Source organism: Streptomyces sp. NPDC030995 (assembly GCF_055571215.1).
In genome coordinates this window covers 105496-163166 of record NZ_JBVIFS010000009.1, presented here as the reverse complement: position 1 = coordinate 163166, position 57671 = coordinate 105496, and the positions used below count along the sequence as shown (strand labels likewise).

The window sequence follows — 57671 nt, the reverse complement described above, 5'->3', positions numbered from 1 at the left end:
GACTGGACTGCCGACAGCCCCATGTCGGACCAGTGCACCTTCACCATCGACCGGTCCCGGCCCTCGAAGCTGCCTTCCGTCAGCTCCGCCGAGTTCCCCGAGACCGGCAGCGGCAAGCCCAGCAAGCCCGCCCGTACCAACGGCACCTTCGTCTTCGGTGCGAACGGCGTCACGGACGTGACCGGCTACGTGTGGTGGTCCGATCAGGACAGCACCATCCGCCAGGTCAAGGCCACCAAGACCGGCGGCCCGTCGGAGCCCGTGAACTTCAAGCCGTACAGCGCGGGGCCGCAGTACCTCTACGTCCGCAGCGTCGACGCGGCCGGCAACCAGTCCGACCAGTACGCGTACCACTTCCAGCCCGAGCGGACCCCTGGGCCGGACAAGCCCGGCGACCTCAACGGTGACGCCACCGTCGACCTGTGGGCCGTGGACCCGAGCACCGGATCCCTGCGGACCTACCCCTGGCAGCGGGACGGCGCGACCGGCGGCACGCTCGGCGCCGGCGTCCCGGCCGCGCAGACCAGCTTCGCCGGCTCCGTCATCGCCCACCGCGGCAGCTGGAACGTCGAGGACGGCTACGAGGACCTGGTCACGCTGAGCCCCAGCGCCGAGGACCCGCAGAAGAAGGAGCTCTGGCTCCACAAGAACGACGGCTCCGGCCGCCTGCGCGGTGATTCGGGCCGCTTCGAGTTCAACGTCTGGTCGGAGGACAACCGGCTCTGGACCAACGCCGATCAGGTCGTGGTCATCGCCAGCACCAACGACGACAACTCCGACGGGGTCCTGAACGACGCCGACGACCCCGACCTCCTCATCCGCACCGAAGGCAAGCTCTACCTCTTCCAGGGCTCCCGCGCGGACCAGTACCTCGACAACTTCAGCCCGCCGGTCTCCCTCGGCAACGCCGACTGGCAGAACATGACCGTCTCCGTCCCGGGCGACCTCAACGGTGACGGGCTGTCCGAGCTCTGGGCCCGCGACAAGACCACCGGCAAGGTGCACCAGTACACCAGCCGCAAGGGCACCGACGAGTTCGGCGCCGTCAGCGCCGACCTGACCGTCTACGGGGACGCCGCGGTCCGCGCGAGCTCCCTCGGCACCATCCCCGCCGGCACCTACCCGATGCCGCTGAGCAACGGCGACTTCGAGGGCGACGGCTTCGCCGACCTCTACGCCCTCAGCACGGACGGCCTGCTCTACGAGTTCCCCGGCCGCACCCTGCAGAACGGCTCCGCCTTCGGCGAGCCGCGCCTCCTGGTCAAGATCGGTACGCCCTGGGGAGAGTGCGAGACCATCGAAGGCCAGCACACCGGCGGCAAGCGCAAGCTGTGCGGTCCCGTCCTCGCCAAGTTCAAGGCGCTCGGCGGGCTCTCCTTCGGGCACCCGACCTCCGATTCCGTCGGCACGCCGGACAACAAGGGCCGCTACGTCCACCTGAAGAACGCCAACGGGGCCGAAGACCGTTCGATCTACTGGAGCTCGGAGACCGGGGCCTGGTCCATCCAGGGCGGCATCCGCGACAAGTGGTCCGAGATGATGCGCGAGTCCGGCGTCATGGGCTACCCCACCTCGGACGAGATGGTGACCCCCGGCGGAAGCGGGTGGGTCAGCACCTTCAGCAAGAACGGCGCCGCAGGCGCGATCTACTTCGGCCATGCGACCGGTGCCCAGCCGGTGAAGGGCTGGATCTACGGGTCGTTCCTGAAGCTCGGCGGGGTGAGCACCTACGGCTTCCCCGTGGGCGCGGAGGCCCCCACCAGCCCCAAGGCCGGTGAGCACCAGAACTTCAAGGCGGTCGGGGCCTCGGAGCCCACGACCACGTTCTTCTCCAGTGCCGCCACGGGTGCCTGGCCCGTCAGCAACGCCAACCGCACCAAGTACATCGCGGAGGGCTGGGAGAACGGCTGGCTCGGCTTCCCCACCTCGGCCGAGTACAACACGAACAGCGCCTCGATCCGCAGCGACTTCGAGGGCGGCTACATCTCGTGGAACCGGCACAGCTACACCACCACCGCCCACAAGCCGGACGACCGCACGGCGCACCTGCGCACCGACCTCGGCGGTGACGTCAACGGCGACGGCCGCAGCGACCTGATCACCGCGTACGACTACGGCAACGGCACCACCGGCCTGTACGTGTTCGACGCCAAGGCGGACGGCGGGCTCGCCGAGCCCCGCGCCGTCTGGAACAGCGGGGCGCAGAACTTCAGCGCCGCGAACGCCAAGTGGACGACCGGCGACTTCAACGGCGACAAGCGCACCGACGTCGCGGCCCTGTACGGCTACGGCGACGGCAGGAACAACCTCTTCACGTGGTTCGGCACGCCCGACGGCGGCCTCATCGCGCCCGGCGCCCCCTTCCAGATCCCGACCGGCAAGTGGGACTGGGCCAAGGTGGCGCTGCTCGCGGGCGACTTCAACGGCGACAAGCGCGCCGACGTGGCCGTCGTCCACGACCACGGCAGCGGCGTCACCGCCGCGACCACCTTCACGAGCAAGGCGGACGGTTCCTTCAACGCCGGGCTCGACAGCTGGCGCTCGCCGAGCGGCTGGCACAACGCCGCCGCGCAGTACCAGGTGGTCGACTCGAACGGCGACGGCCGTTCCGACATCGCCGCCGTGTACTTCAACGGCACCGTCGAGACGGCGATGTGGACGTTCAAGGCAAAGACCGACGGCGGCTTCGAAGCGCCGTTCAAGTCCTGGTCCGCGACCGCGACCGCCTTCCAGTCGGCTCGCATCGAGTCCACGGGCGGCGACTACAACGGTGACGGCCGCGGCGACCTCGCCATCGTCTACGACTACAGCGGCATGACGGGCACGCACACCTTCACCGCCAAGCCCGACGGCGGCTTCAATGCCCCGCTCGCCAGCTGGAAGTCCGGCGACGGCAACTGGTACGCCACCAGCAGTGGCACCCCGATCTCCGGGGACACCGACGGTGACGGCCGCGCCGACATCGTGATGATGTACAACTACGCCGCCGGCGACACCAGGGCCTTCACCCTGACCAGCCGCCCGGACGGCGGCTTCGACGGAGTGCGCGCGTCCTGGTACGCCGCACCCGGCATGTGGTAGCCGACAGCCGGTAGCAGCCGGCACACACAGGGCTCCGTCTCCCCCGGTTCCGGCCGAGGGGGCGGAGCCCTCGCTCCATCCCGCCCGCCCCCGGTTGCAACCGTGGGCGGGCGGTGCGTGTCTTAAGGAGTGACACTTGGTCCCCGTCTCTCGAGAATCGAGGGGACGTCATGATCCACGCACGTCTCCGGCAGATCGTGGCCCTCGCCACCGGCGCTCTGCTCGCCGTCGGCCTCTCGTTCGCCGCACCTGCCTCGGCCTCCATCACCGCCGCCACCACCCAGACACAGACCCCGCTCGTGGTCAACGCCCGCTGGGCCGGGCACCCCACGTACGACCGGATCGTCATCGACCTCCAGGGCTTCGTCCCCCCGGTCACCGTCACTCCCGTCCCCCAGCTGCGCTACGACGGGTCCGGCGAACCGGTCCCGCTCGCCGGGAAGCACTTCCTGGAGATCCGGCTGAACCCCGCCGCCGCGCACAACGACGCGGGCCACAACCTCTACCTCGGGCCCAAGCTCCAGAAGATCAACCTGGTCAAGCTCAAGGGCATCGCCCTGACCGGCGACTACGAGGGGTACGTGACCTTCGGCGCCGCCTTCGACACCCTGCCCTACTACCGCGCCTTCAGCCTGCACTCACCGGAGCGGTTCGTCGTGGACATCGCCCACTGAGCCCCTCCACCGCATCCCGCCGGCGGGAGCCCGGGGCATCGCACGCGCCCCGGGCTCCCGCCGCCCGCTCAGCGCGCCGGGCGGATCCGCATCCGGCTCGGGTCACCGTCGCCGAACCAGTCCTGCGCGCACTCGTACCGGCCGGGGGCGGCCGCGCCCACCAGTCCGAGGCAGGCGGCCATGGCCCGCTGCCCGTGGGCGTTGGGGTGCATGGACTCCTCCAGCGTGCCCTGGGTGTTGGCGTAGTCGAGGAAGCGGAACCACTCGTGCTTCCTCGGGTCCGGGCCGCCTTGACCCACCTGCTCCGTGCCGAGCGAGCACACCTCGTGCCCGGCCAGTGCGTCCCTCAGGTCCAGGTAGTCGGTGCCGCGGGCGCCGGCCACCGACTCGATCATGTCGCCGATCCGCGGGACGAGCGTGTACGCGGCCCAGTCCGCGTCGCGGTCGTTGAAGGGGCAACCGTCCTTGAACATCCGGTCCGAGTCGTTCTGGTTCAGCCGGAAGGACTCCCCGCCCGGGATCGGTGACGGATAGGACTGGAGGACCAGCCGGTAGTCGCCGTCCGCGTAGCCGGCGGCCCGCATGGTGGCCCGGATGTCGTCCACCACCGCCGTGACCTTGGCCTTCACCACGGGCAGCTTCTGCTCGACGACCGGTGTCTGCTTCTTCCAGCACAGCCGCTTGAAGTACCAGTCGTAGGCGCAGTCGCCGATGATCTGCCCGAAGCCGAGGTCGTTGCCGCCGACGGACAGGGCGATCAGCCTGACCCGCTTGGCTTTCGCCAGAGCGGCCAGCCGGTCGGTCTGCGGGGCCTCGCCCTGGTACGGCTGCCCGCCCGCCGCCGTGCTCAGCACGTTGACGGTCTCGGCGCCGGAGCAGGCCAGGTTGACCCGCTCGTCGATGCCGGGCAGCGGGGCCGTGGTGATCTCGGAGACGTCGGAGCGGTGGCAGCCGCCGACCTGGCCGGTGGCCCCGTAGACCCTGGACGGGTCGTACTTCGAGCCGCCGGTCCAGGCGCGGTCGGTGCCGTTGCGGCTGCCGTCGTAGCGGTCGGTGTTGCCGAGCCAGCGGCCTCCCTCACCGGAGATGAAACTGTCGCCCATCGCCACGGCGACGGTGGGCCCGGAGGGGGCCGCCGAGGCCTCGGGGGCGGTGAGTCCGGCCAGGGCGAGCAGCGCGACGGTCAGCAGCGCGGCGCCTCGGGAGGCGGTGCGCGTGCGGCTGGAACATCTCCTGGGCATGGGAGGGTCGTCCTCTCGGAGGCGGCGATGGGGGCGGCCGAAGCGGAGGCTGATCCACCCCTGCTCCGGCGGGGTGGGCAGAGGTTACGATCGGCGCCCACCGGCGGCCCATCCGTCGGCCACCCGTCCGCCCCGGAGTGCGTCGGAGTCCGCCATGGCCTTGCTCTTCTCCCTGCTGGGGCCGGTCCAAGTCACCCTGGACGGGCGTGCGTTGGAGCTCGGCGGGCCGCGCGGGCGCAGAGTGCTGGCGGCGCTCGCGCTGGAGGCGGGGCGGGTGGTGCCGAGCGCCGGGCTGGCGGACGCGGTGTGGGACGACCCGCCGGCCACGGCGCGGGAGCAACTGCAGAACGCGGCGGGCGTGCTGCGGCGGAGCCTCGCGGGGGCGTGTGCGGGGAGTGCGGGCGCGGGTGCCTCGGTGGTCCGCACCGAGGCCGGATTCATGCTCGATCCGGGCCGCGCGGTCGTGGACGTACGGGAGTTCGCGCGGCTGCGGAGCGCCGCGGAGGCCGTGGACGACCCGGGCGGAGCCCGGTAACTATTAGGCCGGGCCCTGGAGTTGTGGCGGGCTCCGGTGGCACTGGGCGGGCTGCGCGGGCGGATCCTCGAAGCGGCGGCGGCCCGGCTGGCACAGGAACGCCTCGACTGCGTGGAGGCGGCGCTGGCGGCGGACCTCGCGCTCGGGCGGCACGCGGAGAGCTGCGCGGAGCTCACCGCACTCACCGCCGAACACCCCTTGCGGGAGCGGCTGGTGGAGCTGCACGTGCTGGCCCTGTACCGGTCGGGCCGCCGCGCCGAGGCCCTCGCCGCCTTCGCCTCGGCCCGCGGCCGGCTGGCGCGCGAGGTCGGCCTGGACCCGGGCCCGGAACTCCGCGCCCTGCACGCGGCCGTCCTGTCCGACGCCCCTTCACTGCACGGGCGCAGCCCCTGGACGCGCTCCGCCCGGCCGATGAAGCCGCGGCCCGGCACGGAGCCCGCAGACGCCGGCGACAGTCCGACCCCGCGGCCGCGCCCGGCCCGGGCCCCCGCCACAAGGCCGGGCACCGGCCCCGGTGACCACACAGAGGCCCCCTCCGGCCACGAGCCGAGAACACACCCACCGACCTACGGCCCACCCGACACCGAGACGGACACCGCCACTGGACCCGGCGGCCCCGGTGACCACGCAAGGGCTCCCTCCGGCCACGGGCCGAGGACACACCCGGCGACTTACGGCCCACCCGGCGCCGAGGTGGACACCGCCGCGGGATCCGGCCGCCCCGGTGGCCACCCGGGGGCTCCCTCCGGGTGCGGGCCGACGTCGCACCCAGTGGCCTACGGCCCACCCGACACCGAGGCGGGCCCGGCCCAGGACATCCCCGCAGGGCAGCGGCCTGCGAGCTCGGGAGGGGCGGGCCTCGGCGTTGTTCCTGCCCAACTGCCTGCCGTTGATGGTGCGTTCGTCGGGCGCGAGGGTGAGGGCGAGCGTCTGCGGCGGGGGCTGCGGGGCGGGGCGGGCGCGGTCTGCCTGGTCACCGGGGCGGCCGGAATCGGCAAGACCGCGCTCGCGCTGCGGGTCGCGCACGGCCTGCGCGGGGACTTCCCCGACGGGCAGCTCTACGTGGACCTGCGCGGCGCCGACCGGACGGCCGCGGCGGATCCGGCCGAGGTGCTGGCCGGGTTCCTGCGCGGCCTCGGCGTCGACGGAGCGGCGGTGCCCGCCGACGCCGCGGAGCGGGCGGCCCTGTACCGGAGCCTGCTCGCCGGGCGGCGCGTCCTGGTGCTGCTGGACAACGCCGCCGACGAGGCCCAGGTCCGGGCCCTGCTGCCCGGGGCCGCGGCCGGCTGCGCGGTGCTCGTCACCACCCGCCACCGGCCGGCCGGCCCGGATCCGCGGTCCGTGGTGGAACTGCCGCTGCTCGACGAGCCCAGCGCGCTCGGGCTGCTCGGGCGCATCGCCGGGGCCGGACGGCTGGCCGCCGAGCCGGTGGCGGCGCGGGAGCTCGTGCGGCTGTGCGGCGGGCTGCCGCTCGCCCTGCGGATCGTCGGCGCCGAGCTGGCCGCGCTCCCCCACCGAGGACTCGCCCGGCTGGCCGGCCGGCTCGGCGACGAGCGGTCCCGGCTGGACGTGCTGGACGGGGTGCGGGCGGGGCTGCGGATCGGCTACCGCGCACTGCCGGGCGACGCACGGGCCCTGCTGCGCGGCCTCGCGGCGCTCGACGCCCCGGACTGCGCCGCCTGGACGGCGGCCGCCGTGCTCGACCGCCCGCTCGACGCGGCGGAGGAGGCCCTGGACGCCCTGGCGGCGGCGCACCTGCTGGAGGTGGCGGGCCCCGACGAGGCGGGGCAGCTCCGCTACCGCATGCACGACCTGGTCCGCGCCTTCGGGCGGGAGCTCGGCGGCCCCGGCGCACCGGCGGCGCGCCGCGTCCTGTCCTGCTGGGTGACGCTGGTGCGCGAGGGACGGCGGGCCCACCAGGGCCCGGACTACCCCGGGCTGGAACTGCGCACGGCCGCCTGGGTGCCGGACCCGGCCGTGCTCGCCGGGCCGCGGGCCGAGCCGGTGCGCTGGCTGGGGGCGGAGGGCGAGGCCTTGGTCGCCGCGGTACGGCAGGCCGCGCGGGTGGACCCGTACGCCTGCTGGGAGCTCGCGGCGGCCGGGGAGTACCTCTTCGACCTGCGCAGCGACCTGGCGGGCTGGCAGACGGTGCAGGAACTGGGGCTGGCCGCGGCCCGGGCCGCCGGGGACCGTACCGGGGAGGCGGTGCTGCTGGTCGGCCTGGGGCGGCACCGGACCTGCCGGGAGGAGTGGGGCCCGGCCCGGGACATGCTCACGGCCGGGGAGGCGCTGTTCGAGGAGCTCGGGGACGCGCACGGGGCGGCGTACGCGGGCTGGCTGCTCTCCTATCTCGACCGGATCCAGGGCCGGCTCGACGAGGCGATGCGGCGGTGCCGCAGCGGCGCGGCGGTCTTCGAGGCGGCCGGCGACCGCTACGGGCAGGCCCATTCGCTGCGGGGCATCGGCCAGGTGCTGCTCGCGCGCGGCGAGCCGGAACCGGCCCTGGCGGTGCTGCGCGAGGCCTTGGCGGTGGCCGAGGCGAACGGCGCGGCCTGGCCCCGGATGTGCATGCTGCGCTGGGTCGCCGACGCGCAGCGGCTGCTCGGCCGGCCGGCCGAGGCGGCGGCCGGCTTCCGGGAGGTGCTGGCCCATACCCGCGGCTCGGGCGACCTCGCCGGGCAGAGCGCGGCGCGCATCGGGCTGGGCCGGATCGCCCTGGACGGCGGGGAGGTGGCGGAGGCGCTGCGGCAGCTGCGGACGGCGGACGAGCTGGGCCGCCGCTCGGGCCAGAGCCTGGTGCGGGCCCTGGCCGTGGAGCCCCTGGCCCGCGCCCTGCTGGCGTCGGGGGACGCGGCGGCGGCCCGGGCCCTGCTGGAGGAGACCCTGGCGAGCTGCCGCCGGATGAACGCCCGGCCGCTGCTGGCGCGGCTGGAGTCGGCGCTGGCCGAGGTGCCGGCGTAGTCCCGAAGCGGACTGCCGAGGCACCCCCAAGGCACCCCCTTAGCGATGCTCGGGGTTGGGGAAGTCGAAGCGGCAGCCCGCGTCCCACAGCGAGCGCTGGTTGCCGTGCGCCGGGATGCCGCCGGAGCGCTTGAGCAGGGCGGCCAGGTGCATGAGGTTCCAGGACATGAAGGCGGTGTTCCGGTTGGTGAAGTCGTTCTCGGGGCCGCCCGACCCGGGGTCCAGGTAGGAGGGCCCGGGCCCGGCCTCGCCGATCCAGCCCGAGTCGGCCTGCGGCGGGATCACGTAGCCCAGGTGCTGGAGGCTGTAGAGGATGTTCATGGCGCAGTGCTTGACGCCGTCCTCGTTGCCGGTGATCAGCGCGCCGCCGACCCGCCCGTAATAGGCGTACTGGCCCTGCTCGTTCAGCAGGGAGGAGCAGGCGTAGAGCCGCTCGATGACCTGCTTCATCACGGAGCTGTTGTCGCCGAGCCAGATCGGGCCGCAGAGCACGAGGATGTCGGCGTCCATGATCTGGCTGTAGAGGACGGGCCACTGGTCGCTCTCCCAGCCGTGCTCGGTCATGTCCGGCCAGACGCCGGTCGCGATGTCGTGGTCCACGGCGCGGATGAGCGAGGTCCGGGCACCGGCCGCTTCCATGACCGCGCGGCTCTTGTCGATCAGGCCCTCGGTGTTGCTGATCTCGGGCGAGCGCTTGAGCGTGCAGTTCACGTAGACGGCGGTGAGGTCCGAGTAGTCGTAGTCGGCGGGCACTCCCCCAGCCTGCGCACCGGCGGGCGAGCCCGCCAGCGGGCCTCGCCCGTACGGGGGCGGCCGCCGCAAACCTAGGATGGGCGCCATGTCGCTGCCGCACGCCATCCTCACCGCCCTGCTCGAGAAGCCCTCGTCCGGGCTGGAGCTGACCCGGCGGTTCGACAAGTCGATCGGGTTCTTCTGGTCGGCGACGCACCAGCAGATCTACCGCGAGCTCGGGCGGCTGGAGGAGGGCGGGCTGATCCGGGCGCTGCCCAGCGAGGTGCCCGTGCGGGGGCAGAAGAAGGAGTACGAGGTGCTGCCCGCCGGAAGCGCGGAGCTGGCGCGGTGGGTCGGCGAGAGCCAGGACCCGAAGCCGATGCGCGACCCGCTGCTGCTGCGGATCCGGGCGGCGGGCGTCGTGGGGCCGCAGGGTCTCGGCCCTGAACTGCGCCGCCATCTGGAGCTGCACCAGCGCCAGTTGGCGCAGTACGAGGCCATCGAGGAGAAGGACTTCCCGCCGGGGCGCGACGCCGTGGAGGACCGGCTGCGCCGGCTCGTCCTGCACGGCGGGATCGCCTTGGAGACCTTCTGGCTGCACTGGCTGGAGGAGGCCCTCGCCGAGGTCGAGGACATGTCCGGGCCACAGGCCTGACACGCCTCTGCCCCGGCCGTCGCGGCCGGGGCAGAGGTGCTGAGGCTGAGGTGCCGAGGTGCTGAGGCTGCTTACTTGTTCAGGGAGGCCCAGAACTCGTCGAAGCTGAGCAGGCCGTCGCCGTTCGCATCCTTGGAGGCGATCACGGCGTCCGCGACCGGGCCGGTGACGAACGGGTCGCCCATGGCCGCCATGGCCGCCTTGAACTCGTCCGCCGTGACGAAGCCGTCACCGTTCACGTCGAACTTGCCGAACGTCGTCCGTGCGCTCTCGATGTCCGCCACTGGGTCCACTCCTTCGTGATGCTTGTTGACCGGCTCAGGGTAGCGGCCGCCCCGGACCGCTCCCGCCGCGGGTCCCGTTCGAGCGGCAGATAGAAATTCCATTCCCTTTCCGCAATGCGGAAGCGATAATTCCAGCCACCAATTCCGGCCTCCACTTGTCACACTCCGGCGTCACGCATAACGTAACGGCATTGCCGCCATACCAGGAGCGCAGGGCTCCCAGGGACAAGCGGCAACAAGGGCGATCACACGGGTGACGATCAAAGTCGACGCATCATTCGAAGTTCAGCCCTTCACCCGCACCTGCCCCCATATCTGGGAAGACGGCGACCATGTGCTCATCGGAGTGAGTCCCGGAAACAGCTACTTCAGCTCCGAGCGCATCACCGGTCTCGCCCAAGGCGGTCCGGCGGCGGATCCTCAAGGGCATGGAGGAGTCAGGACCTCTACAGACCTATATTCGCGTGAGGGCACTTTCCGAGTTCCAGTCGAACCCTGTCTACCAACTGCTGCACCGACGCGTTCTGCATTTCCTGGAGACCGACGACGAATTCCGCAAGGGCTGCGAGGAGATGGCCCTGCACTTTGTCGGCTCCAAGTTGCCGGAAGGTGAATCGATCACAGCCGAGCAGTTGCAGGTCTGTTTCGATTACATGGCGGCCGAGCTGCCGTTCTTCGTGGACACCCCGAGCATTCTCGACGTGCCGTCCTCCGTGGCGGCCTACCACGTCAGGATGCCGCTGACGGACGTCCTTTTCGCGCGCGGCGGGGGCCTGCGCGCGACCCGCAACCAGGCGTACGCCGTCGTACGGCCCGAGGCCCTCGCCTGGTAGTCCGTAGCCGGACGGTGAATGACGGTGTCCCGGGAGTTTGTGCGAGCTCCCGGGGCACCGTCGCGTGCGCTGCGCGGCCGTCGCCTACCGGAAGATGCCGGTGTGGCCGAGCGAGTAGCGGCCGGGCTGCGGGTAGACGGCGAGCCCGTGCGGGCCGCCGCCCACGGGGATCCGGGCGAGCTGCTTGCCGGTGCCGGTGTCGATCGCGTAGACCTCGGAGTTGTAGCGGCCCGACAGCCACAGCACCTTGCCGTCGGCGGAGACCCCGCCCATGTCGGGGCTGCCGCCGCCCGGCAGCGTCCACTTCTTCGTGAGCTTGTTCTGCGGGAAGTCGAAGACCGAGATGGTGCCCTCGCCCCGGTTGGAGACGTACATCTCCTTGGAGTCGCGGCTCACGTACAGCCCGTGGCAGCCCTTGCCGGTGGGCAGCAGCTTCGGCGTCTCGAACGTGTCGCCACCGAGCACCCACATGCCGTGCGCCATCATGTCCGCGACGTAGAAGGTCTTCCCGTCCGGGGAGACCTTGACGTCCTGCGGCATCGCGCCCTCGAACGGAAGCTTCTGCTGGCCGATGACCTCCATCTTCTCGGTGTCGACCTTGAGGAGCTCGCCGGAGAACTCGCAGCTCACGATGAAGTAGCGCCCGTCGGCGGAGAAGTCCGCGTGATTGACGCCGTAGCAGGTCACCGGGACGGTCTTGACGCGGTCCATGGTGTGCGGATCGCGGAAGACCAGCTCCTTGTCCATCGAGGCCATGACGATCGCGTACTTGCCGTTCGGCGTGAAGTACAGGTTGTACGGGTCGTGCACCTCGACGGGCTTTCCGGCCTCGCCGGTGGCCGGGTTGATCGGGGTGAGCGTGTGGCCGCGGTTGTTGTTGACCCACAGGGTCTTCATGTCCCAGGAGGGGACCACGTGCTGGGGCTGGACTCCGACCGGGATGGTGTCGATGACCTTGTAGGTCTGCGGGTCGATGACGGACACCGTGTTGGAGCTGGTGTTCGGCACGTAGACCCGGGACGGGAAGTCCTTGACCACCGGGGAGAGTTTGCCCGGCCGGTCCGCCGCGTAGACGTCCTTCGGATCGAGCAGCGGCGGCATGCCGGGCAGGCCGGGCGGGGCGGCCGGCGCGTCCTTGACGGGCTTGGCCGGGCCCTTGGTGCCCATGGCCTCGGCGGGCGCCTTGCCGGCGGTTCCGCAGCCGGCCAGGGCGGCGAGGACCAGACCGGCCAGCAGCACGGTGGCCCTCCGGGGAAGGCGGATGGTCGTCATGGGGTCAGCAGCTCCGTGGTGGTCACCGCGCGCAGCTTGCGGCGCGCGAGTTCTTCGAGGAGGGGAGGCATCGCGTCGACCGTGTCCGCGTAGCCGAAGTGCAGGCTCACCACCGATCCGGGTCGGATCGTCCCGATGACGGTGCGGATGACGGCCGCGGCGCCGGGCGAGGTGAAGTCGAGGGAGTCCACGTCGTACGAGAGGACGTGCGGGTAGCCCGCCCGCTGGGCCAGCTTCTGGACGAGCGGGGTCGCGTGCTGCGTCTGGGAGGGCCGGAACCAGGTGCCGATGGAGCCGGTGAGCCGCTTGAGCCGCTGGGCGCAGCCGGTGATCTCCGCGTACGCCTCCCCCTCGGGCATGTCGTTGACCGCGAGGTGGCGCTGGGTGTGGTTGCCGAGTTCGTGGCCGCCGTCGAGGATCCGGCGGGCCATCTCCGGGTGGGCGTCGAGCCAGCTGCCGACGGCCAGTACGGTGACCCGCGCGCCCCCGCGTTCGGCTTCGGCCAGCACCGCCCGGGCGATGGCGGGGTCCCCGTTGCCGTGGAAGGTGAGGGCGACCCGGGGGCGGTCGCGCGGGCCGTGGCCGATCTCGACGGGCTGCCCGGCGAACCGGCGCGGGGCGGCCGCGGCCGCCTGCGCGGGGCGGGCCGCCCTGGCCGGCCCCGGGGGCGGGGCGGAGGACGCGGTGGCGGGGCGGCCCGATCCGCAGGCGGCGGTGAGGCCGGCCGCGGCGGCGCCGGCCGCCCCGAGGCCGGCCGTGCGCAGCGCCGCTCGCAAGGCCGCTCGGCGGCCTGGATGTGAGAGCACCTGCCCATTTAAGGGGCGGATGACCCGGAAGGTAATGATTGACCCAATTCGCGATGTTCACCACAAGGGGCCGATCGGGTGGTCCGTCCACCAAGTGATCAACGATTCACTCAGAGCAATCGATATTTATTCATTGATTACGAGGTGAGTGGCCCACCTCACCTAGGATTTAGCTAGAAAGTCTTATGATTTGCCCACTTATGTCCAAGTAGGGACTTTTGGCGTTTGGGGTCTCGTCTGCCATAGTCGGAGCCACGACTTCCCATTGACCCGAGCGAAGTCGCCACGCCGAGGATCACACCCCCTTAGATCCTCGGCGCACCCATGAAGCCCCCACACCGCCCCACCACGGCGCCGGGGGCTTCAGGCGTTCTGGCGGTCGGCGACCCGCATCTCGAACCACGTGATCTTGCCGCGCGGCAGCAGGTCCGCGCCCCAGCGGTCGGACAGCTTGTCGACGAGGAAGAGGCCCCGGCCGGTGGTGTCCAGCTCGTGGACCGGCATCAGGCAGGGCAGTCCGCGCGAGGGATCGCGCACCTCCACGCGGATCCAGCCGCGCCGGCGCAGCATGCGTAAACCGAACGAGCGGGCCCCGGTGTGGCGGACGGCGTTGCCGACCAGTTCCGACACCAGCAGGACGGCGTGCTCGGCGATCTGCGGCGAGAGGCCCCAGAGGCGGACCACCACGCACTGGGTGAGCCGGCGCGCGGTGCTCGCCGACTCCGGCATGGACGGCAAGGTCACTTCCGCCTCAGCCGGATTCCCGTACAACTCCAGCGCCTTGAGACCCTGTTCGTCCTCAACGGCCGCCGTGAGCCGAAGCGCCGAAGCGCTGCCGCGCTGCCGCGGCTGTTCCACACCCTCCAGGCCCGCCATGCACCCATCATGGACGGCCGCGCTGCCCCTCCGGGCCGTTCCACGGGAAAACGCCCCCCGGATTCAACGAATCCGGGGGGCGTCCGGTCATATGCGGGAGGCAAGCAGCGCCCTGCCATATGCGCGATGACCTGCTGTTACAGGCCGCGCCGGAGCGATCACTGTGAGTGGATCACCGCTTCTCCTTAAGGCTGCCTTAAGGCCTGGCTAATCCACCCACAGGGAGGACCGGAGGACCGTGCTCATACGAACTTGGCCTTGCCCGGGCCCTCTTCCACGAAGCTGCGCATGCCGCGCTCGCGGTCCTCGGTGGCGAACAGGCCCGCGAACCAGTTGCGTTCGATGGTGAGCCCGGTGTCGATGTCGGCCTCCAGGCCCGCGTCCACGCACTCCTTGGCGGCGCGCAGCGCGAGCGCCGGCCCCTGCGCCAGCTTGGCGGCCCAGGCGTGCGCCTGCTCGTACACCTCGGCGGCGGGCACCACCCGGTCGACCAGGCCCAGGGTGAGCGCCTCGTCGGCCTTGACCATGCGCCCGGTGAAGATCAGGTCCTTGGCCTTGGACGGGCCGACCAGCCGGGAGAGCCGCTGGGTGCCGCCCGCGCCCGGGATCAGGCCGAGCAGGATCTCGGGCTGGCCGAGCTTCGCGTTGTCCGCGGCGATCCGGAAGTCGGCGCACAGCGCGAGCTCGCAACCGCCGCCCAGGGCATAGCCGGTGACGGCCGCGACCACGGGCTTGGGGATGCGGGCCACGGCGGTGAAGGCGTCCTGCAGGCCTCGGGACCGGGCGACCATCGCCGCGTGGTCCATCCGCTGCATCTCCTTGATGTCCGCGCCCGCCGCGAACACCTTCTCGCCGCCGTAGATGACGACCGCGCGGACGTCGGCCCGGTCGGTCGCCTCCACCGCGAGCTCGCGCAGCCGGTCCTGGGTGGCGATGTCCAGGGCGTTCATGGGCGGCCGGTCCAGGCGGATGGTGCCGACGCCTTCGGAGACTTCGAGAGAGATGGTCATGCGGGCCAGGTTAGCGCCGGTTAACGGGAAGTGGCCCGGTGCTGTGGGTCACAGCACCGGGCCACCGCTCTACCTGCGAGGTGTGACTACTTCGTCCACTCCGCCCACGACATGTTCCAGCCGTTGAGGCCGTTGTCCGGGGCGATCTGCTTGTCCTTGGAGTTCTTCACGACGACCACGTCGCCGATCATCGACTCGTTGAAGAACCAGGCCGCCGGGGCGTCCGGGTCCCCGCCGCCGCGCTGGTCGCGCAGGCCCACGCAGCCGTGGCTGACGTTGGCCGAGCCGAACGTGCCCGAGGAGGCCCAGTAGTTGCCGTGCACGAAGGTGCCCGAGTTCGACAGGCGCATCGCGTGCGGGACGTCGGCGATGTCGTACTCGCCGCCGAAGCCGACGGTCGCGCCGTTCATCCGCGTCACCTTGTACTTCTCGCTGATGACCATCTGCCCGTTGTACGTGGTCGTCGACGGGGCGCCCGCGGTGATCGGGACGGTCTTGATCACCTGGCCGTCACGGACGACCTGCATCTCCTTCTCGCTGGCGTCGACCGTGGACACCTGCGAGCGGCCGATGGTGAAGGTGACCGTACGGGTCTGCTTGCCGTAGACACCGGCGCGGCCTTCGACTCCGTCGAGGGCGAGCTTCACGGTGACCTTGGTGCCCGCGGCCCAGTAGTTCTCGGGGCGGAAGTCGAGCCGGTCGTTCCCGAACCAGTGGCCCTCGATCGGCACGGCCGGCTCGGCCGTGACCGTGATGGCCTTCTCGACGGCCTCGGTGTTGGTGATGCCACGGGTGAAGTTGATCGAGACCGGCATGCCCACGCCGACGGTCGCACCGTCCTCGGGGGTGTAGTGGCCCACGAAGGTGTTCGTCGGAGTCAGGGTCGTGAAGGTGGTGTCCTTGGCGGACTCCCGGCCGGCCTCGTCCTTCGCGACCGCGTGCACCTTGTACTCGGTGGCCGAGGCCAGGTGGCGGGCCGGCTCCCAGCTCGCGCCGTCGTCGGCGAGCTTGCCCTCGACCGCGTTGCCCTTGGTGTCGGCGACCGTCACCGTGGCGAGCTTGCCGCCGGTGCTCGTGATCTTCAGGACGCCACTGGTGGCGACCTCCTTGGCCCCGTCGTCGGGCTTGACGCTGACCACGGCCTTGGAGGCCTCGGTACCGGTCTTGCCCCCGCCGTTGTTGTCGCCGCTGCCGCTGCTGTTACCGCCGCCACCGCCGCTGCACGCGGTGGTGAACAGCAGGGCCGCCCCCAGCAGAAGGGCCGGCAGGCCGGTGCGGGCGCGGCCGCGTATCGGCTGCAGGTTCACTCGTGTTCTCCCCATGTCCCCCGCGCGCGGACAGTCGCGCGCATGTCGACAGGAAATCACATGGGCGGATCACGAAGAGCCACGGTCTTGTCACCGTTCCGTCCCAACTGACGGAGCGGGTCCCGGAGGGGCTCGCAGGTCAGTCCGCTGTGCCGGGCTTGGTGCCCCACACGTAGACGTCGTCACCCTCGGTCAGCAGGTCCCAGAGGGCCTTCGCGTCGGATTCGGCGAGGTTGACGCAGCCGGCGGAACCGCCGTGGGCGTAGAGGTACTCGGAGCGGCCGTGCAGGGCCTGGCCCCCGTCGAAGAACTGGGCGTAGGGCATGGGCGAGTTGTCGTACAGCGTGGACTTGTGGTCCTTGCTGCGCCAGTACACCTCGTGCCAGCCGGGGCGGGTCTCCTGGGAGTCGCGGCCGGTGCGGATGGGCACGGGCCCGAAGACGATGCGGCCGTCGCTCTGTACCCAGAGCAGTTGCCGGTCCATGTCCACGCAGGTGACCCGGTACGAGCGGACCGGGCACTCGCCCGCGGCGTTGGGGTTCGGGCGGGCGGCCACGACGAGCATCGTGCGGAAGGTGGCGACGCCCGGGTAGCCGTCCGTGGGGATGACCCCGTTCTTGCGCTGGAAGGCGCGGATCGCGTAGCAGTCCGCCGGGGACTGCACCCCGTCGACCGACCGTCCCAGGTGGGCCTCCAGGTCCCGCTGGTAGGGCCCGGTACGCGCCGTGCAGGCGCTCTCCGGCTCCGCCGCCGCCGTCTGGGGCGGGGTGAAGGCCGCCAGCGTGAGCAGGGCGGCGAGGGCGGCCGCCCTGGACAGGGGGCCTCTCCACTGTCCAGTAGCCATCAGTGCCTCCTCAAGGCCGCGGAACGGGCCGTCACAGCCCAGCCAACCCGGGCGGGCGGGGTACGGCCCGCCCGGATGCGCCGGTGGGGTGAGGAGGTCACTCCGCCGGCGGATCGGGAGCGGGCTCAGGCCCGGCGGTCGTCCTCGCCCTGTTCCCTTTCCTTGTCCGCCTCGGGGTTCAGCCCGTAGTTGTCCCGCTTGTTGGAGAGCCTGACCACGAGCCGGTGGTCCGGGGTCTCGTCGTCCAGCCGGCCCGGACCGGTCACCCGGTCCTCCGGCTGCAGGTAGCCCTCGGGGACGTCCGTCTCGAACAGGTAGTAGTCGCCGTCGGCGAGCCCGTCGAAGTCGCACACGCCGTCGTCGTCGGTGGCGCAGCCCGGCCTGGCCCGGTGGTCGGCGTCGATGCCGCGGGTCTGGAGGCCGTCGGTGCGGTTGGTCTCCTTCCAGAGCTCGAACACCGCGCTGGCCAGCGGCGACCCGGTCTTCGCGTCCCTCTTCAGGACCCGGACCGAGCCGTCGTACGAGGCGTCCGCCCGCCGGTTCGCCACGTTGACGACGATGCCGTCCTTGTCCACGCCCTCGCGCAGGACGAAGCCGGTGACCGGGTCCTCGGACCGCTCGTAGCCGGCCGGGACCCCGGTCTGGAGCCAGTAGTACGTCTCGGCGGCCGGCAGCGCCACCGTGCAGCTGCCCTTGGCGTCGGTCTCGCAGGCGCCCTCGTACTTCTCGTCGGCGCCCGGAGCGGTGGTCTGGAGCCCGGGCCGGTCGTTGAGCTCCCGCCACAGCTCGAACCGGGCTCCGGACAGGGGCGCTCCGGTGTCCGCGTCCGCGTACCGCAGCACCACCCTGGCGCTGTCCACGGCGGCCGGCCCGGCGGGAGGGGGCCCGTCCGCGCCCGCGGCGTAGGCCGGCGCCGCCGCGGCGAGCACCGCCGCGGCGGCGAGGCCGAGCGGCCACACCCTTGATGTCCTGGCTGCCATGACTCTCCGTCCGTCGCCCGGGGCTGCTCTGCCCTGACAGGCTGCGGGACGCCTCGTACACCCATGCGGGAGGACACTCGGCCGCTACGGCATTCCGGTCACACGAATCACCCGTCCGTGCTCAGACGATGGCGGAGCCGGCGACCCAGTCCGCCCAGGACATGTTCCAGCCGCCCAGTCCGTTGTTGGGGGCGACCGTCTTGTCCTGCGAGTTCACGACCTCCACCACGTCCCCGATCAGGGTCCGGTCGAAGAACCAGCCGGCGGGGGTGTCCGAGCCGCCGCCCCGGTCGTCGCGCAGGCCCACGCAGCCGTGGCTCATGTTGCTGGTGCCGAAGGTGTCGGGGCTGAGCCAGTAGTTCCCGTGGAGGAAGGTCCCGGAGGAGGTGAGCCGCATGGCGTGCGGGACGTCGGGGATGTCGTACTCGCCGCCGAATCCGACGGTCTGGCCGTTCATCCGGGTGACGTCGAACATCTCCATCACCACCATCTTTCCGTTGTAGGTGGTGGTCTTGGGCGCTCCGGCGCTGATCGGCACGGTCGACAGCAGCTCCCCGTCCCGGCGGACCTCCATGGTGTGCGCGGCCGCGTCGACCCTGGAGATCTGCGAGCGGCCCACGGTGAAGGTGACGGTCTTGGACTGGATGCCGTACGAGCCGGGGGCGCCCTCGATGTCGCGCAGGTTCATCTTCACGGTGACCCGGGTGCCGGCCTTCCAGTACTCCTTGGGCCGGAAGTCGAGCCGCTCCTTGCCGAACCAGTGGCCCACGACCTGCACGGCCGGGTCGGAGGTGACGGTGATGGCCCGCTCCACTTCCGCGCGGCGCTCGATGGCGCGGTTGAAGTTGAAGGAGACGATCATGCCGGTGCCGACGGTGGAGCGGTTCTCGGGCTTGAAGTAGCCGATGAACCTCTCCTCGGGGACGTAGGTGGTGAAGGTGGTGTGCCGGGCCTGGCGGCGGTCGTGCCCGTCGAGGGCGACGGCGTCCACGGTGTACTTGGCCGCGAGCGCGAGGCGGCCGGACTCCAGGTCGGGGCTCCAGCTGAGCCCGTCGGCGGCGATGGTGCCGGGGACCTGTTCCTCCTGCGCGTCCTCCACCTTGGTGACCACGACCCGCTCCAGCCGGCCCTCGGGCACGGTGACGGACAGCCGTCCGTCGGCCGGGACCCCCTTGGCGTTGTCGTCGGGGGTGATGCGGATGGCCTCGTCCGGCGAGCGGGGTTTGCCGGGCAGCTGGATCTCGACCGGGGACTTGCCGCCCTCGGTGCATCCGGCCAGGCCGCCCAGTAGGCCCGCCCATGCCGCCATGGCGGCCAAGCCCGCCCCTGCCCGCCTCGTCAGAAGTGTCACGATCCCTCCAACGACCGGCCCCCTCCGGGGGAAACGTGAGCGCGGGCCACGTTCCGGGCAGAACTGTCCGGGCAGAACAGTGTGAAGGACCAGACGGGGGCGGGCCCAGGCCGGGACGCCGGGGCCGCACTCCCCGGGGCCGCGTACCGAGGAGCCGTGGAGGCGGGCAGTGTCGAGCGCAGCCGAGCAAGAGGCGGTGGAAGCCGTCAGGAACGCCGTCGAAACGGTGCGGAGCGGCCAGGCCGCCCCCGTACCGCAGGTCGACGGCCAGCCGAACGGACAACCGAACGGACAACAGGGCGGCCGCCCCAACGGCCAGGTCAGGGGGCAGGCGTCAAGGGCGCAGGCGCGTCCGGGCCCAGCGGTGTGGCCGGGGTCCTCGCATCCCCTGGGGGCCCGGTTCCACCAGGGTCCCGACGGGACCGCGGGCACCAACTTCGCCCTCTGGGCGCAGGGCGCGGAGGCGGTGGAGGTGTGCCTCTTCGACGGGGACGGCCCGGAGGGTAAGGAGACCCGCTGCGCCCTGACGGAGCTCACGCACGAGATCTGGCACGGTTTCGTGCCGTGCGTGCGCCCCGGGCAGCGGTACGGATTTCGGGTGCACGGCCGCTGGGACCCCTGGACGGGGGCCCGGTACAACCCGGCGAAGCTGCTGCTGGACCCGTACGCGCGCGCCGTCGACGGGGAGTTCGCGCTGCCGCCGGAGGTGTACGGGCACGTCCGGGACTGGCCGCAGCAGTACATCGCGGACACCGTGCGCGACGACCGGGACTCCGCGCCGTACGTCCCTAAGGGCGTGGTCGTCCACGATGACGACGACTGGGCGGACGACGTCCGGCCGAAGACCCCGTGGGCCGATTCGGTCATCTACGAGCTGCACGTGCGCGGCTTCACGATGCGCCATCCGGGTATTCCCGAGGAGCTGCGCGGCACGTACGCGGGGCTCGCCCATCCGGCGGCGATCGAGCACCTGGTGAAGCTGGGGGTCACCGCCGTGGAGCTGCTGCCGGTGCACCAGTTCGCGCACGAGGACCACCTGCTGCGCCGGGGGCTGCGCAACTACTGGGGCTACAACTCGATCGGCTACTTCGCCCCGCACGCGGCGTATTCGTCCAGCGGCAGCGCCGGGCAGCAGGTCGGGGAGTTCAAGCGGATGGTCCGGGCCCTGCACGCGGCCGGGATCGAGGTCATCCTCGACGTGGTCTACAACCACACGGCGGAGGCGGGCGAGCTGGGTCCGACGCTGTCGCTGCGCGGGATCGACAACCGGGGCTACTACCGGCTCCAGTCCGACCAGCGCCGGTACGCCGACTACACGGGCTGCGGCAACACCCTGCACGCCGGGCGCCCGCACGTGCTCCGCCTCATCACGGACTCGCTGCGCTACTGGGTGACGGAGATGGGGGTGGACGGCTTCCGCTTCGACCTGGCGGCGGCGCTGGCCCGCTCGATGCACGACGTGGACATGCTGTCGCCGTTCCTGGCGGTGATCGCCCAGGACCCGGTGCTGCGGCGGGTCAAGCTGATCGCCGAGCCGTGGGACGTGGGCTCGGGCGGCTACCAGGTGGGGGCGTTCCCGCCGCTGTGGACGGAGTGGAACGACCGCTACCGCGATGCCGTACGGGACTTCTGGCGGGGCGCGCTGCCCGACGTACGGGATCTCGGGTACCGGCTGTCGGGGTCGAGCGACCTGTACGCGTGGGGCGGGCGGCGTCCGTACGCCTCGGTGAACTTCGTGACCGCGCACGACGGTTTCACCCTGCGCGACCTGGTGTCGTACGAGCGCAAGCACAACGAGGCGAACGGGGAGGCGGGCCGGGACGGGACCAACGACAACCGCTCGTGGAACTGCGGGACCGAGGGCGAGACGGACGATGCCCGGATCGGGGCCCTGCGCCGCCGCCAGCTGCGGAACCTGCTGACCACCCTGCTGCTGTCGACGGGGGTGCCGATGCTGGTGGCGGGCGACGAGTTCGGGCGCACCCAGGGCGGCAACAACAACGCCTACTGCCAGGACAACGAGACGGGGTGGGTGGACTGGTCGCTCCTGTCGGATCCGGCCTGGCAGTCCCTCTTCGCCCTGACCTCCCGGCTGATCTCGCTGCGTCATGCCCATCCGGTGCTGCGGCGGCGGGCGTTCTTCTCGGGGCGGCCGCAGGGGGTGGACGGGCTGCGGGACCTGGCCTGGTTCACGCCCGCGGGCGTGGAGATGACGGAGCGGGACTGGTACGCGCCGGCCGCCGCGCTGGGCATGTACCTGTCGGGGCGGGACATCCCCGGGCGGGACGAGCGGGGCCGGCAGGTGACGGACGACAGCTTCCTCGCGCTGCTGCACACCGGGGACCGGCCGATGGCGTGGGTGCTGCCGGGGGCGCCGTGGGCCCAGGCGTACGAGCTCGTCCTGGACACCTCCCTGGAGGCCCAGTCCGCCGCCCCCCGCAACCGGTACCGCGGCGGCGAGACCCTGACGGTCCCGGCCCGCTCGGTCCTGCTGCTCCGGGTCGCCGGGAGCCCGGACATGGCCTAGCCGGCGGAGCGGGCGAATCCGCCCTGCGATGATGTGTTCGACATCATCACGGAGGGGGTCCCTGCATGGGCAGAGTCGGAGCCGCGCTGCAGGAGCTGCGCGGGGCGCAGAAGTCGGCGAAGGGGGTGTCGCTCTATTCGCGGTTCGTCAACCGGCCCGCCGGGCGGTACCTGGCCGCCGGTTCGTACGCGCTCGGGCTGACCCCGAACCAGGTGACGCTGGTCAGCGCCGCTTTCAGCTTCGCGGCCGTGGCAGCGGTCGCGCTGGCCGCGCCCTCCTGGGGGCTGGGGATCGCGGTGTGGGCCGCCCTCGCCGTCGGGTTCGCCTTCGACTCCGCCGACGGGCAGCTGGCCCGGCTGCGCGGGGGCGGGAGCGCCGCGGGCGAGTGGCTCGACCACGTCGTGGACTGCGCCAAGCTCACCGCGCTGCACACCTGTGTGCTGATCGCCTTCTACCGCTTCCCCGAGGCCTACGGCGTCGATGCGGGCGCGGCGGGCGCGCACGGCTGGCTGCTGGTGCCGCTGGGCTTCCAGTTCGCCGCGGTGGTCACCTTCTTCGGCGGGCTGCTGACCGAGAAGCTCAAGCCCAAGCCCGCCCCGGGAAGCCCCGCCGCCGCGCCGTCGACGGTGCGCGCGGTGGCGTTGCTGCCCGTGGACTACGGGGTGTTCTGCCTGGTGTTCCTGCTGTTGGGCGGCGGGAAGCTGTTCGCCTACGCCTACGCGGGGCTGGGCGTGGTCGCCGCCCTGTTCCTGCTGGCGTTCCTCACGAAGTGGTTCCGGGAGCTCAGCGCCGTTCCCCGGTGACCTGGCCCGGCAGCGCCGGGGGCTGTGCGAGCGCGTCCAGTGCCCGGCGCAGCTGGGTGCTGGAGGTGTGCACGGTGTAGGGGAAGTAGACGACGTCGACCCCGTGGGCGGCGAAGTCCCGCTCCAGCCGGTCGCCCTTGGGCGTGCCCCGCCAGTCGTCGCCCTTGAAGATGACGTCGAAGCGGACCTGCTTCCAGGTCTCCACCTTGTCCGGGACGGTCTCGACGAAGGCGGCGTCGACGTACTTCACGCTACGGACGATTTCCAGCCGTTCGACGAGCGGGATCATCGGGCGGCGCCCCTTGGCGAGTTCGGCCATCTCGTCGGAGACCACGCCTGCCACCAGGTAGTCGCACTGGCTCCGGGCGTGCCGAAGGATGTTGAGGTGGCCTATGTGGAACAGATCGTAGGCACCCGGCGCGTAGCCGACTCGGTACGGTCTGCGCGGCGGCGCGCCAAAGTCGGACATGTCCCGCTCCGTCATCTGTTACCCCCAGCGGCCACACCCCCCGGTGCAGCGGATTAGCAGACAATAGCGTGCACGTTCCACACCGTGCGGGTGAACGAATAGGGTGACGAGCGCACCATCCAGGGGAGAAGAGGACGTTCAGTGTCGAGATCCGGTCACCGGCGCATGCTGCTGGTTTCCACCAATTACGCTCCCGAGCACGCGGGGATTGGGCCGTACGCCACCCAGATCGCGGAGCACTGGGCGAATCTCGGCCACGAGACCCATGTCCTCGCGGGGATGCCGCACTACCCGGCGTGGTCCTTGGAGCCGGAGTACCAGGGGGCGCTCCGGCGCACGGAACAGCGCGCGGGGGTCACCGTACACCGGCGTGCGCACACCGTGCCGCAGGAGCAGACCGCCGTGAAGCGGGCCCTTTTTGAAGGATCGATCCTGCTGCACGGCGCCGTCGCTCCGCCCAGGATGCCGAAGCCGGACGCGGTCCTCGCCCAGATGCCCAGCCTGGCCGGCGGGGTGCTCGCCGCCCGGCTCGCGGCGCGGTGGAAGGTCCCGTACGTCCCGGTCGTCCAGGACCTGATGGGCGCCGCCGCCGCGCAGAGCGGGATCAGCGGTGGCGACAAGGCCGCCGCGATCGCCGGCCGCGCCGAGGCGTACGCCCTCAAGCGGGCCACCCTCGTCGGCGTCATCCACGAGACCTTCGTGGACCGGGTCGTCGGCATGGGCGTGGACCCGGACAAGATCCGCCTGGTGCCCAACTGGTCCCACGTGCCGGTGCCCACCAAGCCGCGCGGCGAGACCCGCCGCCACCTCGGCTGGGCTCCCGGCGAGACCGTCGTCCTGCACTCCGGGAACATGGGCCTCAAGCAGGGGCTCGAAGTCCTCGTGGGAGCCGCCCGGCTGGACCGCAGTGTCCGCTTCGTCCTGATGGGCGACGGCAGTCAGCGCGCGGCGCTCGCCGAGCTCGCCGCCGACGTTCCCAATCTGGACATCATCCCCCCTGCCGCTGACGGCGAGTTCCCGGATATCCTCGCCGCGGCGGACGTTCTGGCCGTCACGCAGCACGCTGCCGTGCTGGACATGAGCGTGCCGTCGAAGCTCACCTCCTACTTCCAGACCGGCCGGCCCGTCATCGCCTCCGTGGCCGCGGAGGGCGGAACCGCCCAGGAAGTGGAACGCTCGGGCGCGGGGGTGCTCGTACCGCCGGAGGACCCCGAGGCCCTGCTGAAGGCCGTACGGGCCCTGGCCGAGGACCCCGAGGGCGCGGACGCACTGGGGGCGGCCGGACCCCGCCACGTGGCGGCCCACCTGAGCCGTGAAGCGGGCCTGGCCCGCATCGACGCACTGATAGACGAAGCACTTGGGGGACCCCGGCCGTGATCGAGACGAACCGCCCTGCAGCGGCACCGGCCGACGACGAACCCGATCTCCTCCGGGATCAGTTCCGCCAGCTCCTGCGCTACCGCAGACTCCTCGGCGCGGGCATCGGGATCGGCCTGCTGGGCGGCGTCTACCTCGGCGTCTCCACCGCCGACACCTACGTCGCGACCGCCGACGTGGTGCTGCGCGCGCCCACCGACGACCCGTTCAACCCGAGTCTCGCCCCCGACAAGGCGATCAACATCGGCTCGGAGCGCCAGGTCGCGCTCAGCTCCTCCATAGCCAACGAGGCGGCGAAGAAGCTCGGCGTCTCCGCGTCCGGCTTCGCGTCCCTGCGCAGCGGCCTGCAGGTGACCAACCCGCCGCAGACGATGGTGCTCCGCTTCACCTACACCGCGTCCTCCCCGAAGGCGGCCGCCACCCGGGCCAACGCGATGACGGAGGCCTACCTCCTCAAGCGGCAGGAGGCCCTCGACGTCACCCGCGACAAGATGGTCAAGGGCTACCAGGAGCAGCGCGACCCGGTCGCCAAGCAGCTCGACGAGCTCGTCAAGCAGATCAACTCGATGCCGGCGGGTCCCGCGCGCGACGCGGCCTACTCCTCCAAGACCGATCTGCAGAGCAAGGTCAACGCGCTCAACAGCAACATCGCCAAGCTCCAGGCCCTCGACATGACCCCGGGCCGCGTCACCAGCGCCGCGACCCCGCCCCCCGGGGCGGACGGTCCCGGCATCGTGATGTCCCTCGCGCTCGGCGCGGCCGTGGGCCTCGCGCTCGGCCTGCTGGCCGCCTGGGTCCGGCTCGTCTTCGACCCGGCGCCGCGTTCCGAGGGCGATGTGGCCCGGGCCCTGCGCGCCCCCGTGCTCGGCTACCTGCCGCGGGACCGGACCGGCGGCGGGCCGCTGCTCGCCGCGGGCGAGACCGATCCGCGGCTCGCGGAGGAATACCGTTCGGTGGCCTTCCGGCTCGCCTACGACTCCCGCTTCGCCGACCGGCGCCGGCTGCTCGTGGTCGCCCCGCGCGGCAGCAGCGAGACGGCCGCCGCGGTGGCCGTGAACCTCGGCGCCTCCTTCGCGGAGACCGGCAAGGACGTCCTGCTCATCGAGGCCGACCTGCGCACCCCGGTCCTGGCCAGCCAGTTGCCCACCGACGCGGGCGGCCGGCCGCGCTGGAGCCAGACGCCGGGCGGCCAGGCCGCCGGCAAGCGGCCCGCGCAGCACGGGGACACCGAGTGGCCCGACGGGCGCCAGCTGGTCGTGGACGCCGGGGAGTCGGGCGCCTTCGACCTGATCCCGGGCCAGCGCGTCCGCAACGTCGCCCGCTCGCTGACCTCCTCGCGCGCCACCCGGCTGATCTCCGAGGCCGACTCCCCCAACTCCACGGTGGTCGTGCTGGCGCCGCCCGTGCTCTCCTACGCCGACGCCCTCGCGCTCGTCGACCGCGTCGACGGCGTCCTGGTCGTCTGCAACCCGCGCGCCGTCCACCGCTCCGACCTGTCCCGGATCCGCGAGCTCATCAGCGGCGCCGGCGGCACCGTGCTCGGCGCGGTGCTGCACGCCCCGCTGCCCGGCGAGAAGCGCGGCCGCGGCAAGGACCGCGGGAGCGCCGCCGTGGCGGAACCGCACCCGCCCTCCGCGCCGCAGCCCCAGCCGATCACCTACGAGGTCGACGAGCCCGAACAGCACATCCCGGGCGACGGCACGGACACGGTCGCCCTGCGTACGGTCCGCCCGGGCCGGCGGTGAGCCGGCGCGGCCTCGGGGCGGTCGCGTCGGTCCTGGACCAAGCGGCCTCCAGCGCCACGAACATCCTGGTGCTGGTGCTGGCGGCCCGGCTGTCGTCGGCCTCCGGGTTCGCCGACTTCTCGATGGTGTACGTGACCTTCAGCGTGCTCCTCGGACTGAACATGGCCTACGTCGGCCAGAGCGTCGTCCTGGAGAAGGGCGAGCAGCTCGGCGCGGTGTGCCGCTCGGCCGTGGGCTTCACCGGGGCCGCGTCGGCCGCCGCGGGCGCGGTGCTCGCCGTGGTGGGCCTCGCGCTCCCCGGGTCCGGCGGGCGGGCCTTCCTCGCGCTGGGCCTCGTACTGCCCCTGGTGCTCCTCCAGGACGGGCTGCGGTACTGCTTCTCCGCGCTGCGCGCCCCCGAACGGGCGCTGGCCGCCGACGCGCTGCGGCTGGCGTGCGTGGTCGCGGCGCTGGCCGTGCAGCCCGAAGGGGCCTCGGCGGGGCGGCTGGTGCTGGTGTGGGGGGTCTCGGCGCTGCCCGCACTGGCCCTGGGGCTGTGGCTGCTGCGGCCGTACGTACGCGGTGCCCGCGCGGACCTGCGTCCGTACCTGCGGCGAGGTCACCTCGGGCAGCGGTTCGTGGTCGAGTTCGCGGTGGGCAACGGCTCCAGCCAGCTCGCCGTACTGGGCCTCGGGGTCTTCGCGACGCCCCTGTCCGTCGGCGCCCTGCGGGGTGCGACCACCCTCTTCGGGCCGCTGAACGTGCTGTTCAACTCCGCGAACGCCTTCGGCCCTCCGGTGCTGGGGCGGCTCTCGGGCAAGCGGGCCACGGTCCGGGCGACGGCCGCTCTGGGCCTGGTGCTGGCCGCGGTCGGCGCGGGCTGGGGGGCCGTGCTGTACGCGCTCCCCGACCGGGTGGGCTCCGCCCTGCTCGGCGACACCTGGGCGGCGGCGTCCGCGCTGCTGCCGGCCACGGGGGCCCAGTACGCCGTCATGGGGCTCGGCACCTGCGCGCTGCTCACGCTGCGCGTGCTCGCCCCGAAGGCCACGCTGTCGTTGCAGGTGGTGTTCTCGCTGCTGTCCGTGGGCCTGCTGCTGGGCGGCTACGCCGCGTGGGGCGTGGCGGGCGCCGCCTGGGGCCTGGCGGCCGGCTCGGCGGCGAAGGCGGGCGCCGGCTGGCTGCGCGTGGCCCGGCTCCCGGCCCCCGCGCCGGCACTTGTGGCCTAGGGGGTGTCTTGCCGGTCAGGCCGGATCAGGGAGCGGCGTCTGACGCGTGCGATCGCAAGGCGGAGGAGCGAGTCGACGCGGTGGGGGCACCTCCCAGCGGTAGCTGGGGGACGTCGGCGAGTGACGACAACGCGGCTGGGGGTACCCCCAGGCGAAGCTCTGGGGGAGCGCGTGGCAGGCGTCGCGAGCCCGGCCTGACCGGCAAGACACCCCCTAGACCGTTTCGACCGTGCCCGCGAGGCGGGCGCGTTCGGCGGCCAGCACGGTCAGGTGGCTGATCAGGGACTCCTGAGGGCCGGACTTCACCAGGCCCTGGTCGCCGGTGGCGACGGCGGCGACGAAGGCGCCCATCAGCCCGGCGTCGCCGCCTCCGTGACCGCCGGCCGCGTCCATCGATCCCTCCGCGGCGGGGTCGATCGTCTCCTCGGTGCGCGTGAGGAAGTCGTACACCCGCACCTCCCTGCCGTCGCCCCTGAGCTCGCCGCGGGTCCCGAACACCCGGGTCTGGCGGTCCGCCTGTTCGGTGAAGGCCGTCATGGTGAAGGTGGCCGTGGCTCCGGAGGCGAACTCCATGGCCACCACCTGGTGGTCGACCACGTCGTTGTCGCAGGCGTACACGCACCGCCCGTACGGACCCTCCCGCAGGGCGGTCTCCAGGGCCTGCGGGGCGAACTCGTCGACCACCACGCCCAGCGGCCAGCCGCGCTCGCCCCGGGCCAGCCGCTCTCCGTACTCGCGCTTGGCGGAGTACGCGCACGTCGTTTCCACCGCGCAGTCCAGGCAGCGGTCGGCGGCGCCGGCCGGCTTGTTCTCGGGCCGGAAGTGCGAGAGGCGCCCGAAGCTGGAGACGCGTACCGGCGGCTCGCCCAGCACGTACTGCAGCCAGTCCAGGTCGTGGCAGGACTTGGCCATCAGCATGGAGGTGGCCTCGTCCTCGCGCCGCCAGTTGCCCCGGACGAACGAGTGCGCCTGGTGCCAGAAGCCGACCGGCTCCAGGTGCTGGACGCTGACGACCTCCCCGAGCCGGCCGGAGTCGACGACGCGCTTGAGCGCCCGCGTGTAGGGCGTGTAGCGCAGGACGTGACCGACCGCGAAGGTCACGGCGGCCCGCTCCACGGCCGCCACGATCCGCCGGCACTCCTCCTCGGTGAGCGCCATCGGCTTCTCCAGCATGATGTGGTAGCCGAGCGCGGCGAAGGCCAGGGCCGGTTCCAGGTGGTCCCGGTCCAGCGTGCAGATCAGCACCGCGTCGGCGATCCGGCCGCGCGCCGCCAGTTCCCGCCAGTCCTCCACCGCCGCCCCGGTGTCCAGAGCGTGGGCGGCCGCGAACCGCTCCCGCCGGATCCTGCGCGGCTCGGCCACCGCGACGACGCGGGCCCGGTCCGGATGCGCCAGAGCCCATCGCGCGTGACCGGTGCCCCGGTCCCCGGCGCCGGCGACCGCGAGAGTGACAACGGAGGACATCTGGCCCGCTTTCCGTCGATTGCGTGGGGTCGGTCAGCGCAGGGTGGTGGCCCTGTCCTGACGGTAGGTCGCGACCAGCGCCAGGCACAGGGCAGCGATCGCGACGCGGCCCGAGGCCTGGAGCAGGGGCCCGCGCAGCAGGATGAAGGAGTAGCCCGCGACCAGCGGGACCACCACCGAGATCAGGCTCCCGGGCGGGCTGCGGCGGGTGGCGCGCTTCGCGTAGCGCCGGTCGACGCGGGCGGACGCGTAACCCATGCCCAGCAGTCCTGCGCCCATGCCCAGCGGACCGAAGTCGAGCCACAGCTCCGCCCAGATCGGGGAGGAGAGGTTGGTGTTGACCGTGCCCATCCACTGGCCGACCATCACGCCCGTGTCCCGCGGCTTGCCCGGCCACATCGAGCGCGGCACCGCGAAGAAGACCGATCCCGCGAACTGACGGCCGTAGTAGTGGCCGGGGCCGGAGTTCGAGAAGGTGATGGTGTTCGCGAACATGCCGATCTGGTCGTAGTCCTTGAGGGCCATCGGCTCCAGGAAGGACGTGGTCTCGACCGGCTTGTAGTTCTTCTCGTCGTAGCGGAAGCGGTCCGCGAAGGGGAAGACGAGGAGGGCGACGACCACGGCCATCGACAGGGCCACCCGGTACATCGCCGCGCTCACCGGGAAGATGGTGAAGAGCAGCGCGAACATGACCGTCAGGAACCAGTAGCGCGGGTTCGAGATCGGGTTGTTGACCACCAGGTTCAGTACGGCCAGCGCCGACCAGGTGACGATGATCGAGACCTTGCGGCGGGCGAATTTCGAGGTGATCAGCCAGCGCGTGTAGAGCAGCAGCGCGAGCAGCGCCGGTACGGTGCCGAACCCGCGGAGCAGGGCCTGTCCGGCCTGGCCGTCGCCGTTGGAGACGCCCGCCTCCTCGATGCCCGCGATGATCTCCTGACGGCTGGAGAAGAAGACCGCCGGGCCGCCGAGCTTCATCACGAAGGCGGCGCTGCACAGGAACGCCAGCACGGTGAGCAGTTGGAGGCGCCGCCGGTGGGCCATGACCGGGCGCGGCTCCTTCTGGGAGCCGCCCGCGCGGCCGGTCGGCCGGTGCCGGGCGAGCAGGACTCCGACGTCGTAGGCGGTGCAGCCGAGCAGCACCAGGCCGATGGCGACGGTCAGGTCGGAGCGGGGGCCGACGACGGGGGTGGGGACCTGGCCGAGGACGGCCTGCGCGAGCGGGGCCACGCCCATGGCCATGTAGACGAAGAGCCAGAAGGAGCCCTGGAGCAGCTTGCGGCGGCTGGTGAGCACCATCGCGGAGAGCCGGGCGCCCGCGTACATGGTGAGCAGCAGCTGGAGCCAGAAGGCCGCGTCGCGCCGGCCCGCGCCGGTCTGGGCGGCGACGAAGAGCGGCAGGAACACGGTGAATCCGAGGACGAGCGGGACGGACAGCGCCCGCGAGAGCAGGGTGCGCGGGGTGGTGACCCGGCCCCACTGGGTCTCGTCCTCGACGGGGAGCAGCGGGGGTGCGACGGAAGGCTTGCGTATGTCCGTTGCCACTGCCGCCCCCACCCCATGTGCCTGATTCGCGCGCAGTCTAGTCTGAGCGGGCGGTGCCCGGGGAGGCGCCGGTGGGGGTCCCCCCGACGCGGTCGGGGGAGGTTGGACGATCGGGGCTTCAGTTGCGTGACCTTCCTGCCTTCACGCTGGCCGGATACGACAAGGGGCGCGGGCTGCTGACGCAGGCCCTCTGGTTCGCCGTGATGAACACGCTGTTCATGAGCTGGTTCTGTCCGGCGCGGCTGCGGGTGGCGCTGCTGCGCGCCTTCGGGGCGCGGATCGGCGAGGGCGTGCTGATCCGGCACAAGGTGCGGGTGCTGTGGCCGTGGAAGCTCACCGTCGGCGACCACACCTGGATCGGTGAGGGCGCCTGGCTGCTGAACCTGGAGCCGGTGACGATCGGTTCGCACGTGTGCCTCTCCCAGGAGGCCATGCTGTGCACCGGCTCGCACGACCACCGGGCCGCCGACTTCCGCTACCGCAACGCGCCGATCACGATCGAGGACGGCGCGTGGGTGGCCGTACGGGCGACCGTGCTGGCCGGGGTCACCGTGGGCCGCTGCGCGGTGGCGGGCGCGGGTGCCGTCGTGCACAAGGACCTGCCGGAACTGACCCTGCAGACGATGGACGGGCGGCGCCGCCCGGTCGAGGAGCCCAAGTGAGCGTCGCCCTGAGCGTCCTGCACGCCGTCACGCTGCACTCCCCTTCCCATGCCTTCGGCGGGCCGGTCCGGGTCGCGCTGAACCTGTCGAAGGGGCTGCGGGCCCGGGGGCACGAGGCGCGGCTGCTGGCGCTGGGCGAGGGCTTCGAGGAGTGGCCCGCCTCCGTGGAGGGCGTACCGGCGAAGCTGTTCCCGGCCCGCCGCCTGCTCCCCCTCGGCTTCAGCGGGATGACCTCGCCGGCGCTGCTGGCCTCGGCCGGCCGCCTGGTGCGGGACGCCGACGTCGTGCACGTCCACCTGGCGCGCGACCTGGTGACGCTGCCGGTGGCCCTGGCCGCGCTGCGGGCGGGCAAGCCGCTGGTGCTGCAGACCCACGGCATGGTGGACCCGAGCGAGAAACTGCTGGCCAAGGTGCTGGACGCGGTGGCGGTGCGCCGGCTGCTGCGCGGCGCGGACGCGGTGCTGTACCTGACCCCGCACGAGCGCGAGGGCCTGGACGCGGTGGTCGGCGGTTCCCTGCCACAAACGGTGCGCCTGGTCAACGGGACCCCGGCGCAGGAGGAGCGGCCCCCGCTGAGCGGCCCGCCGCGCATCCTGTACTCGGCGCGCTTGCAGGCCCGTAAGCGGCCCGTGGACTTCGTGGACGCGGCCCCGGCGGTCCTCGCGGCGCACCCTGACGCGCACTTCGTGGTGGCGGGCCCGGACGAGGGCGAGGCGGCGGCCGTTCGCGCCCGCGTCACGGCCCTCGGCCTCTCGTCCCGCTTCACCGTCCCGGGAGCCCTGTCCAGCGCGGAGGTCCTGGCGGAGCTGCGCCGGGCGCACGTCTACGTCCTTCCCTCCGTGGACGAGCCGTTCCCGATGTCGGTCCTGGAAGCCCTCGCGGTGGGCGTCCCGTCGGTGGTGACGCACTCCAACGGCCTGGCACGCGACATCGCCGCCGCGGGCGCGGGGCACGCGGTCGAGCCGGGCCCGGCGGGCGTCTCGGCGGCGGTCCTGGCCCTGCTGGACCCGGCGGCGAACGCGGCGGCCTCGCGGGCGGCGCGCGAACTGGCCGCGGCGTCCTTCTCGATGGACGCCGTCCTGGACACCCTGCTCCCGGTGTACGAGGCGGCGGGCGCGCACAGCCCCGTCTAGACGCCGTCCCGGCGCCGTTCCTCCACCACCGGGATGGCGCCCGCCGCGCGACGGCGCTTGAGGACGCTGGAGTACACGGCGAGGCCGATGGCTCCCGCCGCCATCATGATGAGGCCGACCAGGTCGAGGTCGACGCTGCGCATTTCCCAGTCGGTGGCGAAGGTGAGGATGGCCCCCACCACGATCAGGCCGATGCAGCCGCCCAGGCCACTCATAGGACTCGCCTCCGTCTGCCGGTGTGTTGGTCGCGTTCTGCACGCGGCTACCCCGCCCCGGCACACGAAAACGCCCCCGGGGACCGGCAGTCCGGTCCCGGAGGCGTGCTCGTACGGCGGTGGCGGCCCTACGCGGGCACCCAGGCGTAGCAGCCCGTGGAGTTGAACTCCACCGTGCCCGCCGGGATCTTCGCCGTGATCTTGTCGCCCGCCTTGAGCGGGGTCTCGGGGCCCGAGGCCAGGGCGGAACCGTCCTTGCCCTTCGCCTCCCAGGTGCAGTTCGTGGCCTGGGTCAGGGCCCGGTAGGTGCCCGGCGCGGGAGACTGGCGCGTGCCCTCGGGGAAGCCGTTTTCGGCCGCCGCGAGGATCGGCTTCTGCTCCGGGCACAGGAGGTTGATCGCGTCCTTCGCGCCCGGGATCTCCCCGGCGATGATCGCTCCGGTCGCCGCGTCCTTGTCGCGCTTCGCCGTGCGCTCCACCCGCTGGCAGGCCTCCTGGCCGCCCTGCAGGACGGCCGCCGGGTCCACCTTCTCGGGAACCCGCCCGCTCAGGTACTTCTTCTCCTGCGCCGTGAAACTGCCCGTCTTCGGGGTCAGCTTCGCGTCGGGCAGGACGGGGCCCGTCGGCTTCGCGTCGGGGTCGGTCGACGGCGCGGGGGTGTCCGCCGGGTCGGGGGCCGCCGAGGAGGCCGGGGGCTTCGCCTTCGCGCCCGAATCGGCCGTGTCCCCGCCCGAACTGCAGGCGGTGAGCGTGAGGGCGGCGGTCAGCAGGACAGCAGCCGCTGCGGAGCGTCGGTACATCGGATGGCTCCCGTACTTACTGGGGGTGGGACAGGGGTGCGGGGCCCGGCCGGTTGGAGCCGGACCCCGCACACCGTCAGGCGGTTGCTTCGGCGTCGTTACTTGGCGCCGAAGGTGAGGACCAGCTGCGGAGCGCCCTCCGCCGCCGTGGACTCCGAGGACCAGAGCCACAGCGGGTCGGTGCCCGTGCTCGTCAGGCCCAGGCTGTAGCTGCTGCCCAGCACCGCCGAGAGCGCGGTGGTGTCCAGCTCGACGTTGCTGACCGCCGAGCCGTCCGGCACGCCCGTGATGCTGCCGAGCGGGGTGGTGCCGAGGGTGGGCTTGGTGTTGAAGGTCGTGCCCGCACCGCTCCAGGTGCCGGTGACCGGGATCGCGGAGACGGTGTCGGCGGTGCCGGCGCCCGTCTGGGTGGTCGTCTTGAACTGCAGCGTGGCCGCCTTCAGTACCTGGCCGGCCGGGGCGGCCGGCAGGTTGAAGCGCAGGTACGTCTCGTACGCCGAGGTGCCGCGCACCGCGAGCGAGGTGGACGTGCCGTAGGCCGTGCTCGGGGCGCCCTGGTTGATGTAGGTGTCCTCGGTCGCCTTGACCGTGGAGACCGTGTTGGTGGGCGCGCCGGCCAGGTCGAAGTGGTTCTTGACCTGAGCCGCGGTGAGCGCCGACGGGTAGACGGCCGTCTCGTCGATCTGCCCGGCGAAGTAGTTGCTGAGCGGCCGGCTCGGCCAGTCGGCCAGGGTGTCGCCGCCGACGTGCCAGTAGCCCGCGTAGTTCTGGGTGCTGGTCGCGTTCAGCGTGTCCTTGGCCGGACGACCGTCGACGTACAGCGTGATGCCGCCGGGGCCCTGGGTGCCGACCACGTGGTGCCACTTGTTGTCGTTGTAGGCGCTGTCCGTGGCGACCGTCGTCGCGCGGCCGTTGTAGACGCCGAAGACCAGACGACCGGTGTTGGTCATGTAGATCTGCCGGTCGTACTTGCGGCTGCTGCGCGTGGTGTTGTCACCGAAGCCGATCAGCTTCCCGCCGCGGAAGGTGTTCGTCTTGAACCAGGTCTCGATGGTGTAGGTGTTGCCGACCGTCTGGCGGTGGTCGCTGTAGACCTGCTGGTTGGTCCCCGTGAAGCCCATCGCCGTGCTGGTGCCGGAGACGGCGCCGGGCGACTGGCGCAGGGCCGGGGCGTTGTGCTGGATGCCGCTGGTGTTGCCGGACACCGAGGAGTCGGCGACGTACGGGCTGACCGTGTCGTCGTAGCGCCAGTACAGCTGGGCGCCGTCCGCGCGGACCTGGTTCGGGTACGACTGGACCGCGGTCGGGATGGTCACCGAGGCGGTGGCCGACAGGGCGCTGGTGTTGCCCGCGTCGTCGGTCGCGGTCACCCGGTAGGTGTACGTCTGGCCGGCCTTGACCGTGGTGTCGTTCCAGGAGGCCTGCGGGCGCTGCCACTCCAGGGAGCTCGCGGTGACGGTGGCGACCGGGGCCCCCGCGCCGTTGCGGTAGATGCGGTACGTCAGCTTGCTGTCGTCCGCGTCGTAGCTGGTGCGCCAGCGGACCTGTGCCTCGCCGGGCTTGACGCTCGCGGCGCTGGCCACCGGGGTGGTCGGGGCGCCGACGTCGCCGGTGGAGGCGAAGCGGGTCAGGCCCCACTGCGCCTTGCCGTTGATGAGGGTGAACTCACCGCCGACCCACATGTACTTGACGTCGTTCTTCTCGGCCACGGCCATGACGCGCGGGCCGATGCCCTCGATGTCGGCCATGCCGCCGTCGTTGGCCGTGGGGTGCCAGCCGAGCTTGCCCGGGCCGCGCACGAATCCGTCCACGGGCGCGGGGGCGGCGCCTTCGTGGTTGGTCGGCTGGGCGAGCAGGAAGTTCCGCTTGCCGTCGGGGAACTCCAGCTCGGTGGAGCAGTCGTGTGCGTGCGAGGAGCTGTAGAGCACGCCCTGGTACGGCAGCACGTACTGGGTCGCGCCGAGGCAGCGGTCGCGCCACTTCTCGTTGAAGTCGCTGAGGTTCAGGCCGATGCGGCCGTCGAAGACGCCGCCGCCGGAGCCCTCGTTGCCCGTGTAGAAACCGGTGTCGTCGGTGGAGATGTCCTTGACGACGGAGTTGTCCGGGATGTTGGTGTAGGTCTTGGTGACCGCGCCGGTGCCGGCGTTGACCACGGCCAGGGCGTGGCTGTTCTTGCCGTTGACCGTGAAGAAGTCACCGCCGAGCAGCACGTTCTTGCCGTCGGGGGTGACCTCGACCGCACGGCCCGGCTCGTCGACGTTGGCGACGAAGGGCTTGAGGCCACCGGAGGTGGCGTCCACCGCGGCGAACCGCTCGCGGGTCTGGCCCTCGACGGTCGGGAAGTCGCCACCCGCGTACAGGGTGTCGTCGGTGACGGCGAGCGCGCGCACGGTGGCGGAGAAGCCCGGGTGGAACGATGCCTTGGGGGTGCAGGCCTCGATGTCGATCGCCGCGACGTTGGAGACCGGGGTGCCGTTGACGGCGCCGAAGGAGCCGCCCGCGTAGAGGGTCTTCTTGTCCTTCGAGACGACCAGCGTGCGCACGGTCGCGCTGCCCTCGCCGATGGTGAAGGCGAGCTTGCAGGAGGTGGGGTTGCCCGTCGCGGCGTCCAGCGCGACGAAGTTCACGGCCTCCCGCTCCGCGCCGGCCGCGCCCTCGGGCGGGCGCACGGCGGAGAAGGTGCCGCCGGCGAAGACGGTGCCGTTCGCCTGGGCCATCGCCCAGACGACGCCGTTCGTCTGCCAGGTGGGCAGTTCGTCGGCGGTGAATGCCACGGGCGGCGTGATGGCGGACGCCTGAGGCATCAGCACCAGGCCGATACCGGTGCCGGCACCGGCCAGTGACAGGACGAGGGCAGCAGTCAGCCCTCTGGATCTACGCATGAGCCCCCCAGGGCAATCGCCCGGTTTGATGGCTGGAACTATCCGAACAGCCATATGTACTGGCGCAGACTAGGGCTCACGCGAGGGCCCGGTCACCTCCCTTGACCCATTGCATACCAACTTGGAATCAACAGGGGCAGCCGGGAGGGTGCACTACGGACATACGGCAGGTTTGCCCCGGCCACACCCACAGGGACCTGCGGACATGACCGGAACACGGCAAATCGTAGGGGAAATATAAGGCCTCAGCGGTCGATGCGGACCGTCACGCCCGCCAGTTGGTCCTCGACCTGCCGGATGTCGGCGTCCACCATGATCCGGGCCAATTCGGCTACGAGGACCGTCGGCTTCCAGCCGAGCAGCTCATGGGCCTTCGAGGCGTCGCCGATGAGGGCGTCGACCTCGCTGGGGCGCTCGTACTTGGAGTCGTAGCGCACGTGCTCGTTCCAGTCGAGACCGGCGTGGCCGAAGGAGGACTCGACGAACTCGCGGACGGTCGCGGCCACACCGGTGGCGACGACGTAGTCGGTGGGCTCGTCCTGCTGGAGCATCCGCCACATGGCGTCCACGTACTCGGGCGCGTAGCCCCAGTCGCGCACCGCGTCGAGGTTGCCGAGGTAGAGGTGGTCCTGGAGACCGGCCTTGATACGGGCGACCGCACGGGTGATCTTGCGGGTCACGAAGGTCTCGCCGCGGCGCGGGGACTCGTGGTTGAAGAGGATCCCGTTGACGGCGAACATGTCGTACGCCTCGCGGTAGTTCACCGTGGTCCAGTACGCGAAGACCTTCGCGGCGCCGTACGGGCTGCGCGGGTGGAACGGGGTGCCCTCGTTCTGCGGGGGCGGGGTGGCGCCGAACATCTCGGAGGACGAGGCCTGGTAGATGCGGGTGTCGACACCGCTGGCCCGGATGGCCTCCAGCAGCCGCAGCGCGCCGAGGCCGGTCACGTCGCCGGTGTAGAGCGGGGCGTCGAACGACACCCGCACGTGCGACTGGGCGCCGAGGTTGTAGACCTCGTCGGGGCGTATCTCGCGGAGCAGGTTCACCAGGGCCACGCCGTCGGAGAGGTCGGCGTGGTGCAGGACGAAGGACCGGTTGGCGGTCTGCGGGTCCTGGTAAATGTGGTCGACCCGCTCCGTGTTGAAGCTGGAGGACCGCCGCACGAGCCCGTGCACCGTGTAGCCCTTGGAGAGCAGGAGCTCGGCGAGGTACGAGCCGTCCTGCCCGGTGACGCCGGTGATCAGTGCGGTCTTGCCCATACGGTCCCCCTGGGGATGGTTTCGGTCGGTCGTCCCGGCAGGCAGGCGGCCCGGCACCGGCCGCAACCGGGGACTGGATGCGTACCGTACACGCCCGGTCCAACCGCCTTTGCGGCGGATTCCACCATGCACACTGCGCGCAGGCCCGGCAGAACCCGCCCGGCTCGTGCGGAACCCCCGCCGACCGGTTGCGACGGGGCCGCCCCCACCCCGCGCGGGAGCGCAACGCCCGGACCGGACTGCTGCCACCCCCGCGGGAGCGGACTGGCATCATCGGCGGTATGACAAGTTCGCTGCCGCTCCTGCCCCCGAACGCCCGCGTCTTCGTCGCGGGCCACCGCGGCCTCGTGGGGTCCGCGGTCGCCCGGCGGCTGACCGCCGACGGCCATGAGGTGCTCACCCGGGGCCGCGCCGACCTCGACCTGCGCGATGCCGCCGCGACGGCGGCGTACCTGAAGGACGTCCGTCCGGACGCCGTCGTGCTGGCCGCCGCCAAGGTCGGCGGGATCATGGCCAACAGCACCTACCCGGTGCAGTTCCTGGAGGAGAACCTGCAGATCCAGCTCAGCGTGATCGGCGGCGCCCACGCCGCCGGCGTGGGCCGGCTGCTGTTCCTCGGATCCTCCTGCATCTACCCGAAGCTCGCCCCGCAGCCCATCCGCGAGGACGCCCTGCTGACGGGCCCGCTGGAGCCGACCAACGAGGCCTACGCCCTCGCGAAGATCGCCGGCATCGTCCAGGTCCAGTCGTACCGCAAGCAGTACGGGGCCTCGTACATCTCGGCCATGCCCACGAACCTCTACGGCCCGGGCGACAACTTCGACCTGGAGTCCTCGCACGTCCTGCCCGCCCTGATCCGGCGCTTCCACGAGGCCGCCGCCGAGGGCCGCGAGGAGGTCACCCTGTGGGGCTCGGGCACCCCGCGCCGGGAGTTCCTGCACGTGGACGACCTGGCCGCCGCCTGCGCCGTGCTGTTGAACACCTACGACGGCGACGAGCCCGTCAACATCGGCTGCGGCGAGGACCTGACCATCAAGGAGCTGGCGGAGACGGTCGCCGACGTGACCGGCTTCCGGGGCCGGCTCGCCTGGGACACCTCCAAGCCGGACGGGACGCCGCGCAAGCTGCTGGACGTCGGCCGCCTGACCTCGCTCGGCTGGAAGCCCGGCATCCCGCTGCGGGAGGGCATCGCCGCCACGTACGAGTGGTGGCGCGGGCAGAGCTGAACGCACGGGCGGCCACGGCCCCTCAGTACGCTCCGCGACCGTCGACGACGGCGCGGAGCGTGCGGCCCATCACGTCGACGTCGCTGGTGAACGACCAGTTGTCGACGTACTGCAGGTCAAGCTGGATCGTTTCGTCCCAGGACAGGTCGGACCGCCCGCTGATCTGCCACAGCCCCGTCATCCCGGGCCGCACGGTGAGCCGGCGCAGCTCGACCTCGTCGTAGCGCGCCACCTCCTCCGGCAGCGGCGGACGCGGGCCGACCAGCGACATGTGGCCCGTCAGTACGTTGATCAGCTGCGGCAGTTCGTCCAGGGAGGTGCGGCGGAGCAGCCGGCCCGCCCGGGTCACCCGGGGGTCGCGGCGGATCTTGAACATCAGGCCGTCGTTCTCGTTGGCCCCGCTCAGCTCCGCCTTGCGCGCGTCGGCGTCCACGACCATCGTGCGGAACTTCCACATGACGAACGGGGCCCCGTCGCGGCCGATGCGCCGCTGCCGGTAGAACGCCGGGCCGCGCGAGCCGAACCGTATGGCCAGGACGATGCCGAGGAAGAGCGGGGACAGCAGCAGCAGCCCGGCCGCGGCTCCGACCCGGTCCAGGGCCGACTTGAGCAGGGTCTGCACCCCGCGGCTGACCGGCGGCGCGACCCGCAGCACGGCGAGCCCGCCCGCGGACAGGGTCTCCAGCCGCTTGACGGAGACCTCCACCAGCCCGGGGAAGACCGCGAGTTCCAGCCCCGCGTCGTGCAGGGCCCAGGCGACCCGGCGCAGTCGCTCCCCCGTGATCCGTACGCCGGGGGCCACCAGCACCAGGTCGGCGTGGTGGCTGCGGACGGCGCCGAGCACGGCCGCGGAGTCGCCGTTCCCGGCCTCGGGCGGGCCCGCGTCGAGCCGGGCCGCCACGGGCACGCCGCTGACGAGGGACCCGCTGCCGACCGGAACCACGCCGACGACCACGTACGGGTGGTCGGTGCGGGCGGCGAGGTGCGCGATGACGTCCTCGACCGCGTCGGGCTCGCCGACGACCAGGACCCGGCTGACGGCCTGGGCCTCGCGACGGGCGGCCGAGAGGTGGCGGTAGGTCAGCTTGTGGCAGGCGACCGTGATGAGCAGAGCGGGCAGCAGGGCCCCGAGGGCCGACAGCCGGGGGGTGTCCTCCTCGGTCACCACGCGGGCCACGGCCAGCACACCGATCAGAATCAGCCAGTCATGTACGACCGGTAGCACACCGCGTGACTCCCCGAGCACGCGGGCCGCGTACCGGCGGCGCAGCGCCTGCACCCCGGTCCACGCCACGGCGGCGGCGAGGGCGCAGTAGAGCGGCCGGACCTGCTGCGCGGCCTCGAAGACGAGCCCTACCGGGAGGGCGGCTCCGAGGAAGTCGGCGGCGACGGCGGCCGGGCGGTACCAACGAGCCTTGTCCCCGAGGCGCCGTGCGGGCACTGCGGACTCCCGGGCCGTACTAGCCACTCTTTGCGCAGGAAAATGGACATGCCTCATGGGCCCCCCTGGCACGTGGTCAATGACAGTGGCGGGTGTCCATGGCTTCCCCAGGCAACGAACATCTGCCGCACCGGGAAACAGTACGACAAACACCCGTACGGTAAATGCCGTTCGAGGCAATGCAGCCTCTCTTTGCCCAAGTGTTAGCAACCGGTACCAGCCGTTCCGAATGCCGGGCCCCGCTTATCGCACACGAAGGTGAATGGTCCGCATACCGGATACGTATCTTCGAACAACGAACGATTTCCGGCCAATCCTTTGACACGGCCCTGACATTCGGCTCCGCAAGTGGCAATCTTCGACCGTTCTTCGCACCAGCCCTGTTCTGCCCGGAGGCCCTACCCAGCCGTCCGGAACCCCCCTTGCAGAAGGAGTCCTGCGTTGAGGTCCACCCCCCAGCGGCGTGCCACCGCGGCCGGCGCTCTCGTTGCCGCGGCAGCCATGCTCGCCGTAGGCATACAGACAGGCACCGCCACCGCCGACGCCACCGCGTCAGAGGCCCGCACGGCCGCCAAGTCCAACCCGGGCGCGGCCAACCGCACTCTCAGCGCTTCGGAGCGTGCGACGCTCCTCGCCGAGGCCAACTCGACCACCGCGCAGGCCGCCAAGGCGCTCGGTCTCGGCAGTGGCGAGCAGCTCGTCGTCCGCGAAGTCGTCCAGGACGCCGACGGCACCACGCACACCATGTACGAGCGCACCTACAACGGACTCCCGGTCCTCGGCGGTGACCTCACCGTCCACGCCAAGGGCGGCGTCACCAAGAGCGTGACCAAGGCGACCAACCACGAGATCAAGGTCGCGGACACCGACGCCACGGTCACCCCGGCGGCCGCCGAGAGCCAGGCCGTCTCCGCCGCCGGCGCCGAGGGCTCCAAGGACCTCAAGGCCTCCAAGAGCGCCCGCAAGGTGATCTGGGCGGCCTCGGGCGTTCCGGTCCTCGCGTTCGAGACCGTCGTCGGCGGCCTCCAGCACGACGGCACGCCGAACGAGCTGCACGTGGTGACCGACGCCAAGACCGGCGCCAAGATCACCGAGTGGCAGGCCATCGAGACCGGCACCGGCAACACCATGTACAGCGGCCAGGTGACCCTCGGGACCACGCAGTCGGGCAGCACCTGGAACCTGACCGACGCCGCGCGCGGCGCCCACAAGACGTACAACCTCAACCGCGGCACCGGCACCGGCACCGGCACGCTCTTCTCCGGCCCGGACGACATCTGGGGCAACAACACGCCGCAGAACCTGGAGACGGCCGGCGCCGACGCGCACTACGGCGCCGCGGTCACGTGGGACTACTACAAGAACGTGCACGGCCGCAACGGCCTGCGCAACGACGGCGTGGCCCCGTACAGCCGGGTCCACTACGGCAACAACTACGTGAACGCGTTCTGGAGCGACCAGTGCTTCTGCATGACGTACGGAGACGGTGACGGCAACCTCAAGCCGCTCACGTCCACCGACGTCGCCGCGCACGAGATGACCCACGGCCTGACCTCGGTCACCGGCAACATGAACTACGCCGGTGAGCCCGGCGGTCTGAACGAGGCGACCTCCGACATCATGGCGGCGGCCGTCGAGTTCTACGCCAACAACCCGCAGGACGTCGGCGACTACCTGGTCGGCGAGAAGATCGACATCCGCGGCAACGGCACCCCGCTGCGCTACATGGACAAGCCCAGCAAGGACGGCTCGTCCAAGGACGCCTGGTACTCGGGCATCGGCAACATCGACGTCCACTACTCCTCGGGCCCGGCCAACCACTGGTACTACCTGGCCTCCGAGGGCTCGGGCGCCAAGGTCGTCAACGGCGTGAGCTACGACTCGCCGACCTCCGACGGCCTCCCGGTCACCGCGATCGGCCGCGACGCCGCCTCGAAGATCTGGTTCCGCGCGCTGACCACCGGTCTGTTCCGGTCGACCACCGACTACGCGGCGGCCCGTGTGGCCACCCTGCAGGCGGCTGCCGACCTGTACGGCGCCGGCTCGACCACCTACAACAACGCGGCCAACGCCTGGGCGGCCATCAGCGTCGGCCCGCGCGTCCAGGTCGGTGTCTCCGTCACCAACCCGGGCAACCAGAACACCACCACGGGCAGCGCCGTCAGCCTCCAGATCCAGGCCACCAGCACCAACCCCGGTGCCCTGACCTACTCGGCGACCGGCCTCCCGGCCGGCCTGTCGATCAACGCCTCGACCGGTCTGATCTCCGGTACGGCCTCCACCGCGGGCACGTCCAACGTGACCGTGACGGTGAAGGACTCGCAGAACCAGACCGGCACCGCGGCGTTCACCTGGACGGTCGGCACGATCCAGCAGACCGTCTTCGAGAACACGACGGACTACGCGATCGCGGACAACTCGACCGTCGAGTCCCCGATCACCGTCAACCGCACCGGCAACGCGCCGAGCACCCTCAAGGTGGACGTCAACATCGTCCACACCTACATCGGTGACCTGAAGGTCGACCTCGTCGCCCCGGACGGCACCGTGTACAACCTGCACAACCGCTCCGGTGGCAGCGCGGACAACATCGTCAAGGCCTACACGGTCAACGCCTCTTCCGAGGTGGCCCAGGGAGTCTGGAAGCTCCGGGTCAACGACAACGCGAGCATCGACACCGGCAAGATCGACAGCTGGAAGCTCACCTTCTGACCCTCACCCAGGGTGCTGTGAAGGACAGCTGAACAGATAGACACGGGGCCGCCCGGGAGAAGACCTCCCCGGGCGGCCCTGTCCCATGGGCCCCGCGCGCCACGGGGCCCCGCCCTGCGGGCGCCGGGTCAGCCGATGGCGCGGAAGACGGCGCTGAAGAGGTCGTCCTCATCCTCGTCGTCCCGGCCATCCCAGTCAGCAGGGCCCTGGTCGCCGCGGCCCTGGTCCTCACTCGCCTGGTCCTCACGGCCCTGGTCGCCACGGCCCTGGTCCTCGCGAGCCTGGTCCTCGCGAGCCTGGTCCTCACGGCCCTGGTCCTCACGGCCCTGGTCCTCACGAGCCTGGTCGTCACGTCCCTGGTCGCCACGGCCCTGGTCCTCGCGGGCCTGTTCCTCGCGCCCGTCGTCACCACGGCCGTTGTCGTCGCCGCGGCCCTCGCCGTCCACGACCACCGGCTTGAAGAAGACCGAGACGGCCTCCACGCTGTTGGCCCGCTCGCCCGGCTGCAGCACCTTCTCCGCCTCGCCGTTGCAGCCGCGGTTTTCGAAGAGCACCGCCAGCGACTGCGTCTCGTTGCGCACCTCGACGGCGGGCTCGTCCTCGGAGGTGCGGGTCAGCACGTAGCAGGTGTCGTTGTCCGCGGGCTGGATCTGCGCGCTGCGCTCGGCCCCACCGTCGACGAACCGGTAGTGCAGCGTGCCGAGGCCGCTGCTGCCGTGGTCGTCCGCCAGCGACTGGCCGGCGGTGGGCAGGACGAGCGCGAGAGCGCCGACGAAGACGGCGGCTGTGGTGCGAAGACGCATGGGGAGTCCGTTCCTCGGGTTCCGCGGATGCCGGGTCCGGTGGCATCCGCGGGAAGCGTAGGAGCAGCGGAACCCGCCGAAACGATTCCGCATGCCCAGCGCGTTCGAAGGTTCACCCATGAGGTCCCAGGATCCCCGCCGAGGACGGGCGGCCGGCGGACCCACCGCCCGCCGCCCGTCCCCCGCCCTCACCGCAGCAGCACGCCGCCCCCGGCGTCCGTGTCGACCGGGGCCGCGACCAGCCCCAGTTCGGCCGGAGTGGCCAGCAGCGGGTGCGCCGGCAGGATGCGGACCGTGTAGCCGAAGGGCCCCGTACGGTCGAGGGCGAGCGGGCCCTCGTACACCCAGCGCCCCTCCAGGTCCGGCCCCGCGGCCGGCTTGAGCGGGAAGGTCCGCCCGTCCCGGATCACGTCCTGCGGGTCCACCCGCCCGGCGAAGGCCTGCACCTCCACGTCCTCGGGCGCGAGCGAGTCCAGCGCCACCTGCACCCGCAGGGTGAGCGTGGCCCCCAGCTCGGCGGTGCCGTTCACCGGAGCCGCGGCCAGCGCCTCCACGTGCTCGACCGAGACCCGCGGCCAGGCCGCCCGGACCCGCCCCTTCCACCAGGCGAGGTCGCGCGCCGCCTCGGGGGTGAGGGCGCGGTGGGCCAGCGCGGCCGGCGCGTAGAGCCGTTCCACGTACTCCCGCACCATCCGACCCGCGAGCACCTTCGGACCCAGCGAGACCAGCGTGCGCCGGACCATCTCGATCCACCGCACCGGGAGCCCGGTGCGGCCGACCCGGTCGTAGAACCGGGGTGCGACCCGGTTCTCGATCAACTCGTAGAGGGCGCCGGCCTCCAGGTGGTCCCGCCGGTCCTCGTCGGCGCCGAGTCCGTCCGCGGTCGGGATGGCCCAGCCGAAGTCCGGCTCGAACCACTCGTCCCACCACCCGTCCAGCACGGACAGGTTGAGACAGCCGTTCAGCGCGGCCTTCATCCCGCTGGTCCCGCACGCCTCCAGCGGCCGCAGCGGATTGTTCAGCCAGACGTCGCAGCCGGGGTAGAGCTTCTGCGCCATGGCCATGCCGTAGTCGGGCAGGAAGACGATCCGGTGCCGCACCCGCGGGTCGTCCGCGAACCGCACCAGCTCCTGCACGAGCCGCTTCCCGCCGTCGTCGGCCGGATGCGCCTTGCCCGCCACCACGATCTGCACCGGCCGGTCCGGGTCCAGCAGCAGCCTGCGCAGCCGGTCCGGGTCCCGCAGCATCAGCGTGAGGCGCTTGTACGAGGGCACGCGCCGGGCGAAGCCGATGGTCAGCACGTCCGGGTCGAGTACGGAGTCCACCCAGCCCAGTTCGGCGGCGGCGGCCCCGCGCTGGCGCCAGGAGGCCCGCAGCCGGTCCCGTACCTCCTGCACCAGTTGCTCGCGCAGCACCCGCCGCAGGTCCCACACGTCCTGGTCCGGGATCTCGGCGACCGCGTCCCAGCGCTGGGAGCCGCCCACCGACAGGGCGTCCTCGGTCCGGCCCGCGCCGATCTGGCGGGCGCCGAGCCGGACGACCTCCGGGGCCACCCAGGTCGGGGCGTGCACCCCGTTGGTCACCGAGGTGATGGGCACGTCGGCCGGGTCGAAGCCGGGCCACAGCCCGGCGAACATCTCCCGGCTGACCGCGCCGTGCAGGGTGGACACCCCGTTGGCCCGCTGGGCCAGCCGCAGTCCCATCACGGCCATGTTGAACACCCCGGGGTCACCCCCGGGATAGGTCTCTGCGCCCAGCTCCAGGATCCGCTCGACCGGCACGCCGGCCAGTTCCCCGCCGTCCCCGAAGTGCCGGGCGACCAGGGCCCGCTCGAAGCGGTCGATCCCCGCCGGGACGGGGGTGTGCGTGGTGAACACGGTCCCGGCGCGCACCGCCTCGACGGAGGCGTCGAAGCCGAGCCCCTGCTCCCTCTCCAGTTCCCTTATGCGCTCCAGCCCGAGGAAGCCGGCGTGGCCCTCGTTGGTGTGGAAGACCTCGGGGTCGGGGTGGCCGGTGAGTCCGCAGTACAGCCGGACGGCGCGGACACCGCCGATGCCCAGCAGCATCTCCTGGAGCAGCCGGTGGTCGCTGCCGCCGCCGTAGAGCCGGTCGGTCACCTCGCGGGCCACGGCGTCGTTGTCCTCGACGTCGGAGTCCAGGAGCAGCAGCGGCACCCGGCCGACGCGGGCCTGCCAGATGTGGGCGTGCAGGGCGCGTCCGCCGGGCAGGGTCAGCGAGACGCGGGCGGGTGAGCCGTCGTCCTGGCGGAGCAGGCCGAGCGGGAGCTCGTTGGGGTCGAGTACGGGGTAGTGCTCCTGCTGCCAGCCGTCGCGGGACAGCGACTGCCGGAAGTAGCCGTGCCGGTAGAGCAGGCCCACGCCGATGAGCGGGACGCCGAGGTCACTGGCGGCCTTCAGGTGGTCCCCGGCGAGGATGCCGAGGCCTCCGGAGTACTGGGGCAGGGCGGCGGTGATGCCGAACTCGGGGGAGAAATAGGCGATGCCGGTGGGCAGGGCGCCTTCGGACTCCTGCGCCTGGTACCACCTCCCGCCGTTCGCATAGTCATCGAGGTCGGCGGCGACGACGGCGAGCCGGCGCAGGAAGCGGCGGTCTGCGGCCAGTTCCGCGAGCCGGGCGGCGGAGACGGTGCCGAGCAGGCGGACGGGATCGCCGCCGGCGGCCTGCCAGCCCTCGGGGTCGACGGATTGGAAGAGTTCGCGGGTCTCGGCATGCCACGACCAGCGCAGATTGCGCGCGAGGTCGGTGAGCGGCAGCAGGGGTTCCGGGAGGACGGGGCGCACGGTGAATCGACGGATAGCCTTCACGTGTTCCACCTTCGCAGGGGATTACGGATCGGAGCGGCCGCACCACGCTGTGCGCCCATGCATCACCCCCGGAAGGCTAGCGAGCGCACTCCCTCCCGACCATGGCGCCTCCGGTGACGGTCCGCGGCAGCGGGCAGCGTCAACCGGGCCGTCGTGCCGGGGGGCAGCAAAACGGGTGACCTTCAGGGGGAGCCCGCGAGGCCGCCACGGCGCGCGCGCTGCTCGCTGGGGCTGATGCCGTACGCCTCGCGGAAGGCGCGGCTGAAGGAGGCGGCGTTGCCGAAGCCCCAGCGGGCGGCGACGGCATGGATGGGGCGGCCGAGCAGTTCGGGCCGGGAGAGGTCGGCGCGGCAGCGTTCCATGCGGCGCCGGCGGATGGAGGCCGCGACGCTGTCCTGCTGGTCCTGGAACATCAGGTGCAGTCGGCGCACCGAGATGTGGTGGCGGGCGGCGATGACCTGCGGTGTCAGGCCCGGGTCGCCGAGGTTGTGGTCGATGAAGGCGCTGATCTGCTCCATCAGGACGCGGGTGCGCGCCTCGGCGGGCACGTCCTCGTCGGCGTCGCAGCGCTCGGCCAGGCATGCGGTGATCAGGTCGAGCGCGATCCTCCCCAGCCGGCTGCGCTCCGCGGGCCCGCACTCGGCCGCGTGTGATCCCAGCGTGCCCATGAATCCGGCCAGGATCGCCCCCATGCCCGTCTCGCCGGAGATCCGCCGTGCGAGCAGCCGGTCCATCTTGTCGGCCGGCAGGGGCAGTGCCTGCCGGGGCAGTTGAATGACGATGTTCCGGATGAGGCCGTCGTCGCCGCGCGCGCCCGCTCCGTAGGGGTGCGAGGTGTCGAGGAGCACCATGTCGCCGGCGGTCAGCTCGGAGTCGTTGCGACGCTGCGACATCCACATGGGGGATCCGGTGACGAGCGAGAACTGGTAGCGCTCCGGATCGTTCTGCCGGACCTGCGCCGCGGTGCGACGCGACTGCACGGGGGTGCAGGCGAAGGTCGACAGCTCCACCGGGTCCAGATCGAGCGCGGCGGCTTCCGCCCGGAAGTCGGCGCCGTGGGGCTCGTGGAGTTGCGTCGGCGCCAGCGCGGTGGCGACGACATCGGCGAACCATTCGAACCTGTCCGCTGCCGGCACCGCAGCCGAGGACATTTTCGACCACATCTTTTCAAGACCCCCGCGCCCATGGCCGTTCCCGCCACTCGGGACGACGGGCCATTGTGCCCCTTGGGCCCGCCCTGCGGCCCGCCCAACGGCCTCCAGAGTGGCCCGAGCGGCTGGTGGGACGGGCGTTGCGCACCCCTACGGCACTTGGTCCCGGGCGAGTTGACGGAGGCTCACCGGATGTCGACCCGGGCCCCGGTACGGCCCGTTCCCCTACGCACGAGTAGTTGACCGAACGTGCGGATTGGGCGCGGTGAGAGTGGGAAGGGCTCCCCGGGTACACGTCGTACACGCACGGCGCACCCGCTTACAAACCCTCTCCCCGCCACCCGAGTGAACGCGGACAGGAGCGGCCATGCCCGCAGCCCAGCCGTCTTCAGAGCGGCTAGAAACAGAGCGAACAGAGCGTGCACTACCAGCCGTGACACCGGCTGGCCTGTTGTCACCGAGCCCTGCGAACTGCCCCCAGGTGATCCCATCATGATCGGTCGCATTCCCGTGCTGGACGTCCGCCCCGCCGTCGACTGCGGCGCCAGACCCGCCAAGGCGGTCGTGGACGAGGTCTTCGAGATCTCCGCCACCGTGTTCCGCGAGGGACACGACGCGGTCTCCGCGCACCTCGTCCTGAGAGATCCGAGCGGGCGGCTGCGGCCCCCCGTGCCACTGCGCGAGCTCGCCCCCGGCACCGACCGGTGGGGGGCCCGGGTGTCCGCCGAGGTCGAGGGGAGGTGGACGTACGCCGTCGAGGCCTGGAGCGACCCGGTGGCCACCTGGCGGGCCCACGCGGCGATCAAGATCCCGGCCGGGATCGACACCGGGCTCGTGCTGCTGGAGGGCGCGGAGCTCTACGCGCGGGCAGGCGCCCGCATTCCCAAGCGCGACGGCCGCGAGGCCGTACTGGCCGCCGCCGAGATCATGCGGGACGAGGACCGGCCGGCCGGGGAACGGCACGCGGCCGCCCTCGCCCCCGCCGTGGACGCGGCGCTCGCCCGGCGCCCGTACCGGGAGCTGGTCACCGCCTCCAAGCCGCTGCCCCTCCTCGTGGAGCGCAAGCGGGCCCTCTTCGGCTCCTGGTACGAGATGTTCCCGCGCTCCGAGGGAGCCGTGGTGGAGCCCGGCCGGGCCCCCGTCAGCGGGACCTTCCGGACCGCTGCCGAACGGCTGCCCGCGATCGCCGCGATGGGCTTCGACGTGGTCTACCTGCCGCCCATCCACCCGATCGGCTCCACCCACCGCAAGGGCCCGAACAACACGCTCTCCGCCGGGAGTTGGGATCCCGGTGTGCCCTGGGCCATCGGCTCGACCGAGGGCGGGCACGACGCCGTTCACCCCGAGCTCGGCACCATCGAGGACTTCGACGCCTTCGTCGCGCGCGCCCGCGAGCTGCGCCTGGAGATCGCCCTGGACTTCGCCCTCCAGTGCTCCCCCGACCACCCCTGGGTGGAGAAGCACCCGGAGTGGTTCCGCCACCGCGCCGACGGGACGATCGCGTACGCCGAGAACCCGCCGAAGAAGTACCAGGACATCTACCCGATCCACTTCGACACCGACATGGCCGGCATCGTCGCGGAGACCTGCCGGATCCTGCGGTACTGGATGGAGCACGGCGTCCGCATCTTCCGGGTCGACAATCCGCACACCAAGCCGGTCGTCTTCTGGCAGAAGGTGATCGCGGACATCAACAAGTCCGACCCCGACGTGATCTTCCTGGCGGAGGCCTTCACCCGGCCCGCGATGATGCGCGCGCTGGCCGCGGTCGGCTTCCAGCAGTCGTACACGTACTTCACCTGGCGCAACACCAAGGCCGAGCTCACCGAGTACCTGACCGAGCTCGCCGCCGCCCCCTCGGCCTCCGTCATGCGGCCGAACTTCTTCGTCAACACCCCCGACATCCTCCATGAGTACCTTCAGCGGGGCGGCCGCCCCGCCTTCGAGGTCCGGGCGGTGCTCGCCGCCACCCTCTCCCCCGCCTGGGGGGTCTACGCCGGATACGAGCTCTGCGAGAACGAGCCGGTCAGGGAGGGCAGCGAGGAGTACCTGAACTCCGAGAAGTACGAGCTGCGCCCCCGCGACTGGGCGGCCGCCGAGCGCGAGGGCCGCACCATCGCCCCGCTGATCACCGCCCTGAACCGGCTGCGCCGCCGCAACCCGGCCCTCCAGCAGCTGCGCGACATCCACTTCCACTCGACCGACAACGAACAGGTGATCGCCTATTCGAAGCACGCCGGAGCCAATTCCGTACTGGTGGTCGTCAACCTCGATCCGCACCACACCCAGGAGGCGACGGTCTCGTTGGACATGCCGGTACTCGGCCTCGACTGGCACGGGTCCCTCGCGGTGCGCGACGAGCTCACCGGCGAGACCTATCACTGGGGCAGGGCGAACTACGTGCGCCTAGAGCCGGGCCGAACGCCCGCGCACGTACTGGCCGCTCTGCGACCGTCCCCGCCCACCGGAGGGTCACCCACCACATGATGATCAACGATCCCGTCCACGACACCTTCGAGGACACCCCCGCCAAGGACCGCGATCCCGACTGGTTCAAGCGGGCGGTCTTCTACGAGGTCCTCGTCCGCTCCTTCCACGACAGCAACGGCGACGGCGTCGGGGACCTCAAGGGGCTCACCGGCAAACTGGACTACCTCCAGTGGCTCGGTGTCGACTGCCTCTGGCTGCCGCCGTTCTTCGCCTCACCCCTGCGCGACGGGGGTTACGACGTCGCCGACTACACCTCCGTGCTCCCCGAGTTCGGCGACCTCGCCGACTTCGTGGAGTTCGTGGACGCCGCGCACACCCGCGGCATGCGGGTGATCATCGACTTCGTCATGAACCACACCAGCGACCAGCACGAGTGGTTCCAGCAGTCGCGCAAGGACCCCGAGGGCCCGTACGGCGACTACTACATGTGGGCCGACAACGACAAGCAATACCAGGACGCCCGCATCATCTTCGTCGACACCGAGACCTCGAACTGGACGTACGACCCCGTCCGCAAGCAGTACTACTGGCACCGCTTCTTCTCCCACCAGCCGGACCTCAACTACGAGAACCCGGCCGTGGTGGAGGAGATCGTCTCCGCCCTGCGGTTCTGGCTCGACCTCGGCATCGACGGCTTCCGCCTCGACGCCGTGCCCTACCTGTACGCCGAGGAGGGCACCAACTGCGAGAACCTGCCCCGCACCCACCAGCTCCTCAAGCGGGTCCGGGCGGAGATCGACGCGCACTACCCGGACACCGTGCTGCTCGCCGAGGCCAACCAGTGGCCCGAGGACGTCGTCGACTACTTCGGGGACTACGCGAAGGGCGGGGACGAGTGCCACATGGCCTTCCACTTCCCCGTCATGCCGCGCATCTTCATGGCCGTCCGGCGGGAGTCCCGCTACCCGGTCTCCGAAATCCTGGCCAAGACACCGGCGATCCCGGACCGCTGCCAGTGGGGCATCTTCCTGCGCAACCACGACGAGCTCACCCTCGAAATGGTCACCGACGAAGAGCGCGACTACATGTACGCCGAGTACGCCAAGGACCCGCGGATGCGGGCCAACATCGGCATCCGGCGCCGGCTCGCCCCGCTCCTGGACAACGACCGCAACCAGATCGAGCTGTTCACCGCCCTGCTGCTGTCCCTGCCCGGCTCGCCGATCCTGTACTACGGCGACGAGATCGGCATGGGCGACAACATCTGGCTGGGCGACCGCGACGGCGTGCGCACCCCGATGCAGTGGACCCCGGACCGCAACGCCGGTTTCTCCTCCTGCGATCCGGGCAGGCTGAACCTGCCGGTCATCATGGACCCGGTCTACGGGTACCAGGTCACCAATGTCGAGGCGGCCATGGCGTCGCCCTCCTCGCTGCTGCACTGGACCCGGCGGCTGATCGAGATCCGCAAGGCGAACCCCGCCTTCGGACTCGGCTCGTACACCGAACTGCCCTCGTCCAACCCGGCCGTGCTCGCGTTCCTGCGCGAGTTCGGGGACGACCTGGTGCTGTGCGTGCACAACTTCTCGCGCTTCGCGCAGCCCACCGAGCTGGATCTGCGGTCGTTCAACGGGCGGGTCCCGGTGGAGCTCACGGGTGACGTGCGCTTCCCGCCGATCGGCGAGTGGCCGTACCTGCTGACGCTGGCCGGGCACGGTTTCTACTGGTTCAGGCTGCGCAAGGAATAGCCACGCGTACGGGGCGGGTGACTCGGATGGGTCAAGCGCCCGCCCCTGTACGGATCATCCTGACCCGACACTCGCACATGCCGGATAAGCAACTGCCGCGCATCCGGGACACTCTGCGCATTCTGTGACGGCCCGGGGAAAGGACGCGACGCCATGTCGGAGGCTGCATCCGCCCGGAGTCGGCTGACGGCCGACCGGGCCGCCGGGATCGGCCCGTTGGAACCGATGCTCAGGGCCTGGCTGCCCGCACAGCGCTGGTTCGCGGGCAAGGGCCGCACGATCGACAGGCTCAGGACCGTCTCGGCGGCCGAGCTGCTGCCGCCGGGTTCCACCCCCGGACTGCTGCACCTGCTCCTCGATGTCGACGGGGACTGCTACCAACTGCTGCTGGGCATCCGCCCGTCCCTGCCGCCCGCGCTCGCGCCCACCCTGATCGGCCAGGCCGAGGACGGCCCGTACGCCGGCCGGGTGGTCTACGAGGCGCTGGGCGATCCCCGGCTCGCGGCCATGCTGCTGGAGCGGCTGCGCTCTCCCGGCGCGCTCGGCCCGCTGCGCTTCGACCGGGACCCGGCCACGCCGATCCCGGCCGGGCTCGCGCCCCGGCCGCTGTCCGGCGAGCAGACCAACTCGTCCCTGATCTACGGAGATTCGTTCATCCTGAAGGTGTTCCGCCGGGTCGGCCCCGGGGTCAACCCGGACCTGGAGCTGCCCAGGGCGCTGGCCGCCGCCGGCTGCGCCCGCGTCCCGGCGCCCGTCGCCTGGTACGAGGCCGAGCTGCCCGGGAGCGAGCCGCTGACCCTGGGCGTGCTCCAGCCGTATCTGCGCGGCTCCGACGACGGCTGGCAGCTCGCACTGCGCCGGCTCGATGCCGGGGCCGATTTCACCACCGAGGCGCACGCGCTCGGCCGGGCCACCGCCGAGGTGCACAGTGCGCTCGCCGCGGCCCTGCCCACCGTGGCGCTCGGCCCGGAGCAGACCGCCCGGCTGGCCGCGGGGATGACGGCGCGGCTCGCCGCCACCGCCCGGGAGGTGCCCGCGCTGCGGCCCTACGAGGCGGGGCTGCGGGGGGCCTTCGACGCGCTGGCCGCCTCCCGGGGGGCGGGGGTGCCCGCCCAGCGGATCCACGGGGACCTCCATCTGGGTCAGACCCTGCGCACCCTCGACGGGAGCTGGTCGTTGATCGACTTCGAGGGCGAGCCGGCCCGGCCGCTGGCCGACCGGCGCCGTCCCGAACCGGCGGTCCGCGACATCGCCGGGATACTGCGCTCCTTCGACTACGCCGCCCGCTCGCACCGGCCGTTCGCCCCCGCCTGGGCGGACGACTGCCGGGCCGCCTTCTGCGAGGGCTACGCCCGCACCACCGGCCGGGACCCTCGCGAGGACCCCGTACTGCTGCGCGCGTACGAGACCGACAAGGCGGTGTACGAGGCCCGTTACGAGTCGCGGCACCGCCCCGACTGGCTGCACGTTCCGATGGCCGCGATCCGGCGGCTCTCGGAGCCGCAGCGCCCCGCCCACCGCATGCCCCCGCCCACCCCGGGCGTCACCCCCCGACCGAAGCCCCCGAGGAGGCCGCTCGCGTGAGCGCCGCACGACAGCCGTCACCGACCGTCCGCGAGGAAGCCGCAACCGTTCCGGCCACCGCGGCCGCGCCAGCCGCTCCGGCCGCCCCGGCCGCCCCCAAGAAGGCCCGCGCGCCCCGGGCCCGCCGCGCCGCCCCGCCCCACGGGGTCCGGCAGGCGCCCGCGCTCGGCGGTGACGAACGGGCCCGGCTGCTGGAGGGCCGCCACCACGATCCGCACGCCGTGCTGGGTGCCCGTACCCAGCGGGGCGGGGTGGCCTTCCGCGTGCTGCGCCCCCACGCCAAGGCGGTCACCATCGTCGCCAAGGGGCTGCGGGCCGAGCTCTTCGACGACGGCGACGGACTGTTCTCCGGGCTGCTGCCGCTGACCGGGGTGCCGGAGTACCGGCTGCTGGTGACGTACGACAGCGACGAGGTGGAGGTCCACGACCCGTACCGGTTCCTGCCCGCCCTCGGCGAGCTGGACCTGCACCTGATCGGCGAGGGCCGCCACGAGCAGCTGTGGAAGGCGCTGGGCTCCGAGCCGATGGAGCACCAGGGCGTGGCGGGGACCCGGTTCACGGTGTGGGCGCCGAACGCCCAGGGGGTGCGGGTCACCGGGGACTTCTCGTACTGGGACTCCGTCGCCTACCCGATGCGCTCGCTCGGCGCCACGGGCGTGTGGGAGCTGTTCCTGCCCGGCGTGGGCGCCGGTGCGCTCTACAAGTACGACATCACGCGCCCGGACGGCAGCCACACCCTGCGCGCCGACCCGATGGCCCGGGCCGCGGAGGTGCCCCCGGCGAACGCCTCGGTGGTCACCGCCTCCCGGTACGAGTGGCAGGACGCAGGGTGGATGGCGGAGCGCGGCGCCCGGCCCCCGCACCAGGCCCCCTTCTCGGTGTACGAGCTGCACCTGGCCTCCTGGCGGCCCGGGCTCTCGTACCGGCAGCTCGCCGAGCAGCTCCCGGCGTACGTGAAGGAGCTGGGCTTCACGCACGTGGAGCTGATGCCGGTCGCCGAGCACCCCTTCGGCGGCTCGTGGGGCTACCAGGTCACCGGTTTCTACGCCCCGACCTCGCGGATGGGCACCCCGGACGACTTCCGCTTCCTCGTGGACGCGCTGCACCGGGCCGGGATCGGGGTGATCGTGGACTGGGTGCCGGCGCACTTCCCGCGCGACGACTGGGCGCTCGCGGAGTTCGACGGGCGGCCCCTGTACGAGCACCAGGACCCGCGGCGGGCCGCGCACCCGGACTGGGGGACGCTGGAGTTCGACTACGGCCGCAAGGAGGTCCGCAACTTCCTCGTCGCCAACGCCGTGTACTGGTGCGAGGAGTTCCACGTGGACGGGCTGCGCGTGGACGCGGTGGCCTCGATGCTCTACCTCGACTACTCGCGCGCCGAGGGCGAGTGGGCGCCGAACGAGAACGGCGGGCGGGAGAACCTGGACGCGGTGGCGTTCCTCCAGGAGATGAACGCCACCGTGTACCGGCGCTGCCCGGGCGTGGTGACGATCGCGGAGGAGTCCACGGCGTGGGCGGGCGTGACCCTGCCGACGGACGCGGGCGGGCTGGGCTTCGGCCTGAAGTGGAACATGGGCTGGATGCACGACACGCTGCGCTACATGTCGAAGGAGTCGGTGCACCGCAAGTACCACCACCACGACATGACCTTCGGGATGGTCTACGCCTTCAGCGAGAACTTCGTGCTGCCGATCTCGCACGACGAAGTGGTGCACGGCAAGCGCTCGCTGGTGTCGAAGATGCCCGGCGGCGACTGGTGGCAGCAGCGGGCCGCGCACCGGGCGTACCTGGGCTTCATGTGGGCCCACCCGGGCAAGCAACTGCTCTTCATGGGGCAGGAGTTCGCCCAGGGCTCGGAGTGGTCGGAGATGTACGGGCCGGACTGGTGGGTGCTGGACGACTCCTACGCGGCGGCCGGCGACCACCGGGGCGTACGCAGCCTCGTGCGCGACCTGAACCGTACGTACACGGTGGCGCCCGCACTGTGGGAGCGGGACAGCGTGCCGGAGGGCTTCGCCTGGGTGGAGGCGGACGCCGCGGAGGACAACGTCTTCGCCTTCCTGCGGTACGCGCAGGACGGCTCGCAGCTGCTCGCGGTGTCGAACTTCTCGCCCGTGGTGCGGCACGGCTACCGGATCGGGGTGCCGGAGGAGGTCCCGCAGTGGCGGGAGGTCCTCAACACCGACATGGAGGTCTACGGGGGCAGCGGCATCCACCACACGCGGCCGCTGCGGCCCGAGCCGGTGCCGGCGCAGGGCCGCCCGGCGAGCCTGCGCATGACCCTCCCACCCCTGGCGACGCTCTGGTTCAGGCCGTAGCGGCCGCCGCCAGCTCCTCCTCCAGCTCCTGGAGCAGCTTGCGCTTGGCGCGCAGGCCGATCATCTGCTTGACGGGCTCGCCGTCACGGAAGAGGAGCATGGTCGGCATGGACAGCACCCCGTACCGCGCGACGGATCCGGGGTTGCTGTCCACGTCGATCTGTACGACCTTCAGCCGGGCGGCCTCCTCGGCGGCCACGGCCGACAGCACGGGCGCGAGCTGCCGGCACGGCGGGCACCAGTCCGCGGTGAACTCCACGAGGACGGGCCGCCCCCGCTCCCCGAGCACCTCGGTCGCGAAGTCGGCGTCGGTCACCTCGGGCACGCCCTGTGCGTGGATCATGTCGTGTTCCCTTCTCGTATCGTCATCTCGCAGAGCGGCACGGCGGCCTCGCCGGCCGCCGCCTCCGCGGCGGCCAGCTGCCGCCCGACCTGGTCCCGTACGTCCGCCAGCTGGCCGATCAGGCCGTCCAGCTCGGCGAGCTTGCGCCGGTACACGGCGAGCGAGGCCGGGCATGAGTCGCCGGCCGGGTGGCCGGCCCTCAGGCAGTCCACGAAGGGCCGGGTCTCCTCCAGCTCGAAGCCGAAGTCCTGGAGCGTGCGGATCTGGGCCAGCAGCCGCAGGTCTTCCTCGTCGTAGGTCCGGTAGCCGTTGTCGGCCCGCCGTGCGGGCAGCAGCCCGCGCGACTCGTAGTACCTGAGCGTCCGGGTGCTGGTCCCGGCCCGCTCCGCCAGTTCGCCGATGCGCATGGAGCGACCGTATTCCTTGACGCCGACGTCAAGGCAAGGGGCGGGAACGGGGGCGGGGCGCGAGTGGGGGCGGGGCGGGGCCCTCGCCACCCCCGTATGCGAGGGCCCCGTGAGGGTGCACGGATGGCAAAGGTGGCCGGTTCAAGTTGTGTGAAGGGTGTGACGGCTCTTGCGTCGACGGGCATTGGCTGGAACCGTACCCATGGAAAGGATCTTCGAGCGCACCGATTACCGGACAGTCGCCGAGAAACCCGCCGAAAGCCCTCTCACTCCATAGGACGTTCCTACGAGTTATGGGCTTGTTTGTTTGGTCTGTAGGCGCCGCAGCCCGGCCACTTCTACCGTGTGCCGTGTGCACTCCAGCCCACCTTTCAATGCCCCCGCCGCGCGTCGTCTGCGCGCGGCCCTGGGCATGGCTCCCGGACATGTCGCCTACGGCCTGCGCGCCCAGTACGGACTCGTCGTCGCGCCCGAGACCGTGATGGCGTGGGAGCGTGGCGAGATATCGCCCTCGTCCGTCGAGCTCACGGCGCTCGCCGGCGTCCTGTGGTGCGCGCCCGGGGAGCTGCTCGCCGAGCCGGTCACCCTGCGGGAGCACCGGATCTCCCGGGGGCTGGCGGCGGACGAGCTGGCCCGGCGCATCGGCCTGGAGACGGGCTCGTACCAGAAGATGGAGGACACCGGGCGCTGGAAGGGCAACGAGCGGCAGTCCGCCGCCCTCGCCACCGTGCTGGGTCTGACGCTGGCCCAGTTCGTGACGGCGACCGGCAAGCACGAGGAGCTGGCCGACCTGCTGCGCAGTGCGGTGACCACGCGCTGGCAGGCGTACGTCAAGCCGCTGGGCAAGCTGCTGCCGGTCCCCAAGCCCAACCTGGAGCGGGTCCTGGAGCAGCTGCACGGGGACTACCAGTCGCGGATGGTCGCGACGCTCAGCTGGGGCGGCGGCCAGGGCGAGGCCGGCAGCGGGGACTCGGGCCGGGAGTTCCTCGCCGAGATCGTGGACCGCTTCTGGTACCTCGCGGGCGGTGCGGCGTAGGCCGCGCGACGGCACACAGGACACAGGACACAGGACACAGGACACACGCGAACGGCCCCGGGCCGCTGGGAAAAGCGGAGGGGCAGGGGAGTTCTTCCGCCAAAACCAGGGGGAAA

General features: G+C 71.8%; 43 protein-coding genes and 1 pseudogene (1 of these 44 running past the window's edge). 20 read left to right on the top strand and 24 right to left on the bottom strand.

The annotated features are described in order from the left end of the window. Positions 1-3081, top strand: the 3' portion of a protein-coding gene (locus ACZ45T_RS16760) for an FG-GAP-like repeat-containing protein (RefSeq protein WP_468441808.1). 1836 nt of this gene lie to the left of the window's left edge; only the last 3081 of its 4917 coding nucleotides appear in the window; its start codon lies beyond the left edge, outside the window; its stop codon occupies positions 3079-3081. A gap of 170 nt (positions 3082-3251) precedes the next feature. Further along, entirely contained in the window at positions 3252-3755 is a 504-nt protein-coding gene (locus ACZ45T_RS16755; protein ID WP_468441806.1) for an AMIN-like domain-containing (lipo)protein, read from the top strand. A gap of 68 nt (positions 3756-3823) precedes the next feature. Here the strand turns inward: ACZ45T_RS16755 and ACZ45T_RS16750 are convergent, their stop codons facing one another. Further along, positions 3824-4996 (bottom strand): SGNH/GDSL hydrolase family protein, encoded by a 1173-nt coding sequence (locus ACZ45T_RS16750; RefSeq protein ID WP_468441804.1) that lies wholly within the window; start codon positions 4994-4996, stop codon positions 3824-3826. A gap of 154 nt (positions 4997-5150) precedes the next feature. Here ACZ45T_RS16750 and ACZ45T_RS16745 point away from each other — a divergent pair, with 154 nt between their 5' ends. Together ACZ45T_RS16745 and ACZ45T_RS16740 are read left to right on the top strand one after the other, a co-directional pair. Continuing rightward, positions 5151-5531 (top strand): AfsR/SARP family transcriptional regulator, encoded by a 381-nt coding sequence (locus ACZ45T_RS16745; protein WP_468441802.1) that lies wholly within the window; start codon positions 5151-5153, stop codon positions 5529-5531. Between the two features lie 15 nt (positions 5532-5546). Further along, the gene (locus tag ACZ45T_RS16740) at positions 5547-8492 is read left to right on the top strand and encodes a BTAD domain-containing putative transcriptional regulator (RefSeq protein WP_468441995.1); all 2946 of its coding nucleotides are present in this window, start codon (positions 5547-5549) and stop codon (positions 8490-8492) included. Positions 8493-8531: 39 nt separating this feature from the next. Here ACZ45T_RS16740 and ACZ45T_RS16735 read toward each other — a convergent pair whose 3' ends face one another. Next, entirely contained in the window at positions 8532-9245 is a 714-nt protein-coding gene (locus ACZ45T_RS16735) for a flavodoxin family protein (protein WP_468441800.1), read from the bottom strand. 85 nt (positions 9246-9330) lie between these two features. On the opposite strand from ACZ45T_RS16735, the gene ACZ45T_RS16730 reads away from it, so the two are divergent. After that, positions 9331-9879, top strand: a complete 549-nt coding sequence (locus ACZ45T_RS16730; protein ID WP_468441798.1) for a PadR family transcriptional regulator — start codon at positions 9331-9333, stop codon at positions 9877-9879. A 71-nt stretch (positions 9880-9950) separates the two neighbouring features. Here the strand turns inward: ACZ45T_RS16730 and ACZ45T_RS16725 are convergent, their stop codons facing one another. After that, positions 9951-10163: an EF-hand domain-containing protein gene (locus ACZ45T_RS16725; RefSeq protein WP_030009288.1), complete on the bottom strand. Its 213-nt coding sequence runs from the start codon at positions 10161-10163 to the stop codon at positions 9951-9953. 253 nt (positions 10164-10416) lie between these two features. Between ACZ45T_RS16725 and ACZ45T_RS16720 the strand changes: the two are divergent. Then, positions 10417-10996 (top strand): annotated as a pseudogene (locus ACZ45T_RS16720) (tRNA-dependent cyclodipeptide synthase). 84 nt (positions 10997-11080) lie between these two features. Here the strand turns inward: ACZ45T_RS16720 and ACZ45T_RS16715 are convergent. The 8 genes from ACZ45T_RS16715 to ACZ45T_RS16680 form a co-directional block, all read right to left on the bottom strand. Beyond that, on the bottom strand, positions 11081-12268 hold the full coding sequence (locus ACZ45T_RS16715) for a YncE family protein (protein WP_468441796.1): 1188 nt from the start codon (positions 12266-12268) through the stop codon (positions 11081-11083). Next, entirely contained in the window at positions 12265-13074 is an 810-nt protein-coding gene (locus ACZ45T_RS16710; protein ID WP_468441794.1) for a polysaccharide deacetylase family protein, read from the bottom strand. Before ACZ45T_RS16710 ends, ACZ45T_RS16715 begins: the two co-directional genes overlap by 4 nt. Positions 13075-13437: 363 nt before the next feature. Further along, a complete protein-coding gene (locus ACZ45T_RS16705) occupies positions 13438-13950 on the bottom strand; it encodes an ATP-binding protein (RefSeq protein WP_468441792.1) in 513 nt (170 codons plus the stop codon). 242 nt (positions 13951-14192) lie between these two features. Continuing rightward, entirely contained in the window at positions 14193-14960 is a 768-nt protein-coding gene (locus tag ACZ45T_RS16700) for an enoyl-CoA hydratase/isomerase family protein (RefSeq protein WP_468441790.1), read from the bottom strand. Positions 14961-15046: 86 nt separating this feature from the next. Further along, positions 15047-16282 carry a L,D-transpeptidase gene (locus tag ACZ45T_RS16695; RefSeq protein WP_468441788.1) on the bottom strand — a complete coding sequence of 412 codons (1236 nt, stop codon included), beginning with the start codon at positions 16280-16282 and terminating at the stop codon, positions 15047-15049. A 124-nt stretch (positions 16283-16406) separates the two neighbouring features. After that, positions 16407-17111, bottom strand: a complete 705-nt coding sequence (locus ACZ45T_RS16690) for a L,D-transpeptidase family protein (protein ID WP_468441786.1) — start codon at positions 17109-17111, stop codon at positions 16407-16409. Positions 17112-17236: 125 nt separating this feature from the next. Next, entirely contained in the window at positions 17237-18091 is an 855-nt protein-coding gene (locus ACZ45T_RS16685; RefSeq protein ID WP_468441784.1) for an MSCRAMM family protein, read from the bottom strand. Positions 18092-18212: 121 nt separating this feature from the next. Beyond that, a complete protein-coding gene (locus tag ACZ45T_RS16680) occupies positions 18213-19433 on the bottom strand; it encodes a L,D-transpeptidase (RefSeq protein ID WP_468441993.1) in 1221 nt (406 codons plus the stop codon). A gap of 178 nt (positions 19434-19611) precedes the next feature. Here ACZ45T_RS16680 and glgX point away from each other — a divergent pair, with 178 nt between their 5' ends. After that, positions 19612-21969: a glycogen debranching protein GlgX gene (gene glgX / locus ACZ45T_RS16675; protein WP_468441782.1), complete on the top strand. Its 2358-nt coding sequence runs from the start codon at positions 19612-19614 to the stop codon at positions 21967-21969. Positions 21970-22034: 65 nt separating this feature from the next. Next, positions 22035-22772, top strand: coding sequence for a CDP-alcohol phosphatidyltransferase family protein (locus tag ACZ45T_RS16670; protein ID WP_468441780.1), 738 nt, complete (start codon positions 22035-22037; stop codon positions 22770-22772). On the opposite strand, the gene ACZ45T_RS16665 is transcribed toward ACZ45T_RS16670, so the two are convergent. Continuing rightward, positions 22753-23241: an FAD synthase family protein gene (locus ACZ45T_RS16665; protein WP_468441778.1), complete on the bottom strand. Its 489-nt coding sequence runs from the start codon at positions 23239-23241 to the stop codon at positions 22753-22755. The genes ACZ45T_RS16670 and ACZ45T_RS16665 overlap by 20 nt on opposite strands. Positions 23242-23406: 165 nt before the next feature. Between ACZ45T_RS16665 and ACZ45T_RS16660 the strand changes: the two genes are divergently transcribed. From ACZ45T_RS16660 to ACZ45T_RS16650, 3 genes are read left to right on the top strand one after another with little or no spacing between them, the layout of a single operon-like run. Next, positions 23407-24618: a glycosyltransferase family 4 protein gene (locus ACZ45T_RS16660; protein WP_468441991.1), complete on the top strand. Its 1212-nt coding sequence runs from the start codon at positions 23407-23409 to the stop codon at positions 24616-24618. Next, a complete protein-coding gene (locus tag ACZ45T_RS16655) occupies positions 24615-26363 on the top strand; it encodes a tyrosine-protein kinase domain-containing protein (protein ID WP_468441776.1) in 1749 nt (582 codons plus the stop codon). The genes ACZ45T_RS16660 and ACZ45T_RS16655 overlap by 4 nt, the downstream gene beginning before the upstream one ends. After that, the gene (locus ACZ45T_RS16650; protein ID WP_468441774.1) at positions 26360-27568 is read left to right on the top strand and encodes an MATE family efflux transporter; all 1209 of its coding nucleotides are present in this window, start codon (positions 26360-26362) and stop codon (positions 27566-27568) included. The genes ACZ45T_RS16655 and ACZ45T_RS16650 overlap by 4 nt, the downstream gene beginning before the upstream one ends. Before the next feature lie 213 nt (positions 27569-27781). Here the strand turns inward: ACZ45T_RS16650 and ACZ45T_RS16645 are convergent, their stop codons facing one another. Both ACZ45T_RS16645 and ACZ45T_RS16640 read right to left on the bottom strand, forming a co-directional pair. Next, entirely contained in the window at positions 27782-29032 is a 1251-nt protein-coding gene (locus ACZ45T_RS16645) for a Gfo/Idh/MocA family protein (RefSeq protein ID WP_468441772.1), read from the bottom strand. Positions 29033-29065: 33 nt separating this feature from the next. Further along, the gene (locus tag ACZ45T_RS16640) at positions 29066-30565 is read right to left on the bottom strand and encodes a hypothetical protein (protein WP_468441989.1); all 1500 of its coding nucleotides are present in this window, start codon (positions 30563-30565) and stop codon (positions 29066-29068) included. Between the two features lie 134 nt (positions 30566-30699). On the opposite strand from ACZ45T_RS16640, the gene ACZ45T_RS16635 reads away from it, so the two are divergent. Both ACZ45T_RS16635 and ACZ45T_RS16630 read left to right on the top strand, forming a co-directional pair. Then, positions 30700-31239, top strand: a complete 540-nt coding sequence (locus tag ACZ45T_RS16635) for a WcaF family extracellular polysaccharide biosynthesis acetyltransferase (protein WP_468441770.1) — start codon at positions 30700-30702, stop codon at positions 31237-31239. Between the two features lie 8 nt (positions 31240-31247). Then, positions 31248-32372: a glycosyltransferase gene (locus ACZ45T_RS16630; protein ID WP_468441987.1), complete on the top strand. Its 1125-nt coding sequence runs from the start codon at positions 31248-31250 to the stop codon at positions 32370-32372. Here ACZ45T_RS16630 and ACZ45T_RS16625 read toward each other — a convergent pair. The 4 genes from ACZ45T_RS16625 to gmd form a co-directional block, all read right to left on the bottom strand. Then, on the bottom strand, positions 32369-32587 hold the full coding sequence (locus ACZ45T_RS16625; protein ID WP_362402837.1) for a DUF6458 family protein: 219 nt from the start codon (positions 32585-32587) through the stop codon (positions 32369-32371). The genes ACZ45T_RS16630 and ACZ45T_RS16625 overlap by 4 nt on opposite strands. A gap of 128 nt (positions 32588-32715) precedes the next feature. Then, positions 32716-33387, bottom strand: a complete 672-nt coding sequence (locus tag ACZ45T_RS16620) for a hypothetical protein (RefSeq protein WP_468441768.1) — start codon at positions 33385-33387, stop codon at positions 32716-32718. 98 nt (positions 33388-33485) lie between these two features. Further along, positions 33486-36269, bottom strand: a complete 2784-nt coding sequence (locus ACZ45T_RS16615; protein WP_468441766.1) for a CBM96 family carbohydrate-binding protein — start codon at positions 36267-36269, stop codon at positions 33486-33488. A 245-nt stretch (positions 36270-36514) separates the two neighbouring features. Beyond that, on the bottom strand, positions 36515-37528 hold the full coding sequence (gmd, locus tag ACZ45T_RS16610; protein ID WP_468441764.1) for a GDP-mannose 4,6-dehydratase: 1014 nt from the start codon (positions 37526-37528) through the stop codon (positions 36515-36517). 281 nt (positions 37529-37809) lie between these two features. On the opposite strand from gmd, the gene ACZ45T_RS16605 reads away from it, so the two are divergent. Next, positions 37810-38754, top strand: a complete 945-nt coding sequence (locus tag ACZ45T_RS16605; RefSeq protein WP_468441762.1) for a GDP-L-fucose synthase family protein — start codon at positions 37810-37812, stop codon at positions 38752-38754. Between the two features lie 22 nt (positions 38755-38776). Here ACZ45T_RS16605 and ACZ45T_RS16600 read toward each other — a convergent pair whose 3' ends face one another. Continuing rightward, positions 38777-40252, bottom strand: coding sequence for a sugar transferase (locus tag ACZ45T_RS16600; protein WP_468441760.1), 1476 nt, complete (start codon positions 40250-40252; stop codon positions 38777-38779). A gap of 384 nt (positions 40253-40636) precedes the next feature. Here ACZ45T_RS16600 and ACZ45T_RS16595 point away from each other — a divergent pair, with 384 nt between their 5' ends. Beyond that, positions 40637-42907 carry a M4 family metallopeptidase gene (locus ACZ45T_RS16595; RefSeq protein WP_468441758.1) on the top strand — a complete coding sequence of 757 codons (2271 nt, stop codon included), beginning with the start codon at positions 40637-40639 and terminating at the stop codon, positions 42905-42907. 128 nt (positions 42908-43035) lie between these two features. On the opposite strand, the gene ACZ45T_RS16590 is transcribed toward ACZ45T_RS16595, so the two are convergent. The 3 genes from ACZ45T_RS16590 to ACZ45T_RS16580 all read right to left on the bottom strand — a co-directional run bounded on the left by ACZ45T_RS16590 (position 43036) and on the right by ACZ45T_RS16580 (position 47671). Then, positions 43036-43710: a hypothetical protein gene (locus ACZ45T_RS16590; protein ID WP_468441756.1), complete on the bottom strand. Its 675-nt coding sequence runs from the start codon at positions 43708-43710 to the stop codon at positions 43036-43038. 188 nt (positions 43711-43898) lie between these two features. Next, the gene (glgP, locus tag ACZ45T_RS16585) at positions 43899-46535 is read right to left on the bottom strand and encodes an alpha-glucan family phosphorylase (RefSeq protein ID WP_468441754.1); all 2637 of its coding nucleotides are present in this window, start codon (positions 46533-46535) and stop codon (positions 43899-43901) included. Positions 46536-46717: 182 nt separating this feature from the next. Further along, positions 46718-47671, bottom strand: coding sequence for an AraC-like ligand-binding domain-containing protein (locus tag ACZ45T_RS16580; protein WP_468441752.1), 954 nt, complete (start codon positions 47669-47671; stop codon positions 46718-46720). A 507-nt stretch (positions 47672-48178) separates the two neighbouring features. On the opposite strand from ACZ45T_RS16580, the gene ACZ45T_RS16575 reads away from it, so the two are divergent. The 4 genes from ACZ45T_RS16575 to glgB all read left to right on the top strand — a co-directional run bounded on the left by ACZ45T_RS16575 (position 48179) and on the right by glgB (position 55769). Further along, the gene (locus ACZ45T_RS16575; protein WP_468441750.1) at positions 48179-50173 is read left to right on the top strand and encodes an alpha-1,4-glucan--maltose-1-phosphate maltosyltransferase; all 1995 of its coding nucleotides are present in this window, start codon (positions 48179-48181) and stop codon (positions 50171-50173) included. Further along, a complete protein-coding gene (gene treS, locus ACZ45T_RS16570; RefSeq protein WP_468441748.1) occupies positions 50170-51864 on the top strand; it encodes a maltose alpha-D-glucosyltransferase in 1695 nt (564 codons plus the stop codon). Before ACZ45T_RS16575 ends, treS begins: the two co-directional genes overlap by 4 nt. A 153-nt stretch (positions 51865-52017) precedes the next feature. Then, entirely contained in the window at positions 52018-53448 is a 1431-nt protein-coding gene (locus ACZ45T_RS16565; protein ID WP_468441746.1) for a maltokinase N-terminal cap-like domain-containing protein, read from the top strand. Continuing rightward, the gene (gene glgB / locus ACZ45T_RS16560) at positions 53445-55769 is read left to right on the top strand and encodes a 1,4-alpha-glucan branching enzyme (protein ID WP_468441744.1); all 2325 of its coding nucleotides are present in this window, start codon (positions 53445-53447) and stop codon (positions 55767-55769) included. Before ACZ45T_RS16565 ends, glgB begins: the two co-directional genes overlap by 4 nt. Here glgB and ACZ45T_RS16555 read toward each other — a convergent pair. Together ACZ45T_RS16555 and ACZ45T_RS16550 are read right to left on the bottom strand one after the other, a co-directional pair. Continuing rightward, the gene (locus ACZ45T_RS16555; protein ID WP_468441742.1) at positions 55759-56112 is read right to left on the bottom strand and encodes a thioredoxin family protein; all 354 of its coding nucleotides are present in this window, start codon (positions 56110-56112) and stop codon (positions 55759-55761) included. The two genes, glgB and ACZ45T_RS16555, sit on opposite strands and share 11 nt — an antisense overlap. Beyond that, entirely contained in the window at positions 56109-56519 is a 411-nt protein-coding gene (locus ACZ45T_RS16550) for a MerR family transcriptional regulator (RefSeq protein ID WP_468441740.1), read from the bottom strand. The genes ACZ45T_RS16555 and ACZ45T_RS16550 overlap by 4 nt, the downstream gene beginning before the upstream one ends. A gap of 412 nt (positions 56520-56931) precedes the next feature. Between ACZ45T_RS16550 and ACZ45T_RS16545 the strand changes: the two genes are divergently transcribed. Then, positions 56932-57555 (top strand): helix-turn-helix domain-containing protein, encoded by a 624-nt coding sequence (locus tag ACZ45T_RS16545; protein ID WP_468441985.1) that lies wholly within the window; start codon positions 56932-56934, stop codon positions 57553-57555. The last annotated feature ends 116 nt before the right edge of the window (positions 57556-57671 follow it).

Excerpts from the sequence above, each read along its gene's own strand:
- ACZ45T_RS16550 (WP_468441740.1), bottom strand. The coding sequence starts at position 56,519 with ATGCGCATCGGCGAACTGGCGGAGCGGGCCGGGACCAGCACCCGGACG.
- ACZ45T_RS16600 (WP_468441760.1), bottom strand. The coding sequence starts at position 40,252 with ATGAGGCATGTCCATTTTCCTGCGCAAAGAGTGGCTAGTACGGCCCGG.
- ACZ45T_RS16545 (WP_468441985.1), top strand. The coding sequence starts at position 56,932 with ATGGCTCCCGGACATGTCGCCTACGGCCTGCGCGCCCAGTACGGACTC.
- ACZ45T_RS16555 (WP_468441742.1), bottom strand. The coding sequence starts at position 56,112 with ATGATCCACGCACAGGGCGTGCCCGAGGTGACCGACGCCGACTTCGCG.
- ACZ45T_RS16715 (WP_468441796.1), bottom strand. The coding sequence starts at position 12,268 with ATGACGACCATCCGCCTTCCCCGGAGGGCCACCGTGCTGCTGGCCGGT.
- ACZ45T_RS16705 (WP_468441792.1), bottom strand. The coding sequence starts at position 13,950 with ATGGCGGGCCTGGAGGGTGTGGAACAGCCGCGGCAGCGCGGCAGCGCT.
- ACZ45T_RS16660 (WP_468441991.1), top strand. The coding sequence starts at position 23,407 with ATGCTGCTGGTTTCCACCAATTACGCTCCCGAGCACGCGGGGATTGGG.
- ACZ45T_RS16690 (WP_468441786.1), bottom strand. The coding sequence starts at position 17,111 with ATGGCTACTGGACAGTGGAGAGGCCCCCTGTCCAGGGCGGCCGCCCTC.
- ACZ45T_RS16700 (WP_468441790.1), bottom strand. The coding sequence starts at position 14,960 with ATGACCATCTCTCTCGAAGTCTCCGAAGGCGTCGGCACCATCCGCCTG.
- ACZ45T_RS16590 (WP_468441756.1), bottom strand. The coding sequence starts at position 43,710 with ATGCGTCTTCGCACCACAGCCGCCGTCTTCGTCGGCGCTCTCGCGCTC.
- ACZ45T_RS16695 (WP_468441788.1), bottom strand. The coding sequence starts at position 16,282 with ATGGGGAGAACACGAGTGAACCTGCAGCCGATACGCGGCCGCGCCCGC.
- ACZ45T_RS16575 (WP_468441750.1), top strand. The coding sequence starts at position 48,179 with ATGATCGGTCGCATTCCCGTGCTGGACGTCCGCCCCGCCGTCGACTGC.
- ACZ45T_RS16625 (WP_362402837.1), bottom strand. The coding sequence starts at position 32,587 with ATGAGTGGCCTGGGCGGCTGCATCGGCCTGATCGTGGTGGGGGCCATC.
- ACZ45T_RS16645 (WP_468441772.1), bottom strand. The coding sequence starts at position 29,032 with ATGTCCTCCGTTGTCACTCTCGCGGTCGCCGGCGCCGGGGACCGGGGC.
- ACZ45T_RS16605 (WP_468441762.1), top strand. The coding sequence starts at position 37,810 with ATGACAAGTTCGCTGCCGCTCCTGCCCCCGAACGCCCGCGTCTTCGTC.
- ACZ45T_RS16750 (WP_468441804.1), bottom strand. The coding sequence starts at position 4,996 with ATGCCCAGGAGATGTTCCAGCCGCACGCGCACCGCCTCCCGAGGCGCC.
- ACZ45T_RS16665 (WP_468441778.1), bottom strand. The coding sequence starts at position 23,241 with ATGTCCGACTTTGGCGCGCCGCCGCGCAGACCGTACCGAGTCGGCTAC.
- treS (WP_468441748.1), top strand. The coding sequence starts at position 50,170 with ATGATGATCAACGATCCCGTCCACGACACCTTCGAGGACACCCCCGCC.
- ACZ45T_RS16755 (WP_468441806.1), top strand. The coding sequence starts at position 3,252 with ATGATCCACGCACGTCTCCGGCAGATCGTGGCCCTCGCCACCGGCGCT.
- ACZ45T_RS16565 (WP_468441746.1), top strand. The coding sequence starts at position 52,018 with ATGTCGGAGGCTGCATCCGCCCGGAGTCGGCTGACGGCCGACCGGGCC.
- ACZ45T_RS16615 (WP_468441766.1), bottom strand. The coding sequence starts at position 36,269 with ATGCGTAGATCCAGAGGGCTGACTGCTGCCCTCGTCCTGTCACTGGCC.
- ACZ45T_RS16685 (WP_468441784.1), bottom strand. The coding sequence starts at position 18,091 with ATGGCAGCCAGGACATCAAGGGTGTGGCCGCTCGGCCTCGCCGCCGCG.
- ACZ45T_RS16745 (WP_468441802.1), top strand. The coding sequence starts at position 5,151 with ATGGCCTTGCTCTTCTCCCTGCTGGGGCCGGTCCAAGTCACCCTGGAC.
- ACZ45T_RS16670 (WP_468441780.1), top strand. The coding sequence starts at position 22,035 with ATGGGCAGAGTCGGAGCCGCGCTGCAGGAGCTGCGCGGGGCGCAGAAG.
- ACZ45T_RS16620 (WP_468441768.1), bottom strand. The coding sequence starts at position 33,387 with ATGTACCGACGCTCCGCAGCGGCTGCTGTCCTGCTGACCGCCGCCCTC.
- ACZ45T_RS16730 (WP_468441798.1), top strand. The coding sequence starts at position 9,331 with ATGTCGCTGCCGCACGCCATCCTCACCGCCCTGCTCGAGAAGCCCTCG.
- gmd (WP_468441764.1), bottom strand. The coding sequence starts at position 37,528 with ATGGGCAAGACCGCACTGATCACCGGCGTCACCGGGCAGGACGGCTCG.